Here is a 47,806-nt window from a genome sequence, read left to right as displayed (position 1 = left end):
CGGTTGTTCCCCCCCGGGCCAACCCCTTTTTTTTTTTTGTGGGGGGGGGCCCCCCACCCTTCGCGGATGTGGGGGGCCCCCCCACCGCGATGTCCGCGCGCAAACGGGGTACCTGGGGGAAATCTGAGGGGAATGAAGCCGGAAGGGCGGGACATGCGGATTCCAGCCGGAACGGAGAATGCGCCATCCGCCGCACCGGCGGGAAATTGTTTTCCTTATGATTCTCGCTTTACCCGGAGGAGTTGTTTTTCGCGTGACTGAGCATGTGTGGAGTTACAAGTCGACCGCGGGTCACCTGGCCGGTACGGACCTGACCGGATACAAGGTCGAGGCGACGGACGGGAGCATCGGCAAGGTGGACAAGCACTCCGACGAGGTCGGTGACGCCTATCTGGTCGTGGACACCGGGGTGTGGATCTTCGGCAAGGAGGTCCTGCTGCCGGCGAGCACGGTGGTGCGGATCGACCCGGACGAGCGGAAGGTCTACGTCGACCGGACGAAGGAACAGATCAAGGACGCTCCCGAGTTCCACCGTGACAAGCACATCGGTGACGACGGCTACCGCGAGGAGCTGGGCACCTACTACGGCACCGGTGCCCCCTTCGGCGGCCGCCCGGCCTGACCCCGCCCTTCACGGCTTGGACTACGTTCCGGCCCTGGCCGTAAGGGCCTGGGCGTGATTCAGAAGACGCCTCCGTGTTGCCCGGCCTTGCGGCCGCGTTCGTCGGGGGGTGCCGCGGGAAGGTTTCCGTAGGTGTAGGCGCTGCGGACATGTCCGTCGAGGGCGTGGACGATGACCTGGGCGGGCGCGTGCTGCTTGGCGTGGTGGCGTGCGGCGTCGATCGCGTCTTTCTGCGTGCGGTGTGGTTCGTGCAGGAGCCGGCGTCCTTCTCTTCCCTCGACCTGCCACTTCACGCCCGCGGCGGCCGCTCGCTCGCTGGAGGGCGAGACGTGGTAGACGGTCAGTTTCGCTGTCATGGTCTTCTCCTCGCCCATCAGGCGGGCCCCGGGGCGGCCTGTCGGAGTCTTACGTGGCGGCCGCGATCGGTCGCCCCTTGACCGGCCGCGCAACAGGAGCGCGGCGTGGCCACTGTGGGTGCCGGCGCGTGCGGGGCTCCCAGTCCTGTGAGCAGTATTCCCGCCCAGCCCGTAGGGGACACCCGCGCGGAACGGCGGGAGCGCCGAGCGCCATCCCTCAGGGGACGCCCGCCGACTCTCGTCGAAGACGGTGTTCCGGCCCCGGGGCCCGGGGGCCGGCAGCTGATGCTCCGGTCAGTCCTGGCCAGTCGTTGATGGAGCCGGGGCCGTGCTGCTCAGGTAGGGCATGGCCTTGCTTGCGGTTTCCGCCCTCAGCAGCAGGGTGCCGTCGCCGGCGAGGACCAGGAGGGCCCGGGCGTCGGGCGCGCCCAGGGCGAACTTCCCGGACTCGTCCTGAAAGATGTGGGCGAACCAGACTTCGGTCACGTCGAGCTGGGATTCAGCGAGCCAGGTCTTGAGCTCCGGCCAGTTGACCATGGGGAAGTGGGCCTCGAAGCCGATGATGCAGCCGCCCGTTCCCTTGTGCGGGCCTACCCAGGTCGGCTCGAAGTAGGGAATGGTCAGGAGCTCTTCCCCGTTCTCCTCGGCGTCGCGGGCCGCTTCCGCGTAGCCGGAGTCGTGTTCGCTCAGGAACCATTCGCGCTTGGCCACCAAGGGGCCTTTCCATCGTCGTCATGCAGGCGGGCGCCCTTGATCCTGCCGCTGCCATGACCGCGGGTCAAAGCCGGATTGACGGGGCAGCGGCGGCTGACCGGCGAGCGCGGTCGGCGAGCCTGTGGCGGGCGGTGTACGGACGCGCCGTCTCAGGCGTCCGCGCGTCTTCGGGGGAGTGGTTGATCTGGCCCTTGCAGGTGCGCAACGCGACACCCGCAGGACACTCGCTCAAGTGTTCCCGTGACGGTCGTTTCGGGGGCCGTGCCAGTCGAGGCACAGGACGGTGGCGTCGTCCGTCGGAGGCCTTCCGTCGTAGGCGTCGGTTACGGCGCCCACCAGGGTCCGGACGACTTCGCGCGGATGCTCGTCGGCTGTCTTACGCAGGAGGGCTGGCAGGTCGACGGCTTCGGCGTCGCGTTCCTGCATGCCGTCGGTGTGGAGCAGGAGCCGGTCACCTGGCTTCAGGTCGATGTCCTGGACCGCGTACGGACCCTTGAAGCCGGTGTAGCCGAAGGGCAGGTCCACGGTCAGGGTCAGCTCGGTGACAGCCCCCTCACGCAGCCGCAACGGCCAGGGATGGCCGGCGTTGACGAGCCGGGCACCGCTGCCGTCGAGGGCGATGCGCAGGAGTTGGCCGGTGGCCATGGTCTTCCGGCCGTGGTCGACGAGCGCCTGGTGGATCTGGCGTGCCTGCTCGGCGAGGCCTTCTCCGGCGCGGCGGGCACCGCGGGAGGCGTTGACGAGGAGGGTGGCCATGAGAGCGGCGTCGACGTCGTGGCCCATGGCGTCGGTGATCGACAGGTGCAGGGTGTCGATGTCGAGGCTGTAGTCGTAGGTGTCGCCGGCGATGTCGGAGGCCGGGACCAGCGCGCCGGCAAGGGCGAACTGCGGGGCCTCGCAGGCAGCGGCGGTGGGCAGGAGCTGACGCTGGATCTCCGCGGACAGACTGACCGGGGTGGTTCGGTTGCCCCAGTGGTAGAGGTCGGTGAACCGACGGTCGGTGACGATGATGTACGCCAGCGCGTGCGCGGCCTCACCCACCTCGGCCAGCACATCTGGCGTGACCTCGGTCAGGAACACCTCCAGGACCCCGATCGTGTCACCGCGGTTCGTCACCGGCGCCAGTACCCGCTGCCCCTGCCCGCCACCGGCGGCCAGCACCAGCCTCTGGCCCTCCAGGACCTCGTCGTAGACGCTCCGGCCGGACAGCGCGGCCTCCTCGGCACGCTCCTCGTGCCGCTCCGCCGCCGTGTCGTGGACCCGGAGAAGTCGCCGGCCGACTACGTCGACGAACAGGAACGACACGGACGCGGCACCGAACCGGTCACGCAGATCGCGCGCCACGACATCGAGGGAATCCACCGGCGCGGCCGCCTCCGCGGCCGCCAGCACCTCGGCCAGACCGATCCGATCACGCCCCACATCAGCCTCCACAGATCACGGATCAAGCCCTGTCCCGTCGGCACGGCACACCCCATGCTGCGCCAGGGCCGAGGCAGGACAGCGTCACCAGGGTCTTCACACCCGGGCCGCCCTCCGGATGCGCTAACCGATCGGCACCCGGCCGGTTGCCTTGGGGGCGCCATGTGGCATCGGGGGAATCTCACCAGGGAGCGTCGGCGCAGATCGTCTTGCCTCCGTCGGAGGTGAGTTCGATGGTGACGCGGGTGGCGAGGTGATTGATCAGGAGCCATCCCCAGCCGCCACTTCCGTCCGTGTGGGGAGTCCGGGGCTGGGGCGGGCAGGGGCTGGCGTCGGTGACACAGACCTCGAGGTGATCCCCGTGCAGTTCCAGGTGGAGGACGCAGGGCCCGTCGGTGTGGCGGAGGGCGTTGGTGACGAGCTCGGCGACGATCAGGAGAACGTCGTCGGCGTGTCCGGGCCGGATGGGGGCCCTGACCTGGGCGGCGCGCTGGAGGAAGCCTCGGGTGGCGTCACGTGCTGCCGTAGTGGGCTGACCGGTGCGCAGTACAGGCTGATCGAGGACGGGTGTCGCCATGGCGCCTCCTTCCGACGGTGGTCCTGCATCGCACCTGCCCCCATTACGAGCGAAAACCTCGTTCTGCCATCACGTCATCCGAACGGCCTGACACCTCGCGCCGAACGAAACCGGCGGCATCCAGCGGTACGGACGTTTGGAAGCCTCGGCGCGGTGAAGACGGTTGACACCGGCTCAATTTTTCGAGGCAGGAGAAGCACATGGGCATCATTGCCTGGATTTTGATCGGACTGCTCGCGGGCTTCATCGCGAAGGCGCTGATGCCGGGCAAGGACCCTGGCGGCATCATCATCACCATGCTCATCGGCATCGCCGGCGGTCTGCTCGGCGGCTGGCTCGGCAAGGTCATCTTCGGCGTCGACTCCATCGACGGATTCTTCGACCTCTCCACCTGGATCGCCGCGATCATCGGCTCGGTCATCCTTCTCGCCGTCTACCGGCTGGTCACCGGCAACCGGCGAAGCCACCGCCACGCCTGAGCGTGACGGTCCCTCCGCGGACGATCACGGCTCCCCCTTTCCCAGGGGGAGCCGTTCTGCTGTCTGCGCCCGCGATCGACCGACAGCAGGGGTGGCGCTCGTCGCGTGACCCGCGCCCGTTGCCGCCCGCTTCGCTCCCGGCGGGTCGATGGTCGAGCCCCACACCGATACCGACTCCGGCTGCCGACTCACGCTCGGTACGCGGCATCGGCCTTGGTGATGGCGGCCGGATCCGATGCCGTGGGCCGGGCGGCGTCGGTCTTCACCAGAGGGAACCGGTGGGGTCGTTGGCCAGGGCGGCGGCGAGTAGGGCGCGGAGGTGGTCCGCCTCGGGGAGGAGGGTGGCTTCGATCTCGTCGTTGGTGTGGCCGGCCAGGGTGAGTGCCTGGATGCGGCGGAACAGCAGGCGATCCGATGCGGCGATCAGGGCGGCGGCGGCCTGCGGGGCGATCGTGGGGGCGTCGGCAGGGCCGGTGGTGGCCAGGGCGGTGGCCAGTGCCTCCTCGCGCCGGTCGTGCAGTTCCCGGAGCCGCGCGGTGAGGGTGGGGCTCTCGGCGACCATACGGGCGAAGGCGGGTCCGGTGAAGCCGACGACGGGGCTGTGCGCCAGCAGGGAAGACCGGAAGGTCCGGCCCAGGGCGGCGAGCGGTGCCTCGTCCGGGTCGCGTTCGGCGACCGCCCGGGCCAGGCCCTCGGTGAACTCCGTGTGGTGGTCGAGGGCCAGGTCTTCCTTGCGGGGGAAGTAGTTGGTCACCGTCTTCTTCGCGACCCGGGCCGCCGTGGCGATCTCGGCGATGGTGGTCTGTTCGAAGCCCTGCTCGATGAAGAGCCTGGTCGCGCAGTCGGAGATCAGCTGCCTGGTCTCCTGCTTCTTGGACTCGCGGAGTCCCATCTCGGTAGCCATGGAAGGAATCTTACATCGGTAGCAAAAATATCCTTGACCTTCTGGGGTGTTCGATCTAAGTTTACGTCCGTCGCAAAAATTGCCTGACTGAACGGACCTGGATTGCGCCAGCCCAACCAGCCCAACCGCCTCCCCGACCTCAACCTCACCCGCAACAGCCTTCTCGGCACCCCCAGCGGTGACGCCGCCTGCCTCGCGCCCAGCTCCGAAGGCGCCCCCACGAACCTGCCCGTACAGGCCTACGCCGCCGTAAGCCGGCTGGCTGCCGGCACTCCCCGGTCCGAGCCCGAGCTCATGGACCGCACCCCCGCGCGCCCGGCTTGGCCGTCAAGCCGGCCAGCCCCTCGGTCCGCATCCGGCAGATCGTCTCGCCCCGTTCGCCCGGCACGCGTCTGGACCCGGCCGGCCAGGTGATCGCGGACGGCCGACCCGGCCGCCCGACTCCGCAAGGCCCATGGAGCCGAAACGGCCCCCTACCGTCGGCACCGCTACCCGGTCGCACGACCCCTTCCGCAGTACGCCGCTGCCATCTCATTCGCCCCCTTTCTCTGGAGTTGCCCTGAACGTCACCACCTGCACCGTGTCCCTGACCGTCGACGACGTGGACGCCTCCCGCGAGTTCCTCTGCACTCACCTCGGCTATCAGGTCGCCGTCGCAGCCGAGGGCTTCGTATCCCTGGCCCGTGAAGATGCCGCCGTCGGCATCGTGCTGCTCCGCACCGGCATCGAGGTGCTGCCGCCCGAGCAGCGGGACCGGCGGGCCGACGGCCTGATCCTCGCGCTCACCGTTGACGGCCTCGACGCCGAGGAGCGGCGGCTGCGCGAGGCAGGCGCCCCGATCACCATGCCGCTGCGCGAAGAACCGTGGGGCGAGCGCCTGTTCCAGCTCACCGACCCGAACGGCATCGTGGTCCAGCTCGTCGAATGGGTCACCCCCGTCGAGGGTGCGCCTGCCGAGGCCGCGCCGGCAGCGGAGCCGTCCGTACTCGTGATCGCTCCGGCCGACGAGCACGTCGTCGAATCCCCGAACGCCCGCATGACCGGTCTGGCGGCGCCCAGCCGCGGCAGCAGCGAGCTCAGCACCTGGACCGTCGCGATGGCGGCCGGGCAGAGCGGCCCCGAACACGCCGTCAGCCGCGAACAGGTCTGGACGGTGACGTCCGGAGTGCTCGAAGTCAGCTGCGGCGGGCACACCGAAACCGTCGCGGCGGGCCACACCTTCATCCTTCCCCCGGACGGACTCCGCCAGATTCACGCCCCGCAGGCCGCCGCGGCCCACGTCGCGATGCGCGCCGACGGCGTGGCCCGCGTACCGGGCACCGACGGCACCCGTCCCCTGCCCTGGGCCCAGTGACGGGACGTCACGTACACCGCCTGAACAACCTCAACCCCCGCAGCGACCGCCCTGCGGCACCACATCACCCACCCGGCAACGGAGACAGCTTGCCCGTCCGCATCACCGCCCTGACCGACCCCGAAGAGACCTCCTCCAGCCGCCGTCTGGCCTGGCTGGCCTCGGACGCCGACGGCAGCCCCGTCGGGTCCGCGTCCCTGCGCCTGTTCACCCAGGACGGCCAGCGCCACCTCGCCGAGCTGGATGTGCAGGTCCATCCCGCCGAGCGGCGCAAGCAGATCGGCACCCGGCTGCTCGCGGCGGCCGTGGCGGCGGCGCGAGAGGACGGCCGTCGCAGTGTCATCGCCCAGGCCCAGGACGGTAGTCCCGGTCTCGGGTTCCTGACCGCCGGCGGATTCCGGACCGCGTTGACCCTGACGTACGCCCGCCTCGACCTGGCCGAAGCGGACCTCCCCGCCCTGACCGCGCTGGCCGGAGCACCTCACTCCGGCTATCGGCTGACCGCCTGGGACGGGACGGTTCCCGACGAACTCGCCGACACCTATGTGGTGTCGCGGCGGGCGATGGACGACATGCCGATGGGTGCCGTGGACTACGGCACGGTGATCTGGGACCTCGACCGGATACGGGCCGCGGCCGCGGCCGTCGAGACGCGCGGGGAGAGTCTGCACACCGTCGCCGCCATCGACAGGTCCAGCGCGGCGATCGTCGGCTTCACCGAACTCGTGGTCCCGGCCGGCGGTACCGGCGACGCCCTGCACTACGGCACAGCCGTCCTGCCCGAACACCGGGGCCACGGCCTGGCCCGCTGGATGAAGGCCGCCGCGATCCTCGCCGCCCGCGAGAGCCACCCCCAACTGGGTGGCCTGCTCACCGACACCGCCGACAACAACCCGTACATGCGCCGCGTCAACGACACCCTCGGCTACCTGCCCACACACGTCGCCTACGAATGCCAGCTGGACCTTTGACCGGGGCGGTGTTGCTGCCGACGCCATCAGCCCGATCAGGAGAAAGCGGAAATACGGTGAACACCATGGCCCAGGGCCGCGTCCTGCCCAGCGCACGCCATCTCTTCCACGTCCCCGAAGACATCGCCTACTTCAACACGGCAAGCCTCGCGCCGACTCTCAAGGGTGTGCTCGCCGCAGGGCAGGCGTCCCTGGAACGCCGGGCACAGCCGTGGACGATCACCGCACCGGACTGGTTCACCGCCGCCGAGGAACGCCGGGCCCTCTTCGCCCGCCTCATCGGCGCCGCAGCCGACGACGTCGCGCTGATCTCCGCCACCAGCTACGGCTTCGCGGCAGCCGCCGCCAACCTCGACGGCCGCCCAGGTCAGCGCGTCCTGGTCCTCGCAGAGGAGTACCCCTCCGGCGTCTACACCTGGCGCCGCTTCGCCGCCCGCACCGGCACAACCGTACATACCGTTCACCGCGAGCCCGGACAGACCTGGACGGACGCGGTCCTCCGTGACCTCGACGAGACGGTCGCCGTGGTTTCGGTGCCGCAGGTGCACTGGACCGACGGCACCCTGGTGGACCTGTCGCCCATCGCACAGGCTGCCCACGACGCCGGAGCAGCCCTGGTCATCGACGCCAGCCAGTCCGTGGGCGCCGTACCCCTGGACGTCGCCGCACTACGGCCGGACTTCGTGGTCACCGTCGGCTATAAGTGGCTGCTCGGCCCCTTCGGGCTGGGCTACCTCTACGTCGCCCCCGCCCACCAGGACGGCCGGCCGCTGGAGGAGAACTGGATCGTGCGCGAGGACGCCCAGGACTTCGCCCGCCTGGCCGACTACCGCGACACTTACCAGCACGGTGCGCGCCGCTTCGACATGGGACAGCGCACCGCCTTCGAGCTCACCCCGATGGCCATCGCCGCCCTTGAGCAGCTCGCCGACTGGACGGTGCCGAACATCGCCACGACCCTGGACGCCGTCACCGGACGCATCGCCGACGCCGCACGCGGCCTCGGCCTGCACGTTCCCGAACCCCGCGGACCGCACATGCTCGGCATCGCAGTCCCCGAACACCGGCGAGCCCGCCTGCTGGACACGCTCAGCGAGGCCGACGTCCACGTAGGAGCCCGCGGAGGCGTACTCCGCATCAGCCCCCACCTCCACACCACCGACCGCGACATCCACCACCTACTGACCGTGCTCCAGGCCAACCTGCCCCACGAATAACCGCGCTCCCTACCACGGCGCCCCGGCGTGGAGGCTCGTACGGAGCGGCGTCGGTCCAGGGAGGCGACGATGGTGCGAAAGGTCAGGGCCGCACCTGGAGGCGGTACGCCGGCGGTGACCCGTCGGTCGTGCCGTCTCCCGCCAGTGCCTCGCCGGTGTCGGCGAACTCCCAGCAGGTGACGTACCCGCCGCCGCCGCCTTCGCGCGGCCACTCACAGCGGTCGACCGGGCGGCTCAGCACGTGTTCGAACCAGTCGGCGCAGCGCACCGCCAGCTCCTCGACCGTGCCGGTGGCCATGAAGAAGCCGCTCTCGGGCGACTCGTGGAGGTTGTACACCTGGTCGCGGACCTTGCCCGCCCGCACGTGGGTTCCGTGGAAGTGAACGGCCCACTCGCGGAGGATCACGTGGCGCGCTTCGTCGATGAGGCAAATGCTCACGAGCAGCGCTGATTCGTCTTCGGTGAGAGTGACGAGGTCGGGAGTCGGCGGGACCTGCCAGCCGTCGGCCCGGGCCCGTAGCGCTTCAAGGAAGGCGAGCTCTGCCTCGTTGAAGTTCCACGGGTCCTCACCCTCCTCCGGGTCCTCGACCTCGAACCAGCTGTTGACGTTCACGGGAAGACTTTAAAGCCGGCGCGCGAGCCTGAGGCCCTTCACACCAACCCCTAGGCCTACGCGAACCAGTCGCGGCCCTCGGCCCAGTGCGTTGCCCAGCCCGCGAAGCCGGGGGTGCCGGGCATCAGTGCGTCGGGCGACTGGGGACCGAAGGGCATCGCGCCTTCGCCGGCGATCTGCCAGACGTGACCGCGCTGGGGGCCGGTGACGATCAAGTGCCAGTACATGCCGCAGCCATCGGTGCCCAGCAGCAGCGAACCGTGGTCGAACACGGGGTCCGTCCGGGCTTCGAACTCCTGTACCGACAGCGTCGCTTCGTCGTCCTCCGCCTCCCACAGCCATGCCGCCTCAAGCGGGAAAGGCTCGGCCAGCAGGCGTTCGGGGCGGTCCGATCCCCAGTCCTGGGGTGCCTCCGCGAAGGGGAGCAGCCCGTAGTACGGCGGACCGGCGCGCAGGCCGTCGCAAACCTCCGCCACGAACGTGCGGTAGGGCTCCGGGAGCACGATGCGATGCTCCGCCTCGAAGGACCGCACTGCCTCCCAGCCGGCCGGCGGCGCGGCCTCGGGTCTGGAGGCGAATATCTCCCGGAGGGCAGACAGCTCGGCCGGATCGCATGTTTCCGTGTTCATGCAGATCATCATGCAAGATCCGGCAGGGCGGCCTTGCCGACGCGGCCGCTGTGCTGCTCCTCGCCCGGGCCGACGGCGGAGGCGCATCGGCTGGTCCTCCTGCCCCAGGCCGCTGCCGAGGTGGTCGTGGCTGTAGAGGCCGTGCGTGCAGGCTCGGGTGACGCCGTAGCCGGTGGTTGATCCGGAGGCATGGCCTGAGCGGCTCCGGCGCGCATGCGAACTGGTCCGGGACGCCGCGCTGTCAGTGCCCTTTGGCAGCATGAGCCCATGAGCAAGGTAGTGAACTACAGCATGGCGAACCGCGGCGAGATCGCGCGCTTCGTGCCCGCCGCGGACCTGAGCGCCGACGAAGCGCGACGCCTGGACACCATGCGCGTCAGGGCGAAGGCACGTCAGGACGGCCTCGACCACCAAGGCGTGGACTGGGGGCTGTCGGTCCCGGACGCCCTGGAGGAGCTGGTCTCCGGCCGGGCCGACTCCTCCGCCGATTACGCCGGTTGCGCCTACTACGCGGCCCTCCAGATCGTCATCGACCACAACGCGAGCGACAGCGCGACCCTGGCGAGCTACCGGAGCCCCGTCACCTACTTCTCCGCCCTGGACGACGCCCTCAGCGCGGCGGGCGTCCCGGCGGACCTGCTGCCCTACCAGTACGTCTTCAGCGGCCCGCCCTCGGAGATCGGGTTCCACATACCCCATCCCCCGGAGGGCTCACCGGAGATCGGCTGCTGGCCCCTCGCGAAGGCGGGCCCCGCGGTGGAGGCCTACCGTTCGGTGCTGGACCGCGTCGACGCCGATCTCCGGTACGACCTCGGGGAGCTCATCGAGGCCCTCGACGGCTGGGCGTCGGAGTGGAACACGGGCGAGGGCGCCTGGTGGTGGGCCGAGGACGGCTCGATCTTCTTCTCGATCACCGGCTGACCCCCTGAGGGGCGGCCGGAGCGGATGCCGTCGAAAGCAGCCCTGGTGTAGGCCGTTTCCTTCGGATCACCTCGCCGACCAGGTCAAGATGGCGGCGAGGTGGAGTCCGGCGAGGTGGATCGCGTTCGGGCTAGCCGGGCTATGTGATGCGGTTCAGGAAGTCCAGGACTCGGTGAGAGAGCTGGGCGGCGGCCTGCTCGTCATAGGACGGCAGACTGCTGTCGGTGAACAGGTGACTGTCGCCGGGGTAGAGAAACAGTTCGGCATCCACCGCTGCGGCGACGAGCGCGCGGGCCGCGTCCACATCGCCCTCTCCGGCGAAGAACGGATCCGCGTCCATGCCGTGTACCTGAACCGGGACATCGCCGGGCCAGGCACCGCTGAACTCCGCGACCGGGACGCAAGCCTCCAGCAGCAGTGCCCCCCGTGCGCCGGGCCGGGTCTGCGCCAGCTTCTGCGCCGGCAGGACGCCGAGCGAGAACCCGAGGTAGACGAGTTCCGAAGGCAGCCCCTCGGCGGCGGCGGTTCCGCGCGCGACAACCGTGCCGAAGCCGGCATTCTCGGCGTAGCCCATGCCCTCCTCGAGGCTGTCGAATACCTGCCCCTCGTATAGGTCCGGGACGTGGACGGTGTGTCCGGCGCGGCGAAGCTGCTCGGCGAACTCGCGGATGCCGTCGGTCAGCCCGTGCCCGTGGTGGAAAACCAGCACCTCAGTCATGTCGCTCCCCTCGTGCTGCGGTGCCCGGGCGGCGCCGCGGCACGAGTATGGCCCGCGGTACCGACATCTGCGGGCAGTCACCGGACGGGAACAGGCCGATGAGCCGATGGTGCTGCCCAGCGCATAGGTGAAGACGGCGGCCGCCGTCTGGACCGCTAGCTCACCGACGACGCCGGACTTCTCGCAGCCAGACCCCGGCTCGCGCGAAATTCAGGCATGGTCTTGCACTTAGTTCAAGTCGTGTCATACGTTCGTCTTGAACAAAGTGCAAGTTGCTGCGGAGGTCGCGGCGACGAGGGGAAGACGAGGGGAAGGGGAACGGGATGTCGTACGAGGTGCTGCGCGGATTCGTCGAGTCGACCGCCAAGGAGTTCGGGATTCCCGGCGCTGCCGTCGGGGTGTGGCGGGACGGCCGGGAGGTGTACGCCTGCCACGGCGTGACCAGCGTCGACAACCCCCTGCCCGTGGACGAGCGGACGCTGTTCGTGCTGGGCTCCGTCACGAAGCCCTGGACGGCCACCGCGCTGATGCGCCTGGTCGGGGACGGGCGCGTCGAACTGGACGCGCCGGTTCGTCGATACGTTCCCGAGCTCGTGCTCAGCGACGAGCAGGCCGCGGCGGAAATCACCGTCTCGCAGCTGCTCAACCACACCGCCGGACTGGACTGGAGGCTGAGCGTCGAAACCGGTGAGGGAGACGACGCCCTGGCCGCGTACGTGGCGAAGATGGCCGAGTCGGAGCTGATCGCGTCGCCCGGCGCCCGAGCCTCCTACAGCCAGATGGGCTACAACCTGGCCGGGCGGATCATCGAGAACGTCACGGGTCTGACCTACGAGCAGGCCGTCGGCAGCCTCCTCCTCGAGCCGCTCGGCCTGTCCGACAGCGTCTTCGCGCCCGCCGATGCGATGACCCGGCGCTTCGCGGTGGGGCACAACCTCGGCGAGGACGGAACGCTGACCGTCGTCCGGCAGTGGAAGGACACCCGCGCCAACAACCCTGGCGGTGGCGGCGTGTCCTCGGTGGCGGACCAGCTGCGCTGGGCACGATTCCACCTCGGTGACGGCCGCGCCGAAAGCGGTGAGCGTGTGCTGCCCGCCGAGCTGCTGCTGCGGCAGCAGGAGCCGACGGTCGAACTGCGGGGCAGCTCGCTCGCCGACGCCTTCGGCATCGGCTGGTTCCTGCGCGACGTGGACGGTGTGCGCACCGTCGGGCACGGCGGCTCGGTCAACGGCCAGTTCGTCGATCTGCTCATGGTGCCCGAGCGGAACTTCGCCGTCGTCACAGCGTCCAATGCCGGCCCGGACGCCGGGCTCGCCTTCAACCAGGCCGTCGTCCGCTGGGTGCTGGAGACCTACCTGGGTGTGGTCGAGCGGGAGCCCGAGCCCCTTCCGTACGACGAGGTGCGGGCCCGGGAGGTCGTCGGGAGCTACGCGAACGAGCTGATGACACTGACCATCGCCACGGACGGAGCCGAGCTGACGATGGCCTGCGACATCAAGCCGGAGATCCGGGCGGCGACGAATACGGAACTGCCGCCGGACCTCCCGCCGGCCCGTCTCGGGCTACTGCCCGGCGACGAGGACGAGTACATCGTCACCAGCGGCGGTCTCCAGGGGCAGCGCGGCTTCTTCAACCGCGACGACAGCGGCACGGTCGCAGGCGCCGACCTCGCCGGCCGGCTGTTCACCCGGGTCCGGGCCTGAACGACGGCAGGGCGGCCCTGTCTGAAGGGCCGCCCCACGGAACACCGGATGGTCCTCACGGGCAGGCCGGGCCACCGGGAAAGCTCCCCGATCGAGCAGAGGGTCGTAACGTCCATGCCCCCAACCAGGCGAGTTCCATCGCCTGGTTGCAGGACATCCGGCAGGTCATGGGGCGGAGCGGAGTGAGGCGTTCGCCCTCAGCATGGCGTCCAGCAGGTCCTGCGTCGGGGCGCGGAAGACGTGGTCGGGGCCGGCGGCCTCCACGGCGGACCTGGCGACGTCGATCGCTTCGGTGAGATCCGTCATCGACCGGGCGCGGTCGAAGCGGCGCGACAGGGCGTAAGCGAGGTCGTACTTCACCGCGACGGGGTCGAGGAGGCGAGCACGGTCGGCGTCGAGGGTCCGCCTCATGACGTCTATCGCCCGGTCCAGATCGGAGCCGGCCCCGGCGCGTTCGAAGCGGTTGAGCAGAGAGTCTCCCAAGCTGCTCAGCCACTTGACCGCGTGATCGTTGTCGACGGACGCCACCGCGCCACCGGCTTCACAGCATTCGATCACCCGGTCCAGATCCGCCGGATCGGCCGTGGCCGCCAGCCGGCGCCGGAGCGCCTGCACCAGGGTGGAGAGAATGGCCTCCCGCTGGTCGACGGCACGGGACAGCGCTGTCTCAAGCAGATCGATGGACTGGTCGAGGTCCTCCGCCGAGCCGCCGTTCTCGAACCGGAGCAGCAGCATGAGGCCCAGATTGGCCATCATTCCGGGCCGGAAGGGGTGATCGGGATCGAGGTGGGTCACGATCTGCCGGGACAGGACGAGCGAGCTCTCGATCCTGGCCGGGTCCTTCGTTTCGGACGCCCCCTGTTGGAATGAGCCGGCCATGGGCACCATCCGCTCCGCGAGCGTGGGGAGCATGGGCTCCGGTATGTCGTCCAGCCCCATGACGAACGGCAGCTCGAACAAGTCCAGCGCGGCGTCGTAGTCGGCGTGCCCCTGGCCCTCGGGCACCAGCCGAGACCGGTACCAGCGAAGCCTTCCCAGCAGGTGCTGCGCGACGGCCGTCAAGCTGACGTCGATGTCCGCGTCGCCCTCGGCGAGTATCGCGTCGAGCTGCACCACTTCCGGAAGATCGCCTGACGTCAGGATGACCGTGCCCATATCGCCGGAAGCGGCCGCGCTTTCCATCTTCCTGTTGATGAGGTGGATCAGTTCCCACACGTCGTCTCGTCTGCTCATTCCCCAACCCTTGCAGATCTTGAAGTGATCACCCAAACAGCTGTCACGGCTAGGTCTTCGCAAGGCTGGCCGGGGTGGCGACACGCGGCGTCGCCCCGCTGCCGTCCAGCGTCGCGGGAGCGCAGGCCGACATGGCTGGTCGCTCGGCAGGGTGCCGTCCGTCGGCATGGCGGAGACCGGCGCGTGATGGCATTGCCGCCGTGCAGGCTGAGGGGTTCTCCGGGGCTCTCGTGGTGCAATGTGACCTGTACGGTGCCGCCTAGGCGCGGCTCTTCGCGCGATCGGGGCGGAGCCCGGCCGGCATCGAACCAGGGGGTCGCTGTGACCGCAGGAGAGCCAGGCGGCAGCATGGCCGGTCGTCCTCTCGTGGGTGGAAGCCTGCGGGGTCGGGCGACGACTCTGGCGGGGGCGCTGGAAGCAGCGGAGGCCGCGGCGCCCGTCGAGTCGCTCGACGTGGTCGCGCGCATGCTCAGGGACCACCTCGGAGCCGCATCGGTGTCGTTCCTGATCACTGACTTTTCCGGCGGCTCCGTCGTGCGGCTGGGAGCCGCGGGGAGCGTCGAGACCAGCGAGCCGGCCACACGCATCCCGCTGCGGGGCACGCTGTACGACGACGTGATCCGCACCCAGCGGCCGCAGGTGGAGGACGGGGGAGCGAACGAGCTGGTGCGCGTCGTCGCGCCGGTGACGAACCGTGGGGACGCCCTCGGCCTGCTCGAGCTGTTCCTGCCCTCCGCACCGGGCGCGGAAGTGATGCGCGAGATCGGCGAGACCGCGCACGCCCTGGCGTACATCGTCATCGCGAACCGCTCCCATACCGACGTGTACCAGTGGGGCCGACGCACCAAGCCGCTGAGCCTGGCCGCGGAGATCCAGCACCGGTTGCTCCCGGCGTCGCTGGCGTGCGAGGCGGCCCAGTTCGCGGTGGCCGGGGCGCTGGAGCCCGCCGACCACGTCGGAGGTGACACCTTCGACTATGTGATCGACCGGGACACCGTCCAGCTGTCGGTGACCGACGCCATGGGTCACGACGTCGAGGCGGCGCTGCTCGCCACCCTGGTGGTAGGTGCCCTGCGACGGGCTCGAAGGGCAGGCGCCGACCTCGCCGAACAGGCCCGCCAGGCCGACCAGGCCATGCGGGACCACGGCCACGGGGGCTACGTCACCGGCCAACTGCTGCGCATCAGCCTGATCGACGGCACCACCGAGTTCGTCAACGCCGGGCACCCCTGGCCGCTGCGGATGCGCGACGGGGAGGTCCAGCAGATCGTTCCGAAGGTCGATCGGCCCTTTGGTCTCAACGTCCAGACAGCGCAGGGCAACACCTACCGGGTGCAGTCGCTGGACCTGCGGCCGGGTGATCGGCTGGTGATGTTGACCGACGGCATGCTGGAGCGCAACGCCGAGGGCCTCGATCTGTCCGACCTGATCATCCGCAGTCGCGCCCTGCATCCCCGCGAGGCCGCCCACACCCTCATCGGAGCGATCGTCGACGCCGGCGACGGCCGTCTGGACGACGACGCGACCGTCATGTGCCTGGACTGGCACGGCATGGGTGACTCCCAGCGGGACGCCGCCACCGGCGCCGACCTCACCGACGCGTCACGACCGTCGACGACGGGACAGCCCCTCCCGGGCCATCACCTGAGCGCGTAACGCGCCAGGCGGCCCCGACGACGGTTGACGGGGACCGGGCGCCGGCAGCGGGGGAGACGGGTGCTTGGCCCGGCCCCCCGCGGGTAGGCGCCCCCCGAGCCGGCGGCCCCTCGACGCGCCGGCAGGGAGTACGCCATGATCCTCATCCTCGGACTCGTCATCCTCATCGCAGCTCTGATCCTCGCCGTGGCCGGGGTCATGGCGAACCTCGGCAGCGCCCACGCACTCACCGACGACTTCTCCGTCTTCGGCTACCACGTGACCAGCTCGACCGGCGCCCTGTTCCTCTACGGCATCGTCGTCGGCGCCGCGGGCATCCTCGGACTGGTCCTGATCATGATGGCCGCCCGGCGGGCATCCCGCCGCAGCCGCCTCGCCCGCCAGAGCGGATCCGTCACCTCGAAGCGGGAGAGCGAGGTGACCGACCGTGAACGCGAGGACCTCATCCACCAGCGCGACGAGGCACGAGCGGAAGCCACACGTGGTCTCGGCGACGACCAGCGCGCCAGCACGCCGTTGACCGTGGGCCACCGGCGCCCGCGATGGCTCGGAGGACGCTGAGTGCGACCAGCGTGATGTGCCAGTGCCGATCACGCGCCAGTGCCGATCACGCAGCCGCGCCGGCAGCTCTGTCCCGCGTCCCGGTCGGTCAGGTCGGTCAGGTCGGTCAGAAGGGAGGTTCGAGATCGCCGCGGCCATCGCTGTGTGGCCCGCAGTCCCAGATCTTCTCCTGGAAGGGTTCAATGCCGGTGACGTCGTGGCCCCATGTTCCGAGGGCCTTCCAGGCAACGCGCCGGTTGGCCTCGTCGCTGCTGGTGTCCAGGATGCGGCGCGCGTGCACGGCGAGGTGATCGCGGTACTGGGCGAGCGCGGGGTGTTCGGCGAGGACGAGCGCGGCGAGGCCGGCGGCTTCGCGCACGTCCTCGTGACTGTCCTCCAGGAAGGGCACGACGGCTCGATAAAGCGTCGGGCGCAGGTCCCGGAAGGCTGCCAGCGTGGTGTTGTGGGCGCGGAAGCCAGGGAAGTACTGCTCGGTGCGGTCGACCATCTCGTCGGAGACGTCGTAGACCGTGGAAGCCAACCAGTTCAACCATGTCGCGCGGATGGGGACGTCGCGATACGGCCGGAGGGTCATGGCCGCCGGGTGGGCGAGGATACCGGCGACGTACAGGGCGGCGGGGGCGGTGGCTTCGTAGATGCCGTTCTGGTGGCCGACCAGCTCCTCCAGTTCCGACAGAGCGGTGACCTGCACTCTGGGATCAGGCTCCAGCAACCGTGCCAGGACTTCGGGAAGGCATGCACCGTTCCCGAAAGCCGTCTGGAGCGAACCCCAGTCAGTCTCCGCCAGGACTGCCTGGTAGGGCGGCAAGCCAGGCTCGCGGGGCGCTCCGGCCGTGGAACTGCTGTGGTTCACGGGCCAAACCTAGCCCCCGGACTGAGAGATCGGTGTTCCGGTCACCTTCAGTTGCCCGCCCGTGAACACACCCTCGAACCCGCTCCCGTGGAATCGGGGCGAGATCTGGTGGTAGCGCAAGTTCCCCGCGATCATGTCCTCCAGGCGGTCGCAGTATTCGTCGGCTTCCGCGGTGAGGGCCCAGCGCGAGCGCAGCACGACGTACTGCCGCTCCGTCTCCTCGATCGTCTCGACGAGCTTGTCCAGAGCCTCCTGAAGGCCCAGGCCGTAGACGTGTTGCAGCACCGACACAGCCTGGACGTGCGCCTTCTTGCCGTTCCTGTCGTTCCACTCCTTCCGGAACGAGTACAGGTCATTCACGAGGCAGCAGTGATGCGCCGTCAGCCGGTCGAGCCGCTCCCGCCCGGCGGACTCCCACTCAGGCGCAGAAAGGTTCCGCTCCATCAGCGCGGGAAGGGTTGCGGTGAACAGGGGGACACCGAAGTTGACGTGCCGGTACTCCAGGTATTCGCCCCACCCCATCCGGGGCGAGCGGATCATGTGGGCTTCCTGGTACTGCGCCTGCGCCATGGATGCGAGACGCCGCAGGAAGTACCGCGCCAGCGATTCCGGGAGCCTCTCGGCGATCGTCATGGCCGTCGCCAGGTAGGAGCGGGGCAGTCCGTCGCCCCAGTCGCCGGCGGCGAACACGTCGTGAGCGTGGGACTGCCGCAACAGCAGTGTGACCGTGCGTGCCCATACCCTTTCAGCGCTCCCGGCGTCGCTCGTCCCGTACAGGGCCTCTTGCCTGTTCTCAGCGAACGTGTACAGGGCGTTGAAGCGGCACCAACGGTTCAGCAGGTCGGGGTCCACGTCGGGGAAGCACAGCGCCGCCCACGTCGTGTAGTTGTCGGCATGCACGGGAGCCGGGACGCGCGGGTCGTCGCTGAACAGACCGTACGCCCACGCGTTCGCCTCGGCGTCCATCTCGGCGCAGTGGTGGGGGTTGATGCGCCAGCGAAAGCCGGTCCGCACAGGGGGAATGGTGAACGTCTGGGCTCCCATAGCGGTCTTTCCTGTCCCGTCCTGAACGCCGGCCTCTACCCGCAAAGTTCCCTATGAGGGTGCGTGGCACACCCGGGACACGGCAAAAGAGCCCCGGACGCCCCGGACGGATGAGGCCGGGCAGCTTGGCCGGCTAAGGGTTGACCAGTGCGGAATAGGCCCGTTCGAGCCCTGGTGCGTGACCGTTCCCCAGGTCGACGTAGACATGCCCGCTGGCCGCACACGCTTCACGCAGGGCAGTGCTCTGGTCCCTGACCCACGCGGCGATCTCCCGGTAGGTGGTGTCATCGGCTCCACCCGTGGCGGTCCGCCGATCAGGTACATCACCGGAAAACCGTACCTCAGGCCACGACTTGGGTGATCCCACCCTCGTGCCCGGCCAGGCACGGCGTTCGGTGCGCCGGCGTTGCACCAGGCCATCGGGAGAGGCCGGACGGGGTCAGCGTTGAGACGTGCCGAGGGTCCGGTCGGCCGTCGCGAAGCGGTGCTCCGTGGGCTTCAGCACTTCGTGGAGGTGACCGAAGTACTCCGTTTCCGCCGTTCCCGTCAGCACCGCCAGCAGGAAGGCGAGGCACCCCATGTCGTGCTGCTCCCACAGGGGACCGCGCCCCTCGTTGTAGAGCACGCTCCACTCGTCGGGATGCTGACCGGGCCGTGCCAGCCAGTACAGGAACGCCCCCGTGCCCTCCTCGAACGCCCAGGGCAGGACCCGCGCCCCCGCCTCCAGCAGGCCGGCGGGCTTCGGCTCGAACTCCCACAGGCCGGTCAGGATCTCGTCCCGTTCCGTCACCTGCGCGTGCAGGTCACAGTCGCTGTGGGCGGAGTCGGGGACGAGCAGCCAGATCGTGTCGTCGAAGATGCCGTCGCCGTAGGTCTCGACGAGCTGCTTGTAGTCGGCGGGCAGAGCCGTACCCAGGGCGTGCTCGGCCTGCGCCCAGTCCACCGCGGGCGGCGGGTCGGCGGGCGGCGGGCAGAGGCGGACGAGGGCATCGAAGGTGATCATGCAACGGACGCTACTGGACCCCTGGCGACTGCCCGTGGGGTGGGTCGGCAGGACAGGCGAAGATCCGCATCGGGCTCCACGGCCCGGGAACCAGTACCCTGCTCACGCTCTCCGAGGCTTGGTCGCCGTGATCGACGACCGCGGGCATGCACCGCCCCCGGCCCACGGGAGGTACTTCCTGGCTGCCGCTGCCCGGGCGTGGACGGACCGACCACCAGGCACGTCTGCCGGGCAAGCCCGAGCAGCGCCTGGGCAGGCCGCTCCGATCAGCGGCCTGCCCACCTCGGCCGGAGCGCACCGGACACGGCGGCGTCATTCGCCTGCTGACCGTGTACGAACATCGGCACCGGTTCCCGTCGGACGCTGAGCCCGCCCCGCGATGAGCAAGCGGTAGCCGTAGTCGACGGATTCTCGGGTCTGCAGATCGCAGTGGCGCCGGTGCCAGGCTCCCGAGGCCAGGTCATCGCGCAGTCTCGCGATCGCCGGTTCGACCACGGACGCGGGAAGCTGAGCGAACGTCGAACTCGCGGCTCGGACAACGGCGTCCAGGTAGAACTGGGGACGCCGCCAGTAGGCGATCTGGAAGCCGTCGGTGAAGTCGTGCGGGATGGGAAAGGGCAGCACGGTATGCACGCCCAGGGCTTCCACCACGGTGGACAGCGGTGTGAAGCGTGCGTGTTCGAGCTGTCGGATCTCAGGCAGGTACTCCTCGGTCAACCACAGCTCGGGCAGGTGCTGCGGATCCCACGTGAAGACCACCTGGCGATCGGAGACGCGCCGCAGCTCGGCCAGGCCACGTCGCAGGTCGGGCCAATGGTGCACGGTCATGATCGCCATCGCCGCATCGAACGCACCGTCCTCGAAAGGCAGGCTCTCCGCCCCAGCCCGAACCTTGCGCGGGCCCTGGTGCTGATCGAGCATGACCTGGGACGGGTCGACCGCGGTGACCTCCATGTCGTCAGGCTCGTACGAGCCGGCACCGGCACCGACGTTGACGACGGTGCGCGCCCCGGCCAGCGCCTGGCGGATCAGATCGGCCAGACGAGGGTCCGGTCGACGGACGCGCCCGTATCCCAAGCCGATACGGTCATACGTCGCCACGTCCGGGCTACCCCCGGAGAAAGAAGCAGTCATGCGCCGGATCCCACCACCTCGATCACCAGCGGAGCGAGACATTTAGTCTGGGCCGAATGTTGCTGCTCCGGCTCGATGTGGAAGACCTGGCCTCGGTCCGCTTCGCCTGCTCACCTCTGCAAGAGACCGTCCAGAGCCTGCGAGCCTGGCGCAGCCCCGTCCGCTACGCCGCGCACGAGCCGCTGCTTCGACAGACCGCCCCGCTGCTCCGGCACGTCGACTGGCCCCTCCTGCAGGCATTGGTCGGGCCCACCCGGCTCATCCCCGACTTCCTCACCCCCCACCCCCCGACGCCGAGCACGGATATCGACGACGAGTTCGCCGCACTGCGCACCACTTCGACGCGGCGCGTCACACGCGAACTCCTCCAGGCGGCCGACGGCCACCCCCTGCACCCGCTCTTGCGGCAGGCACGTACGGATCCCCACGGCCTCCTGCAGCGGATCGCCGATGCCCTGCACACCTACTGGCTTTTGATCATGGCCCCGCAATGGCCACGGATGTACGCCGTACTGCGCGCCGACATCCTCCACCGCGCACGCCGCCTCACCGACGGGGGAGCCGCCGCGCTCTTCGCCGACATCGACCCCGGTCTGCGCTGGCACTCGGGCAACGGCACCCTGGCCGTCGACGCCTTTCCCGGTCAGCGGCACGACCTGGCGGTCGACGGAAACGGGGTGACCTTCACGCCCTCCCTGTTCTGCGACCACGCCGTCACCGTCGTCGACCTCGCCCTGCCACCCCGGATCTGGTATCCCGCCCGCGGCCTCGCCACGGTCTGGCACACCGAGACGACCGCCCCGCCCGCAGCCCTGGCCGACCTCCTCGGCCGCACCCGCGCCCGCGTCATCGGCCTGCTCGCGCAGCCGGCGAGCACGACCGAACTGGCCCGACGGCTGGGCCTCAGCCCCGCCACCGTGAGCCAGCACCTCGGCGTCCTGCACCGCGCGGGACTGGTCACCCGGGCCCGGCAGGGACACCTCGTCCTCTACCTGCGGAGCCCCCTCGGCGACCAGTTGCTGGCGTGATGTGCGCCCGGCACACAGTGGATTCGCCGCGACGGCGCCCAGCTCCTGGAGGGGGCCGCCCGCTGACCGGGCACCGGCCGGAGTGCCCGCCGGAAATGGCTGGCAGGTGCATGACGGGTTGGCGGGTTGCGGGGCTACCTTCTTAGGGCTCCGGAGGGGCGGCTGTCCGAACGTGCGGGCCACAGGCGGGCGGTGGCGGCGTCTCCAGTGCCCCGGTTCCGCCGAGGGGCCGGGTCCCCCACGCGTGAAGGAAGACCACCATGTCTCTGGGCATCTGGCTGAAAGCCGGCACCTCCGCCGCCGCGCTCGTCCTGGCGGCGGCGACCGCCGCGACCGCGGCACCCACGTCCGTACCGGACGCCACCGCAGCGGTCGTGACGCTCCGGTACGACGACAGCCGGGCCGTCGGCTGGGAAGCGGCCATCGCGGCCGGGGTCGCATCCTGGAACGCGAACGTCAGCAACGTACGGCTGGTGGAGGCCGCGCCCGGGGTCCGGGCCGAGATCGTCATCGTGGCCACCACCGGCTGGCCGCAGGCCACCCTCGGCCCGGTCCGTCCCGGGCGGCAGGTGCGAGTCGAACTGGGCGCGCAGGCCGTGAGCCAGGGGTACGACAAGACGCGCATCGCCGCGCACGAGCTGGGCCACAGCCTGGGCCTCCCGGACACCAAGCCGGGGCCGTGCGCCCAGCTGATGTCCGGGTCAAGTGCCGGGACGGCCTGCACCAACGCCGTGCCCAACGCGACCGAGCGGTCCCGTGTGCAGAACGCGTACGCGAACGGGCTCGCGGCGATCGTGCCGACCGACGGCCGGGTACTCGTCGACGCCCCCTGACCATCGGGACGGCGGGTGGGCCGGTGCGGGGGCCCGGCCGGGACGCGACTCCCGGAGGGCGACCGTGCCGGTCCACTGCCGCACTCCTATTGGGGTTTCGGGATCAGGTCGTGGCCCCGGCCGGCAGGTCGGGGAGCGCCTGCGGTGCCCCGTCCTTCAGCGGCAGGGTGAGGACCATCGTCAGGCCGCCGCCAGGGGTGTCCTCGGCGGTCAGGGTGCCGTCCATGGCCTCCAGGAAACCCCTCGCCACGGCGAGGCCGAGGCCCACCCCGGCGCCTCCGGGGGCGTCCCCGTACCGCTGGAACGGTTCGAAGATCCGGTCCTTGGCCTCGTCGGGAACTCCGGGTCCGCGGTCGACGACGCGGACTTCGAGCCGGGTGGCGACGGCGCTGGCGGCCACCAGGACGCTCGCACCGTCGGGGCTGTACTTGACGGCGTTCTCGACGATGTTGGCGACGGCCCGCTCCAGCAGACCGCGGTCGACGGCGACCATGGGAAGCGTCTCGGGGATGTCGAGGACCACGCCGGCGTCGGGCACGCCGGCCAGGGCCATCGGTACGACCTCGTCGAGGTCGGTCTCCCGGATGATCGGGACGACGGTCCCGGTCTGGAGGCGGGACACGTCGAGGAGGTTCCCGATCAGGTGGTCGAGACGGTCGGCGCCGTCCTCGATGCCCTCCAGGAGCTCGGCCCGGTCCTCGTCCGACCACTGCACGTCGGTGGAACGGAGCGAGGTGACGGCGACCTTGACCGAGGCGAGCGGGGTCCGCAGGTCGTGGCTGACGGCGGCCAGCAGCGCCGTACGGATCTGGTGGCCCTCGACCAGGCGGCGCGCTTCCTCCGCCTCGTCGACCAGGCGCTGACGGTCGAGTACGACGGCGGCCTGCGCGGCGAACGCGCCGAGCACCCGGCGGTCCTCCGCGGGCAGGACCCGCCCGGTCAGGGCCAGCGCCATGTTCTCGCCGATGGGCATGTCGACGTCGGCGTCCTCCGGGCGGGCGACCGGATTCCGTCCGGTGCTGCCCGCGCAGGTCCACGGGTCGACCTCCGTACCGCGCTCCAGCAGGGCGACGGATTCCATGGCGAAGGTCTCGCGGACCCGCTCCAGCAGGGCGTCGAGGGCGGTCTCGCCGCGCAGGATGCTGCCGGCGAGGAAGGAGAGGATCTCGGACTCGGCGCGGAGCCGGGCGGCCTGGTGGGTGCGGCGGGCGGCCAGGTCGACGACGGAGGCCACCGACACGGCCACACCGACGAAGATCGCGATGGCGACGATGTTCTTGGGGTCGGAGATGGTGAGCTGGTGGAGCGGTGGTGTGAAGTAGTAGTTCAGCAGCAGGGAGCCGAAGGCGGCCGAGGCGAGAGCGGGGAGCAGGCCGCCGAGGAGCGCCGCCGCCACGGTGCAGGTGAGGAAGAGCAGCATGTCGTTGGCGAGCCCGAGCTCGGGGACGACCTGGCTGAGCAGCAGCGTGAGCAGGGCCGGGCCGGCGATCCCGGTCAGCCAGCCCCAGATGATGCGGGGTCTGGCGAGCCGCCCGCCGCGTGCGACGGGCAGGGTGCGGCGGCCCTTGGCGGCCTCGTCGTGCGTGACGATGTGGACATCGAGGTCCGGGCCGGATTCGCGGGCGACGGTGGCGCTGACGCCCGGGCGGAAGACGGACTGCCATGAGCGTCTGCGGCTGACGCCGAGGACGATCTGGGTGGCGTTCACGCCGCGGGCGAACTCCAGCAGGGCGTCGGGTACGTGGTCGCCTATGACGTGGTGGAACGTGCCGCCGAGGTCCTCGACCAGGGTCCGCTGGAGGGCGAGCTCCTTCGGAGACGCGCCGGTCAGACCGTCGCTGCGGGCTATGTAGACGGCGAGGACCTCGCCGCCCGAGCCCTTCTCGGCGAGGCGGGCGGCGCGGCGGATGAGGGTCCGGCCCTCCGGCCCGCCGGTGATGCCCACGACGATGCGCTCGCGGGCCTGCCAGGTGGTGCGGATGTTGTGCTCACCGCGGTACTCGCGGAGGTACTCGTCCACGCGGTCGGCGACCCAGAGCAGGGCCAGCTCGCGCAGGGCCGTGAGGTTTCCGGGCCGGAAGTAGTTGGACAGGGCCGCGTCGACCTTGTCGGGCTTGTAGATGTTCCCGTGGGCCATGCGGCGGCGCAGGGCCTGCGGTGACATGTCCACGAGCTCGATCTGGTCGGCGCGGCGGACCACCTCGTCCGGCACGGTCTCCCGCTGCCGCACCCCGGTGATCGTCTCGACGACGTCGCCGAGGGACTCCAGGTGCTGGATGTTGACGGTCGAGACGACGTCGATGCCGGCCTGGAGGATTTCCTCCACGTCCTGCCAGCGCTTGGTGTTGCGCGAGCCGGGCACGTTGGAGTGTGCGAGCTCGTCCACGAGGGCGACGGCGGGCCGGCGGGCGAGGACCGCGTCCACGTCCATCTCGGTGAACGCGGAACCGCGGTACTCCAGCTCGCGCCGGGAGATCTGCTCCAGCCCGTGGAGCATCACCTCGGTGCGCGGACGGTGGTGGTGCTCCACGAAGGCAACCACGACATCGGTGCCCCGTTCCACCCGTCGGTGGCCCTCCGAGAGCATCGCGTACGTCTTGCCGACTCCGGGGGCCGAGCCCAGGTAGATACGGAATTTGCCGCGTCCCATGACGTCATCCCTCGAAGCGGTAGCCCATGCCGGGCTCGGTGATCAGGTATCTCGGGTGCGAGGGGTCCGCTTCCAGCTTGCGCCGGAGCTGGGCCATGTAGACCCGCAGGTAGTTGGTGTGCTCGGAGTACGTCGGCCCCCAGACGTCGAGCAGCAGTTTCCGCTGGCTGATCAGCCGGCCCGGATTCGTGATGAGGATCTCCAGGAGATGCCACTCGGTGGGGGTCAGCCGCACACTGCGGTCGTTCCGCAGGACCTTCTTCGCCACCAGGTCGACCGTGAAGTCCTCGGTCGTGACCACGGCGATCTCCGGTGCGGGCGCCGACACCTCGCGGCGCCGGACGGCGGCCCGCAGCCGGGCGAGGAGCTCGTCCATGCTGAACGGTTTCGTCACGAAGTCGTCGGCGCCCGCGTCGAGGGCGCGGATCTTCTCCTCGGAGGTGTGACGTGCGGAGAGGACGAGGATCGGCACGCCGTTCGTCTCCCGCACCTCGTTGATGACGTCAATGCCGTCCATGTCGGGCAGGCCGAGGTCCAGCAGGATGACGTCCGGCTTGCGGACGGCTGCCAGGCGCAGGGCCCGGTGCCCGTCGGAAGCCGTCTCCACCTCGAACTTCCGCGCCTCAAGGTTGATCTTGAGCGCACGGACGAGCTGGGCGTCGTCTTCCACCACCAGCACCTTGATCATCGGTGTGGGGCCCTCCTCTTTCGGTGGATACGGGTCGGAGCCGGCGGGGCGCGGTGGGCACCTCCCAGCCTTCGCTGGGGGAGCTTCGCGCCACGTCGGCTCCAGACCCCTGTTCGGGGGAACGTCAGCCCTTGGTCAGTGCCTTGAGCGCGGTGTTGAGCTCGAGGACGTTCACGCGGGGTTCGCCCATGAAGCCGAGGGTGCGGCCGGTGGTGTGATCGGCGACGAGCTTCTCGACCTGCCTGACGTCGAGCTTGTTGCGCTCGGCGACCCGGTGTACCTGGATCCCGGCGTATGCGGGGGAGATGTGCGGGTCGAGGCCGGACCCGGAGGAGGTGACGGCGTCGGCCGGCACGTCCTCGGGCTTGACCTCGTAGGAGGCCGTGGAGTTGTCGGTGACGACCGACTCCTTGGCGGCGACGACCTGGGCACACAGGGTGCCTTCCTCCGCGCCCGCCGTGCACAGACCGTTGACGGCGCCGTTGTCGGCGGACCGGTTGGTGGCGCCGGAGAGGATCAGCGAGTACTGCGTGTTCACGCTGTTGCTGCCGAGGCCGTTGGAGGGCCGCGGCTGGAACCACTTGAGGTCCGGCTTCGCGGCCTCTTCGGCGTCGTCCGGGTCGTTCTTCGGCAGGTTGTAGCTCTGCCCGATGAGGGAGGAGCCGACGACCTGACCGCTCTTGTCCTTGATCTCCGAGCCGTTGGCCTGGTCGTTGAACAGGGCCTGGGCGATGCCGGTGACGGCGAGCGGGTAGATCACGCCGCAGATGACCGTCAGGACCAGCAGGGCCCGCAGGCCGGCGCCGATCAGGCGTGCGGTGTTGCCCACAGAGTTGTTCATCGCAGATCAGCCGATTCCGGGGATGAGGGAGATGAGGAGGTCGATGAGCTTGATGCCGATGAACGGGGCGACGAGGCCGCCGAGTCCGTAGATCCCGATGTTGCGGCGGAGCATCTTGTCGGCGCTCGTCGGCCGGTACTGCACGCCCTTGAGGGCGAGCGGCACGAGCGCGATGATGATCAGCGCGTTGAAGATGACGGCGGAGAGGATCGCCGATTCGGGCGAGGTCAGGCCCATGATGTTGAGCTTGTCGAGACCCGGGTAGACCACGGCGAACATCGCGGGGATGATCGCGAAGTACTTGGCGACATCGTTGGCGATGGAGAACGTCGTCAGCGCGCCCCGCGTGATCAGCAACTGCTTGCCGATCTCCACGATTTCGATGAGCTTGGTGGGGTTGGAGTCCAGGTCCACCATGTTCCCGGCCTCCTTGGCGGCCGAGGTGCCGGTGTTCATCGCCACGCCGACGTCCGCCTGGGCGAGGGCCGGGGCGTCGTTGGTGCCGTCGCCGGTCATCGCGACGAGCTTTCCGCCCGCCTGCTCCCGCTTGATGAGGGCCATCTTGTCCTCGGGAGTCGCCTCCGCGAGGAAGTCGTCCACGCCCGCCTCTTCGGCGATGGCCTTGGCGGTCAGCGGGTTGTCGCCCGTGATCATGACCGTCTTGATGCCCATGCGGCGCAGCTCGTCGAACCGCTCGCGCATGCCCTCCTTGACGACGTCCTTGAGGTGGATGACACCGAGGACGCGGGCGCCGCGCTCGTCCTTGACGGCCACCAGGAGCGGCGTGCCGCCGGCTTCCGAGATCCGGTTGGCCAGGGTGTCGGCGTCGTCGGAGACCTGTCCGCCCTGCTCCCGCACCCAGGTGATGACCGAGCCGGCGGCGCCCTTGCGGGTCTGCTTGCCGTCCGCGTCCACGCCCGACATGCGGGTCTGGGCGGTGAAGGTGATCCACTCGGCGCCGCCGAGCTCGCCCTGGCCGCGCTCGCGCAGCCCGTACTTCTCCTTCGCGAGGACCACGATGGAGCGGCCCTCGGGGGTCTCGTCCGCCAGGGACGACAGCTGGGCGGCGTCGGCCAGCTCGGCGTCCGTGGTGCCCTTGACCGGGACGAACTCGGAGGCCTGGCGGTTGCCGAGGGTGATGGTGCCGGTCTTGTCGAGCAGCAGGGTCGACACGTCGCCCGCGGCCTCGACGGCCCGGCCCGACATGGCCAGGACGTTGCGCTGGACGAGGCGGTCCATGCCCGCGATGCCGATGGCGGAGAGCAGGGCGCCGATGGTGGTCGGGATCAGGCAGACCAGCAGCGCGGTGAGCACGATCATCGACTGCTCGGCGCCCGCGTAGATCGCGAACGGTTGCAGGGTGACCACGGCGAGCAGGAAGACGATGGTCAGCGAGGCGAGCAGGATGTTCAGCGCGATCTCGTTGGGCGTCTTCTGCCGTGCGGCCCCCTCGACGAGGGCGATCATGCGGTCGATGAAGGTCTCGCCGGGCTTCGTCGTGATCTTGACGACGATCCGGTCGGAGAGCACCTTCGTGCCGCCGGTCACGGCCGAGCGGTCGCCGCCCGACTCACGGATGACGGGAGCGGACTCGCCCGTGATGGCCGACTCGTCGACCGAGGCGACGCCCTCGACGACGTCGCCGTCACCGGGGATGACGTCGCCGGCCTCGCAGACCACCAGGTCGCCGATACGGAGCTCCGTGCCGGGGACCTGCTCCTCCGCCGAGCCGTTGAGGCGGCGGGCGACGGTGTCCGTCTTGGCCTTGCGCAGCGTGTCGGCCTGGGCCTTGCCGCGGCCCTCGGCCACGGCCTCGGCGAGGTTGGCGAAGATCGTGGTCAGCCACAGCCAGGCGGTGATCGCCCAGCCGAACCAGTCGGTCGGGTCCTTGACGGCGAGCACGGTGGTGACGACCGAGCCGATCAGGACCACGAACATGACCGGGGACTTGATCATGATACGGGGGTCGAGCTTGCGCACCGCGTCCGGGAAGGACTTGAGCAGCGCCTTGGGATCGAACAGCCCCCCGCCGACGCGGCCGGTCGTGGGCTTGTGCCCGGTGGGAATGTCCTCGTGCGGAGCACGGGTGGGGGTGACGGTGCTCATGAGGCGAGCCCTTCAGCGAGCGGACCCAGCGCGAGGGCGGGGAAGTAGGTCAGTCCGGTGATGATGATGATCGTGCCGACGAGCAGGCCCGCGTAGAGGGGCTTGTCGGTGCGCAGGGTGCCCGCCGTTTCCGGTACGGGCTTCTGCTCGGCCAGCGAACCGGCGAGCGCGAGGACGAACACCATGGGCAGGAAGCGGCCCAGCAGCATGGCGATGCCGATGGTGCTGTTGAACCACTGGGTGTCGGCGTTCAGACCCGCGAAGGCGGAGCCGTTGTTGTTGGCACCCGACGTGTAGGCGTAGAGGATCTCGGAGAACCCGTGCGCGCCGGCGTTCGTCATGGAGTTGCCCGGGGTGGGCAGGGCCATCGCCGCGGCGGTGAAGCAGAGCACGAGAGCCGGGGTGACGAGGATGTAGCAGGCGGCCAGCTTGATTTCGCGGGTGCCGATCTTCTTGCCCAGGTACTCCGGGGTGCGGCCGACCATCAGGCCGGCGATGAACACCGCGATGATCGCCATGATCAGCATTCCGTAGAGACCGGAGCCGACGCCACCGGGGGCGATCTCGCCGAGCTGCATGCCCAGCATGGTGATGCCGCCGCCGAAGCCCGTGTAGGAAGAATGGAAGGAGTTGACCGCGCCGGTCGACGTCAGCGTCGTGGCCACGGCGAAGATCGACGAACCGCCGATCCCGAACCGGGTCTCCTTGCCCTCCATGGCACCGCCCGCGACGTCGGGCGCCGGGCCGTGGTGGGCGAACTCGGTCCACATCATCAGAGCCGTGAACGCGATCCAGATGACGCCCATGGTCGCGAGGATCGCGTAGCCCTGGCGCAGGTTGCCGACCATGCGGCCGAAGGTCCGGGTCAGCGCGAACGGGATGACGAGGATGAGGAAGATCTCGAAGAGGTTCGTGAAGGGGGTCGGGTTCTCGAAGGGGTGGGCGGAGTTGGCGTTGAAGTAGCCGCCGCCGTTCGTCCCGAGTTCCTTGATGACCTCCTGAGAGGCCACCGCCCCGCCGTTCCACTGCTGCGTGCCGCCCGTGAACTGGCCGACCTCGTGGATGCCCGCGAAATTCTGGATGACCCCGCAGGCGACCAGGACGATCGCGCCGATCACGGAGATGGGGAGCAGGATGCGGACGGTGCCGCGGACCAGGTCGGCCCAGAAGTTGCCGAGTTCACCGGTGCGGGAGCGCGCGAAGCCCCGTACGAGGGCGGCCGCGACGGCCATGCCGACGGCGGCGGAGACGAAGTTCTGCACCGCCAGGCCGCCCGTCTGGACGACGTGGCCCATGGCCTGCTCGCCGTAGTACGACTGCCAGTTGGTGTTCGCGACGAAGGAGGCGGCGGTGTTGAAGGCCTGGTCCGGGTCGATCGACACGAAGCCGAGCGAGCCCGGCAGGCTGCCCTGGAGGCGCTGCATGCCGTAGAGGAACAGCACGCTCACGGCGGAGAAGGCGAGGACGGCGCGCAGGTAGGCGGGCCAGCGCATCTCGGCCGACGGGTTGGCGCCGATGACCTTGTAGATCCACTTCTCCGGGCGGTAGTGCCTCTCGGAGGAGTAGACCCGGGCCATGTAGTCGCCGAGGGGACGGTAGGCCAGCGCGAGCGCGGCGATCAGCGCGAGCAACTGGAGCACACCAGCGGTTACGGGGCTCATCTGCTCAGAACCTCTCCGGGTACACGAGGGCGAGGACGAGGTAACCGAGCAGTGAGACGGCCACGACGAGGCCGACGACGTTCTCGACAGTCACAGCTTGGTCACCCCCCGGGCGATGAGAGCCACCAGCGCGAACACCGCGACCGTGGTGACGACGAAGGCCAGATCGGCCATCGTGAGCTCCTGAGTGAAGTGGGAAGAGATGAATCAGCCAGTTGGCTGATGACGAGATAACCGTGTCTTCACCCCGGTGTTAAGACGCCTTGACGGGCCCCATACGGGCTCCCCGGAACCCTTAACGCCGCCCATACGGGAGGGCCGTCGACGACCCGACCAGCCCCGACGCGGACCTCGCACCTGCCCCCTCCACGGCGTCGGCGCAACACACGCCCGCACCTCTTGACGCACCTCATACGTCGCTCCCACCTGCGCGTACGGAACGCGTGAAGAGTGGCGGGGCGCGCGTATGGAACGCGCCAAGGGTGCTGGTGGCCTGATCTCGCGGCTTCGACGCTGTCCTCACTTTGCTCATACGGAGGGAGCCGCGACATGGCCATTCACGTACGGAAACCACCCGAGGCCGCTCAGGCGCCGGGCCAGGAGGACCCGCCCGACACCCGCGCGGGCGGAGCCGGGGAGCGGCACAAGCTGACCGCCGTCCAGGGCCTGGCGGCGCTGTCGCTCGACGCGATGGCGTCGGTGGCGTACGGACCCGAGTCGATCGTGCTGGTCCTGGCGGCGGCCGGAGCCTACGGGATGGGCTTCACGCTCCCGGTCACGCTCGCCATCGCCGCCCTGCTGGCGGTCCTGGTGGCCTCGTACCGGCAGGTGATCGCGGCGTTCCCGGACGGCGGCGGCTCGTACGCGGTCGCCAAGCGGCATCTGGGCCGGCGTACGAGCCTGGTCGCGGCGGCCTCGCTGATCCTCGACTACGTCCTGAACGTGGCCGTGTCCGTCACCGCCGGTGTCGCCGCGCTCACCTCGGCCTTCCCCGGCCTGCACGGCGAGCGGGTGTGGATCTGTCTCGCGGTCCTGGTCCTCGTCACGGCCGTGAACCTGCGCGGGGTCGTGGACTCCGCGAAGGCGTTCCTGGTCCCGACCGCGCTCTTCGTCGGGTCGATCCTGGCGATGATCACCGTCGGGCTGTTCCGCGACGGCCCGGCCAGTACGGCCTCCGCCGCCGGGCACGCCTCCGCGCTCGGGGAGGGAGCCACCGCCGTGGGCGCGCTCCTGCTGCTGAAGGCCTTCGCGGCCGGCTGCTCCGCGCTGACCGGTGTCGAGGCCGTCGCCAACGCCGTACCGTCATTCCGGGCGCCCGCCGCCCGCCGCGCCCAGCGGACCGAGGTGGCCCTCGGCTCCCTGCTCGGCGTGATGCTGATCGGCCTGTCGGTCCTGATCGGCCGTTTCCACCTCCAGCCGGTGGAGGGCGTGACCGTCCTCGCCCAGCTCGCGGACGCCTCGTTCGGTCACAACGCGGCCTTCTACGTCGTCCAGTTCGCGACGATGGTGCTGCTGGCGCTCGCCGCCAACACCTCCTTCGGCGGGCTTCCGGTCCTGATGAGCCTGCTGGCGCGGGACAACCACCTGCCGCACTTCTTCGCGCTCAAGGCCGACCGGCAGGTCCACCGCCACGGCGTGGTCTGGCTGGCCCTCGTCTCGGCGGCCCTGCTCGCCTTCTCCGGTGGCGACACCAACACCCTCGTACCGCTCTTCGCCATCGGCGTCTTCGTCGGCTTCACCATCTGCCAGGTCGGCATGGTCCGGCACTGGTACGGCGAACGCCCGCGAGGCTGGCAGACCAAGGCCACCCTCAACGGCTTCGGGGCTCTGCTGACGGGCGTCTCCGCAGTCGTGGTCACCGCGACCAAGTTCACCGAGGGGGCCTGGCTGATCGTCCTGGCCCTGCCGCTGATCGTCCTCGGCTTCGAGAAGGTCAACCGGGCCTACGCGCAGATCGGCGAGCGCCTCGAACTGGGACGCGTCCCGCAGCCCCCGCACCGGGCGCGCTCGCTCGTCGTGGTCCCCGTATCCGGCCTGTCGCGCCTGACCTGCCAGGCCCTCACCGCCGCCCGCTCCCTGGGCGACGAGGTCCTCGCGGTCACCGTCACCCACCCCGCGGCCGAGGACCGCTCCGCCGCCGAAGCCCTGCGCCGGGACTGGGAGTTGTGGAACCCCGGCGTGGACCTCGTCGAGGTCACCTCCGAGACGCGCTCCCTGGGCCGCCCGGTCTCCGGCTACGTACGGAAGCTGGCGCAGACCCACCCGGACGCCCAGATCACCGTCCTCATCCCGGAGACCGAACCCGCACACCTCTGGCAGCGGATCCTCCAGAACCAGCGCGGCTCCGTCGTCGCCCACGCCGTCCGCCGTGACACCGACGCCGTCATCTGCCGCCTCCGCTTCCGCCTCGGCGCGGCCCCGGCCGAACCGCAGGTCCCTGACGCGTCCTTCACGAGACCCTGACGGGATCAGGTGCACAGCCGTTAAGAGCGCACAAATAACGTGCGGAGAGGGGCCGTTGACCGTGCGCAGCCCGGTAGGTTCCTCACCGTTCCACCGCCGGGGACCCCAACGTCACACGACGAGCCGGAGGGGGTCCCCCATGGGACGGGTCCCCGGCGGTGCACCCCTCGTTCCGGCCAAGCCGATCCCACCAGAAGGTCTCCCGATGCCTCCCGCTGCCACCCGGCAGACACCTCCCGTCCCCTCGCCGTCGCGGGCACCGGTCAACCGGCCGCCCAGAAGGCGCCCGGCCCCGCGTCCCCTGCTGGAGTCGATCCGGCCGGCGGCCTCCTTCCGCGAGGCCGTACGCAAGCTGCATCCCCGCGCACTCGTCCGCAAACCGGTGCTGTTCGTGGTGGCGGTCGGTTCCGTACTGACCACGCTCTCGGCGCTCATCCACCCGTCCGTTTTCACCTGGGTGATCAGCGTCTGGCTCTGGCTGACGGTGATCTTCGCGAACTTCGCCGAGGCCGTCGCGGAAGGCCGGGGCCGGGCCCAGGCCGAGTCGCTGCGCAAGGCGCGTACGGACACCGTCGCGCTGCGGCTGCGCCACTGGACGTACGGGACGAACCCGCGGCACGCCGAGACGGAAGCCGTGGACCCCGGCCGGCTCCAGCCCCTGGACGTCGTACTGGTGCGGGCGGGGCAGCTGATCCCGGCCGACGGTGACGTCATCGACGGCGCCGCGGCGGTCGACGAGTCCGCTGTCACCGGCGAGTCGGCTGCGGTGATCCGGGAGTCCGGCGGCGACCGAAGCGGCGTCACCGGCGGCACCACCGTACTGTCCGACTGGATCGTCGTACGCGTCACCTCACGCCCGGGGCACAGCTTCATGGACCGCATGATCGCCCTGGTCGAGGGCGCGTCCCGGCAGAAGACGCCGAACGAGATAGCCCTCAACATCCTGCTCGCCGCCCTCACGGTGATCTTCATCCTGGTCGTCGTCTCGCTCCAGCCCATGGCCGCGTACGCGGGCGCCGCCCAGACCACCACCGTCCTGGTGGCCCTCCTCGTCACCCTCATCCCCACGACCATCGGCGCCCTGCTCTCCGCCATCGGCATCGCGGGCATGGACCGCCTCGTCCAGCGCAACGTCGTCGCGCTGAGCGGGCGCGCGGTCGAGGCCGCCGGGGACGTGAACACCCTCCTCCTCGACAAGACCGGCACCATCACCCTCGGCAACCGCGAGGCCGTCGCCTTCGTCCCGCTCCCCGGCGTCGACCCCGTCAAGCTCGCGGACGCGGCCCAGCTGGCCTCCCTCGCGGACGAGACCCCCGAAGGCCGCTCCGTCATCGCCCTGGCCCAGCGGTACGGGCTCCAGGCGGCGGTCGAGGAGGACCTGAGCAACCCGCGCTTCCAGGAGTTCAGCGCGCGTACCCGGATGAGCGGCATCAACCTGAGCTGGCCGAACGGGGCCGGCTGCGCCATCCGCAAGGGCGCGGCCGCGCAGGTGGCCGAGTGGGTGGCACTGCGCGGCGGGACCGTACCGACGCAGGCACAGCAGTGGTCCGACGAGGTCTCGGCCTCCGGAGGCACACCCCTGCTGGTGGCCGTCCACGACTGGGACGGGCCCCGCGTCCTCGGCATCATCCACCTCAAGGACGTCGTCAAGGACGGCATCCGCGAGCGGTTCGAGGAGCTGCGCCGGATGGGGATCCGTACGGTCATGGTGACCGGCGACAACCCGCTGACGGCCCAGGCCATCGCTCAGGAAGCCGGCGTCGACGAGTACCTCGCCGAGGCCACCCCCGAGGACAAGCTCGCGCTGATCAAGCGGGAGCAGGCGGGCGGAAAGCTGGTCGCGATGACCGGCGACGGTACGAACGACGCCCCGGCCCTCGCCCAGGCGGACGTCGGCGTGGCCATGAACACCGGCACCTCGGCCGCCAAGGAGGCCGGGAACATGGTGGACCTCGACTCCAACCCCACCAAACTCATCGAGATCGTCGAGATCGGCAAGCAACTCCTCATCACCCGAGGAGCCTTGACCACCTTCTCGATCACGAACGACGTCGCGAAGTACTTCGCGATCATCCCGGCCATGTTCACCGCGGCCTATCCGGGGCTGGAGGCGCTCAACATCATGGGCCTGCACAGCCCGTTGTCCGCCATCACCTCGGCGATCATCTTCAACGCCCTGATCATCATCGCCCTCATCCCGCTCGCCCTGCGCGGCGTCCGCTACCGGCCCGCCTCCGCCCACGACCTCCTGCGCCGCAACCTCGCCGTCTACGGCCTGGGCGGCCTCGTCCTGCCGTTCGTCGGCATCAAGGCCATCGACCTGCTGGTCTCCACCATCCCCGGGCTCGGGTGAATTCCGCCCCCGCCGTCGGCGCGAACGGAGGAGGCCGCCGCTCGGCCCCCGCGGGGGCGCCCACGGCACCCGTCAAACGGGTCACTGCAAGCCGGAGACCTTGAAGACCGCGCGAGCCGTCTCACGATCGATGCGCTCGGCTAGCTGACGCAGCGCGGTCGCGCCGCACAGCAAGGTGCCCCGCTGGACGGAGATGCGGGAGTCCGCGTCGAAGCGCCGCCACATCGCGGGATTGCGCACCAGGACGGTGGGGTCGATCTCGACCAGACCGCCCTCCGCATCCCGGAGGATCATCCGCTGGGCCACTCCGTCGGACCACCGCACCGAGACGAGGCGGTCGGTCCGCACGCTGTGCTCCACCAGCAGTCCGCGGGCGATCAGCAGACCAGGGCGTACGGAGACCCGGAGCGGCAGCAGGATGACGAACACGAGGGCGGCCAGCCCGGTCCAGAGCGCAGCGCGGATCGTGTCGAGCTCACCGAAGCCCGCGTCCAGGGCGAGCAGGGCCGTGTACAGCAGAGCGGTGACACCGGCGGCCGAGCGCCTCTCGCCGGCCCAGTGACTGTCCTCTGCGAGCGGCCCGGGAAGCTCCGCGTTTCCGCGCTGTGCGCCGGCCGCGGGCTGAATGAAACGTCGTCCCATGGGGCTGACGCTAGGGCGGGCGAGGTCCCGGCCGACGCCCCCATACGCACTGCTGACGCCGCGGCTACAGCATTTTGACGGCGCACTGCTCGGCCGTACCGAACACCGGTGGCCGGCAGCGCCCGGCCGGTTGCCCGGGCCAACCGCGACCCGAAGCAGCACGTGCCGTCAGGGAGCCGTCAAAGTCGGGCGGGGAGCCGTACGGACGGCGTCAAAGACTGCCGCACCGGGCCGAAGACGCTGTTTCCTACAGTTGGCAGACCTCTCCGAAAGGCGCCGTCGAGGCGCCGGACCCCGTGGCTGTCGAGCCGGGATCGGCGCACGCGTGCCGAACCACTCCCAGGAGCCGGCCCTCGTCCCCGTAGGACGTACGACAGGAAGGCGGCACGCCGGTGACTCGGGTGCTGGTGGTGGATGACGAACCGCAGTTGGTGCGGTCGCTGGTCATCAGTCTCAAGGCGCGCAAGTACGAAGTCGACTCGGCGGAGGACGGGGGCCAGGCCCTGCGGACCGCGGCGGCCCGGCGCCCGGACGTGGTCCTGCTCGACCTCGGGCTGCCCGACATGGACGGCGTCGACGTGATCAAACGGCTGCGGGTGTGGTCGCGGGTACCCATCCTGGTGGTCTCCGCCCGTCACGGCTCCGGCGAGAAGGTCGAGGCGCTGGACGCGGGAGCCGACGACTACATCACCAAGCCCTTCAGCATGGACGAGCTGCTGGCCCGACTGGCGGCCGCCGCACGCCGGACAACGCCGCAGGCCGGTGCTGGTGCGGATGAAGTGGTCGTCACGACTTCGGAGTTCACCGTCGACCTGCTCGCGAAGCGGGCCCGTCGTGCGGGCCGGGACATCAGACTCACGCCCACGGAGTGGCATCTGCTGGAAGTCCTGATCCGTCATCGGGGCCGGCTCGTCAGCCAGCGGCAGCTGCTCCAGGAGGTATGGGGTGCTTCCTACGGGACGCAGACCAACTACCTCCGGGTGTACATGGCCCACCTCCGGCGGAAACTGGAAGCGGACCCTGCGCACCCGCGTCACCTGATCACGGCTCCCGGCATGGGCTACCGCTTCGACGCGTGAGAACGGGGCGGCCCCTGCCAACAGGGCCGCCCCGCAGGGTGGCCGGCCGTCAGCAGCAGGGTTTGCTGCCGTGGTGGGAGGCCTTCTTACGGCGTGCTCTCTTCTTGCGGGCGCGCTTGGACATGACGGGTGTTCCCTTCAGGCGGTGTGGCCGACGAGGAGGTCGGCGAGCTTGTTGAGACGTTTGACGGTGCGGTCGTCGGTGGCGGCCGCGGCAGGGGCGACGCGCTCGGAGCGGTCGTAGTAGGCGCCGTTGACGATCTCGGTGGCCGGGTCGCAGAGCCGCACGACGTGCGCGGCGCCCTCGGCCGCGGACCCGCCCTCGCTCCCGTAGAGGGGAAGCAGTCCCGTCTCGCAGGTCCCGGGGTGGACGGAGACCGCGGTGACGCGCGGGTCCGAGGCGAAGACGGTCAGCGCCAGCTGCGACTGCGCGTAGGCAGCGAGGCGCGAGTAGCGGCGGATGCGCTGCGGGTCGTTCCACTGGATGGCGGCGGTGCGGTGGAGCGAGGAGGAGACGTTGACGACCCGGCCGCCCGGACCGGTGGTGAGCGCGGACTCCAGGAGGTCCGTCAGGAGGTAGTGGGCCAGGAAGTTGACCTGGAAGGCGATCTCGTTGCCGTCGGAGGTGAGGGTGTGCCGCTCGGGGGCGGCGATGGCCGCGTTGTTGACGAGGACGTCCAGGCGCGGGTGGTCCCGCACGACGGCGTGGGCGAGGTTCTCGACCTCCTCCAGGCGCACGAAGTCGGCGGCGAGCGGACGTACGAGGGCGCCGTCGATGCCGGCGGTGGCGATCAGCCGGTCGGCAGCGGCTCGGGCCTCCTCGGCGGTGCGGCCGTGGAGGAGCACGACGGCGCCGCGTTCGGCTAGTTGGCGGGCGGTCTGGTAACCGATGCCGGAGGTGGCCCCGGTGACGAGGACCGTGCGGCCGGACAGGGATGAAGGCATGTCGAACTCCTGGAAGCAGGCATGACGGACGCGCCCGGCGCCCCGGCACGAAGCGGGGCGTGGGCTCGGATCACGCGGTGGAGGTGAGGACGCGTACGGAACTTCGACCAGTGCCCTTCAAGGGGCTGGTCCCAGGTACGCGGAGAAGGCGCGGCCGATGTGTCAGCCGCGGAGAAGGCGCGGCCGACGTGTCAGCCGCGGAGAAGGCGCGGCCGACGTGTCAGAAGGCCGGGCGGACAGCGGGCGCCGTCGGCCGCACCGGATTCGGTGGCCGGTCTTCGTGGCGCGGACCGCTGTTCATGACCCCATCCCAGCGGATTCCGGACGGGTGGACAAGATCCTGAACGGGCCTTTGACGCTCTTCTGACGTGCGCCGGGTGACGGAGCCCCAGACGCGCCCGCCCGTCGTCAGGGCCGCGTCAATGATCGGCGGCTGCGCGGAAGGAACACGTCAGGAAGTGTTGTCGGGGCCCTCGGCCGTGCACAGACTGATGTCGCGACGGAACCGGGTGACGGTCCGGTGGCGCGCGGCCTGGGGGGCGGTGACCTGAACACCGCCGAGGAAGCGCACGGTCCGCCCGTGGGGGGTCGGGCCGGCGCGACCGCGTGCCGGTCAGCCGTCGCACACCACATGAGCCGTCCGGTCCCCGGCGGGGGATACCGGGGGCCGGACGGCTCGCGTGGTTGCCGTGGCAGGGTGGGCCGGCCGGCGCAATCCGGGCGGAGCTCCCGCCGCGAAGCCCACTCTTCGGACGGGTTCCGTCAGAGCCGCGTCAATTGCCCGTATGAGCCCTTGAGCGCCGTGCGGCAGAGAAGTTGGATGGACGGCATGGACATCGGTCAGCGTCACGACGACCGGCCGCCGCATCAGGCGTCGCCGATCGCGCCCTCGCGCTGACCTCCCGGCGCCCCGGCGCCACCAGGGCGACGTGCCCTCCAGACCCTGCGGCCGGCCGTGGCGACCACCGGCCGCCCGCAGGTTCCTTTGACCCACGGCCTTCCAGGCCGGCCGGCGTGGCTCCACACCCCGCCGGTTCCCCTGCGGGGGCGGCCTCCGTCCGGGCCGCCCCCGCCCTTCGTCTTCCACCCTGCGAGGAGGCACACCGCGTGATCGAGCTCGCCCCTTCCGGCCTTCCCGCCCTCGCCCGCTGGTTTCCCGTCGGGAAGCCGGGTGTCGCGGCCCTCGCCGAGCACGTCCTGGCCACCGGGAACGGTCGCTGGTGGGCCGACCGGCCCGAAGCGCCCCGAGTGGTCGCCGTCTCGTGCGGGGACCGGGCCGTCCTGCGGGGAGACGTACACGGGCTCCCCCTGAGCACCCTCGGCAACCTGGCGGCGAGCCGTGTCGAAGCTCCGGCACGCTTCGTCCCGGCGATGCGTGCCGTCTTCTCCCGGGTCGAGGCCCGGGAAAGGATGGTCTACGTCAAGGGGGCGCCCCCGCTGCCGGTGCGTCCGCCGCGAGGTGTGGTCGTGCGGAGGCTGACGGCCGAGGACGCGCCCGCGCTGGCCGGCGTCGCCCCCGAGGCGTCGTGGATCCACGCGACGTGGGGCGGGCCCCACGGACTCGCCGGCTCGGGGGCCGCCTGGGGCGCCCTCCGGCGCGGGCGTCTGCTCGCGGTGGCGTGTACGTACGTCCTGGGCAGCCGGTACGAGGACGTGGCCGTCCACGCCGAGCCCGGCCACCGCGCCGAGGACCTGGCCCTGGCGTGCGTGAGCGCCCTGTGCGGGGACATCGCGGCCCGCGGGCGGACGCCCAGCTGGTCCTGCTCCCGGCACGACCGGACCGGTCGGCTGCTCGCCTGGCAGGCAGGGTTCCGGCTGCAACAGGAGTACGTCCACTACGCCACTGGGAGGGTACGCGTTAAGGACGCGTCAGAATTCGCTCAGACACGGGCATAAGTGATCAGGCTGCGTACGCTTGCTCAGCCGTCGACGTCGATGGCTGATTCTTTGCCGTACGACAGGAGCCCCCCACGATGGCCACCCCTGCCCGCACATCGCGCCTGCGCGCGTGGATGCTGGAAGGCCTGACCGCCGAGAACAGTTCGCCCGCCGCCAAGGAGGCGGCGGCACAGCCCCACGGCCGGCCGTGGTGGCGGGTCATGTGCCTGACGGGCCTCGACTACTTCTCCACCCTCGGCTACCAGCCCGGCATCGCGTTCCTCGCGGCCGGGCTGCTGTCACCGCTGGCGACCATCGTGCTCGTGCTGCTGACCCTCTTCGGCGCTCTGCCCGTCTACCGGCGGGTGGCCGAGGAGAGCCCGCACGGCGAGGGCTCCATCGCGATGCTGGAGCGTCTGCTCACCTTCTGGAAGGGCAAGCTGTTCGTCCTGACCCTCCTCGGGTTCGCGGCGACCGACTTCCTGATCACCATCACCCTCTCCGCGGCGGACGCGACCGCGCACCTCGTGGAGAACCCGCACCTCACCAGCACCCTGCACGGCCACGAGGTACTGATCACCCTGATCATGATCGCGCTGCTCGGCGCCGTCTTCCTCAAGGGGTTCAGCGAGGCCATCGGCGTCGCGGTCTTCCTGGTCTTCACCTATCTCGGCCTGAACGTGGTCGTGGTGGCGGTCGGGCTGTGGCACGTGTTCACCGCACCGCAGGTCATCACCGACTGGACGACCGCGCTGACCACCGAGCACGGCAACCCGTTCATGATGATCGCCATCGCGCTCGTCGTCTTCCCGAAGCTCGCACTGGGCCTGTCCGGCTTCGAGACCGGCGTGGCGGTCATGCCGCACGTCAAGGGCGAACCCGACGACCACCCCGAGAAACCGGCGGGCCGGATCCGTGGCGCGAAGAAGCTGCTGACCACGGCTGCCGTCATCATGAGCGTCTTCCTGATCTGCTCCAGCCTCATCACGACCCTGCTGATCCCGGCCGCCCAGTTCCAGCCAGGAGGCGAGGCCAACGGCCGCGCCCTCGCCTACCTGGCGCACGAATACCTGGGATCCGCCTTCGGCACCGTCTACGACATCTCCACGATCCTCATCCTCTGGTTCGCCGGCTCCTCCGCGATGGCCGGCCTGCTCAACCTGATGCCCCGCTACCTGCCCCGTTACGGCATGGCACCGCAGTGGGCCCGGGCGCTCCGCCCCATGGTCATCGTGTTCACACTGGTCGCGTTCCTGGTGACCTGGATCTTCGACGCCGACGTGGACGCGCAGGGCGGCGCGTACGCCACCGGTGTCCTCGTCCTGATCACCTCGGCGGCGGTCGCCGTGACCATCGCCGCCCGCAGGGCGGGGGAGCGCGGCTGGACCATCGGCTTCGGGATCATCTCCGCCGTCTTCATCTACACCACAGCCGTCAACATCGTGGAACGCCCCGACGGCGTGAAGATCGGCGCCTGCTTCATCGGCGGCATCATGGCGCTCTCACTCCTCTCCCGCCTCGCCCGCGTCTTCGAGCTGCGCGTCACGGACGTGGAGCTGGACGACATGGCCCGGCGCTTCATCCGCGACACCGCCAACCGCACGATCCGCTTCATCGCCAACGAACCCGACAACCGGGACAGGACCGAATACCGCGAGAAGGTCGCACAGATCCGCGCGGACAACGACATCCCGCCGGGCGACGACGTCATGTTCGTCGAGGTCACCGTCCTGGACGCGTCCGAGTTCGAATCCGGCATGCGGGTGCGCGGCGAGGTGCTCCACGACCGCTACCGCGTCCTGACCCTGGAGAGCTCCAGCATCCCCAACGCCCTCGCCGCCCTGCTGCTCCACGTACGCGACGAGACCGGACAGCGCCCGCACATCTACTTCGAGTGGACCGAGGGCAACCCGATGGCCAACTTCCTGCGCTTCTTCCTCTTCGGCCAGGGCGAGGTCGCCCCCGTCACCCGCGAGGTCATCCGGGAGGCGGAACCGGACCGGACCCGCCGCCCCCACGTCCACGCCGGCTGACGTCCGAGGCGGACGTACGAGACCGGGGCCCGGCGTCAAGATGCCAACAGGAATCCCGCCGGACCCTCGCCAAGACGAGGGTCCGGCGGGATTCTCGGACGGTGACCATCAACTGGCTTCCCGACCGTGGCATCCGCCGGGCGATCCTCGCCACCGGCGCGGCCGGCGTGACCGTGATCGCCACCGGCGCCGTCCTCGAAGCCCTGTGGCTGCTCGGCATCGGCGTCTGGGCGGTCATCACCGCCATGATGATCGAGCTCGTCTACCGGCCTTAGCACCTCGCACAAAGCCTGGTCGTCTTGGCGGCGTTAGCAGAGAACCGTGACGTGACCCGCCGTGCGAAGCTGTGAGACATGGTGCCTACGATCGTCCGTGGACTTGCTCTGCCTGCCCAATTGACGTCCCTCATCGATCGCGGCCTCTGGCGTCACCCGGGCGATGCCGTGCTGACAAAGGTCATCCCGTGGTTCGAAGACCCGCTCGCCTTCGTGCGTGACCCGGAGCAGATGACGTTCGCGTCCCGATCGATGGACATGGTCGCCGACGATCCGCACTCCACCTACTTCAGCGTGGCGCGGGGGAGCAGGGCAGCCACCCCGCCCGAACTTCCATGGCTCGACGCCGAACAGGCTGTGCTGATCGCCATCACTCGCAACCCCGGTGATGACGGGGCTCTGGCACTCGACTACCGCTCTGACCCCTCGGATCCCTGCATTGTCGGCAGTGATTTCTGGTCAGACCCGAGTACGTGCCGATGGCGGCTCGTAGCGCCTACCTTTTCGGCCTTCGTCACAGCGTTGGACCTGTAGCGTTCGGCGCCTCTGACCGACTTGGTCGGACGTCTGCGGACTGTCAGCACCGCTTGCGCGCCGGCGCAGATGCTCACGGACCGCACGCGACGGATCCGCGCGTTCCGCCCCGAGCCCCGATCACCGCACCGACGCCCCGGCGGCCGATGGTGAACCCGTGCAGGTCGGTACCGCGTACTACCTCCCGCCGGACGGGCCCGCGGCCGGCGGGGACGCGGACGACTTCCGCGGAGCGGACCAGATCGGCCACCAGGTCCCGCACGTACTGCCGCAGTGCCAGGCCACGGGACCGGGAGGCCGTCAGACCGCGACGAGTTCGTCCGAGAGGAACTCCTCCACGAACTTCCCTGCCCGACGGTCGAAATCGGTGTACTGCGCCTCCCGCTCGGCACCGGCGACCGCTTCGCCGACCAGCAGACTGCCCTCGGCGTCGATGCGCTGCGGACGCTCCTCCGCGTCCAGGAGCAGGCCTACGGTGGAGCGGGAGAAGCCGCAGTAGTAGGCGATGCCGTCGCTCAGGTTGGCTTCGAGGACGGACTGCATCGACTCCGCGATGGGGTCGTCGGCGGTGGCGCCGGCCAGGGCCAGCCACAGCATGCGCTTGCCCGCCAGGCGGGGCTTGCTGCGGCCGTAGGCGAACCCGTAGTTCCACACGCGGTCGATCCACCCCTTGAGGACGGCGGGCACGCTCTGCCAGTACACCGGGAAGACGGCGACGACGACCTCGGCGTCGAGGATCCGCCGCATGTGGGCGTGCGTCTCCTGCGAGTACGGCTTCTCCCGGTTGCCCCAGTCCGGCTGGTCCTCGACGTTCATCCGCGGGTCGAACCCCTCGGCGTGCAGGTCGAGCAGGTCGATGCGGTACCCGGCGGCCTCCAGCCGGGCAGCCGCACGGCGGGCGGTGTGGGCGGTGAGGGAATCGCTGCGGTGGTGCGCGACGACCACGAGGGCTGTCCTGGTGTCACTGCTGTGCTGCGGCACTGTGTCTCCCGAGGGCTCGATCTGTGCAGTGAGTCCAGTACAACCGCGGCACCGTAGATGATCCATGGGCGAAACTCTCCAGGGCATAGGAGATCGTCTACGATTGCGCTGTGGATCCTCTGAGTTCGCTGCTGAGCGGCATCCGGGCCGAGGGCTCGGTCGTCAGCCATGCCGTCCTGACGGCGCCCTGGAGCATCACCTTCGCCGACGCCGCTCCGCTCACCATGGTCAGCGTGCTGCGCGGGGGCGGCACGCTGCTGCTGTCCGACGGCACGGAGCGGGCGATCGGCGCGGGCGACACGGCCATCGTCCGGGGCCCCGCACGGTTCCGCCTCGCCGACGAACCTGTCACGGTCCACCGCCCCCACACCGCGTACGAGATCAACTGCTTCACCGCGGACGCCGAGTGCACCGGCCAGGAACTCGACGGCATCCACTGGGGCACCGGTCCGGAGGCAGCGACCGCGCTGATCGTGGGCGCCTACCGCGCCTCGGGGCACCGCCACGAACGGCTCCTGCGCGCCCTGCCGCCCGTCCTGGTCATCGCCGAGGACGCCGAGGTCTGCGCCTGGCTGGAGAACGCCGCCGCCGATGCCGCCCGGCTCTCCGCCGGTTCGCAGGCGCTGATGGACCGGCTCCTCGACTGGGCTCTGGTCTGCACGCTGCGCACCTGGTTCGACCGGGCGGGCGCCGACGCACCCGGCTGGTACCGCGGCCTCGCCGACCCGGTCCTCGCCCCAGCCCTACACGCCTTCCACGGGCGGCCCGCCGAGAGCTGGACCGTCGCGTCACTGGCCGCTCAAGCCGGCGTCTCCCGGGCACTGTTCGCCCGGCGCTTCACCGAGCTGATGGGCCGTCCGCCCCTCACCTACCTCACCGAGTGCCGCATGGACGACGCCGAGGCACTCCTGGTCGACACCGACCTCAGCATCGCCCAGATCGCCAAGACCGTCGGCTACGCCGACGCCTTCGGCTTCAGCGCCGCCTTCAAACGCCACAAGGGCCTCAGCCCCAGCACGTTCCGCACCACGGCGGCGTGAGTCACGGCACGCCGCCGCAAAGCCCCGGGCCCCCGCGCTCCGGACCCGCAGCACGACACACCGAGACGTCGCGCCGGAGCCCGGGCGTCGACGAGCCTTGGGCCGCTCGCAGGCAGACGGACGTCAACGGCAGCCTGGTCGCGGGCCTTGCAGACGGCGCTGGCCCGGGTCAACTCCCAGCGGTAGCTGGGGGGACGGGGCTCGGTGGAGTCGGGCTGGACGGGTCACAGGTCGACGGGGAAGGCCGCCTGAAAGGCCAGCCGACGGGCGGCGTCCGCGCCGAGACGGGTGAGGAGGTCGTCGAGCGCGAGGTACTCCTCCCAAGGCTCGCGCCCCGTCGCCGCGGTCAGCGCCCGGACGAGCCTGTCCTCCAGGTCGGGGACGCGTTTGTCCTTCCAGACCTTGTCGGCCGTGCTGACAAGGAGGTCCTCGATCGTCACGGTGGGGCCGTCCCAGCTCGCATGGGTGGCGGCGAACCTGGCCAGGCCGGGCGCGAAGCCGTGACTCAGAAGCAGATCCCGGCCGGCTGCCTCGTGCGCCGATCCGGGCCCGGAGAGCTCCTCGGGGTGCAAGGTCTTGCCCACGTCATGGGTCGCCGCACCGATGAGAACGGCGTCGCGGTCCACTGCCAGGTCCGGGTACCGGTTTCCCACCCAGTCGGCCAGTTCGACCGCGACGTCGTGGACCGCGCGCAGGTGCGCCGCCAAACGGGGTGGGGCCTCAAGGGAGCGCAGGAGTTCGGCTACTACAGGCGGCAGTGGTCTCAGGGGCGGCTCCCCTGCGGCGTCTAGGGCACGGGACAGGAGGTCGGAAGGTATCGAAGTCATCCTGGTGACAGTACTGGTGCCTGGTGTGAGGGTCTGTTACTCCGCAAGACGGGCCCCGACTTGCCTCCAGCCGCCACCACCGTCTACGCGTCCCGCTGAACTCGACCTGCGATCCCACGCAGTCTCGTCCGACGCCGGGCCGCGAAGGACGAGCTCAAGGGCGGAACTACTGCTCCTGCCGGGCCCGGGCCGTATCTCAGAGGGCCACCCACGCTGTTCTGCCAGCGGCAGAACACCGGCCGGACCGGGCCCGACGATCACTACAGTCCGGTCTCATGACGAAGATTACGACGCGTACGGTCGAGTACCGGGCCGACGGTTTGACGATGATCGGGCACCTCGCGCTCCCGGCCGGTGTCGACCGCCGGCCCGCGGTGCTGCTCGGACCAGAGGGCACGGGGCTCAGCGACGTCGAGCGCCGCCGGGCCGATGCTCTCGCCGAGCGGGGATACGTAGCGCTGGCCTTCGACCTTCACGGCGGGCGCTATTTGGGTGACCCCGAGGAGATGCTGGCCCGATGCCTGCCATTGCTTGCTGATCCCGACCGGATGCGGGAGATCGGCCACGCGGCACTCGACGAGTTGCGTACCGAGCCCCGGACCGACCCCGACCGGATCGCCGCCATCGGCTACGGCACCGGAGGCGCCATCGCGCTGGAACTCGGACGAGACGGTGCCGACCTGCGCGCGATCGGGACAGTCAACGCAACTACCACGGGCCGACCGGGCGAGGCGGCGCACATCCGCTGCCCGGTGTGGGCCGGGGTCGGATCGGAAGACCCGATCATGTCGCCCGCCCAACGGAACGCGTTCACCGCTGAAATGCAAGCCGCGGGCGTCGACTGGCGCCTCACGGTCTACGGCGGCGCCTTGCACGCCTTCCACCACCCGCCGGTCGACCACGCCGTGGTCCCCGGCGTCGGCTACCACCCACAGCACGCGCAGCGAGCCTGGCGGGACGTCGTCGACCTGCTCACTGAGTGCCTGCCTGTGATGGAGGACATGGGCGCATGACCCATGGGCTGCGCCCATGTGGAAAGGGCACGGGGTCCGACCACAGGCGTTCCTGAGGGTCATACCGACTGACCAGCGGTACGGCCAGCCGGTGGTGGATCTGACGGCGGATCAGTTGGGCGTGGTGCCACCGCCGGGTGGGAGCAGGGCGGTTCGAGGCGCCCCACCTGGCGTACCGTCACCGGAACAGAAGGACCCTGAGGAGTAGCAGTGAGGAAAGGATCGCCGCCGCCAGCAGCGGGGGGCTGGTGAAACGGCGGAGCAGGCTGACCGACCAGGCCACTGACGCCAGCGGCCCGCCAACGAGGGGGAGTAGGAAGAGCAGCTTGAGGATGCCGACCAGACCGCCGCTGGAGGTGGACGCGTGGCTCAGGACGCTCAGAAGTACGTACGAGACGAACGCCAGGGGCAGCCCGAGCAGCCAGATGAACCACGTCTGGCGTCGGTATGTCTCCGGCAACGGGGGCCGCAGGGCTGTCGTCGCCGTCGGGGGGTGCGCGGGCGGTGGCGGGGGCGGGGGTGGTACCCGGCTGGCCGTCCCGGGGCGTGCTCCGGAGCCCACCACGTCCGTCAACAGCGCGGCGTAGGCGGAGTCCCGGGAAATCTCGTCTGCCAGCACTGACACGGCGATCGAGGCGGCGCTGTCGCCGGGCTCGTCCCGTAAACGGTCTAACGCGGCCGCCCCCAGAGCACTCCGGCGGAGCCGGTCCTCGACCAGCACGCGAATCTTCGCCTGCCGAGCGGCCCCTTCCGCTGTGCCGCCCCCGTCTCCCGTCAGCATTCGTATCGCGGTGGTCGCCAGCTCTGTACCGTGCACTCCAGCCCCCTCCAGCCGGCCTGTGACAGCGGGAACAGATCGTATAGAGGGCTGAGCCTGAAGCCCAGGCCTGTCACCGGCCCCGCACCGGCCCATCAAGCGGAGGCGGAACTCGCCTTCCGGGTGGGGTCACGGGCCACCGTCGATCCAGCGGCGGGACTGTTCGGCCTCACTGGTATTCCGCAGCCTGAGCGTTCCAGCGACTGGGAACCTGCGCTGATGGCGCTCTTCGGAATCGACTGCGGCGGATACGCGGTACCGTCACGCCTGCGATGTGGGGACGTGCGTGTTCCCGTCAGCGCCGATAAGAAACAGGTAAGTTTCCCGTGCATGGGTGGGAGGTGTGGGGGCATTCGGTTGTCTGGAGGTTGATAACTATGGTTCCCCTGCTTCTCGTTCTTCTGCTCGCTCTGCTTCTTTTCGGTGCCGGTTTCG

General features: G+C 70.1%; 44 protein-coding genes and 2 pseudogenes. 21 read left to right on the top strand and 25 right to left on the bottom strand.

Annotated elements, in window-relative coordinates; translation table 11 throughout:
• The first annotated feature begins 253 nt into the window (after positions 1-253).
• Positions 254-622: a PRC-barrel domain-containing protein gene (locus tag ABZZ17_RS34165; protein WP_356882136.1), complete on the top strand. Its 369-nt coding sequence runs from the start codon at positions 254-256 to the stop codon at positions 620-622.
• A gap of 59 nt (positions 623-681) precedes the next feature.
• Here the strand turns inward: ABZZ17_RS34165 and ABZZ17_RS34160 are convergent, their stop codons facing one another.
• The 4 genes from ABZZ17_RS34160 to ABZZ17_RS34145 form a co-directional block, all read right to left on the bottom strand.
• Complete coding sequence (locus ABZZ17_RS34160) at positions 682-978, bottom strand: DUF2188 domain-containing protein (protein WP_356882134.1); 297 nt, start codon at positions 976-978, stop codon at positions 682-684.
• Between the two features lie 294 nt (positions 979-1,272).
• Positions 1,273-1,689: a hypothetical protein gene (locus ABZZ17_RS34155; protein WP_356882132.1), complete on the bottom strand. Its 417-nt coding sequence runs from the start codon at positions 1,687-1,689 to the stop codon at positions 1,273-1,275.
• A 231-nt stretch (positions 1,690-1,920) separates the two neighbouring features.
• A complete protein-coding gene (locus tag ABZZ17_RS34150; RefSeq protein ID WP_356882130.1) occupies positions 1,921-3,114 on the bottom strand; it encodes a PP2C family protein-serine/threonine phosphatase in 1,194 nt (397 codons plus the stop codon).
• A gap of 181 nt (positions 3,115-3,295) precedes the next feature.
• A complete protein-coding gene (locus ABZZ17_RS34145) occupies positions 3,296-3,691 on the bottom strand; it encodes an ATP-binding protein (protein WP_356882128.1) in 396 nt (131 codons plus the stop codon).
• Positions 3,692-3,891: 200 nt separating this feature from the next.
• On the opposite strand from ABZZ17_RS34145, the gene ABZZ17_RS34140 reads away from it, so the two are divergent.
• Entirely contained in the window at positions 3,892-4,170 is a 279-nt protein-coding gene (locus tag ABZZ17_RS34140; protein ID WP_356882126.1) for a GlsB/YeaQ/YmgE family stress response membrane protein, read from the top strand.
• 262 nt (positions 4,171-4,432) lie between these two features.
• On the opposite strand, the gene ABZZ17_RS34135 is transcribed toward ABZZ17_RS34140, so the two are convergent.
• The gene (locus tag ABZZ17_RS34135) at positions 4,433-5,062 is read right to left on the bottom strand and encodes a helix-turn-helix domain-containing protein (RefSeq protein ID WP_356882138.1); all 630 of its coding nucleotides are present in this window, start codon (positions 5,060-5,062) and stop codon (positions 4,433-4,435) included.
• 592 nt (positions 5,063-5,654) lie between these two features.
• On the opposite strand from ABZZ17_RS34135, the gene ABZZ17_RS34130 reads away from it, so the two are divergent.
• The 3 genes from ABZZ17_RS34130 to ABZZ17_RS34120 all read left to right on the top strand — a co-directional run bounded on the left by ABZZ17_RS34130 (position 5,655) and on the right by ABZZ17_RS34120 (position 8,616).
• Entirely contained in the window at positions 5,655-6,428 is a 774-nt protein-coding gene (locus ABZZ17_RS34130) for a VOC family protein (RefSeq protein WP_356882124.1), read from the top strand.
• 89 nt (positions 6,429-6,517) lie between these two features.
• Positions 6,518-7,399 (top strand): GNAT family N-acetyltransferase, encoded by an 882-nt coding sequence (locus tag ABZZ17_RS34125; RefSeq protein WP_356882122.1) that lies wholly within the window; start codon positions 6,518-6,520, stop codon positions 7,397-7,399.
• A 65-nt stretch (positions 7,400-7,464) separates the two neighbouring features.
• On the top strand, positions 7,465-8,616 hold the full coding sequence (locus ABZZ17_RS34120) for an aminotransferase class V-fold PLP-dependent enzyme (protein WP_356882120.1): 1,152 nt from the start codon (positions 7,465-7,467) through the stop codon (positions 8,614-8,616).
• Positions 8,617-8,698: 82 nt separating this feature from the next.
• Here the strand turns inward: ABZZ17_RS34120 and ABZZ17_RS34115 are convergent, their stop codons facing one another.
• A complete protein-coding gene (locus tag ABZZ17_RS34115) occupies positions 8,699-9,229 on the bottom strand; it encodes a hypothetical protein (RefSeq protein ID WP_356882118.1) in 531 nt (176 codons plus the stop codon).
• A 56-nt stretch (positions 9,230-9,285) separates the two neighbouring features.
• Positions 9,286-9,870 (bottom strand): SMI1/KNR4 family protein, encoded by a 585-nt coding sequence (locus tag ABZZ17_RS34110; protein ID WP_356882116.1) that lies wholly within the window; start codon positions 9,868-9,870, stop codon positions 9,286-9,288.
• A gap of 255 nt (positions 9,871-10,125) precedes the next feature.
• Between ABZZ17_RS34110 and ABZZ17_RS34105 the strand changes: the two genes are divergently transcribed.
• A complete protein-coding gene (locus ABZZ17_RS34105; RefSeq protein ID WP_356882114.1) occupies positions 10,126-10,779 on the top strand; it encodes a hypothetical protein in 654 nt (217 codons plus the stop codon).
• A gap of 139 nt (positions 10,780-10,918) precedes the next feature.
• Here the strand turns inward: ABZZ17_RS34105 and ABZZ17_RS34100 are convergent, their stop codons facing one another.
• The gene (locus ABZZ17_RS34100) at positions 10,919-11,497 is read right to left on the bottom strand and encodes a dienelactone hydrolase family protein (RefSeq protein WP_356882112.1); all 579 of its coding nucleotides are present in this window, start codon (positions 11,495-11,497) and stop codon (positions 10,919-10,921) included.
• Between the two features lie 323 nt (positions 11,498-11,820).
• On the opposite strand from ABZZ17_RS34100, the gene ABZZ17_RS34095 reads away from it, so the two are divergent.
• A complete protein-coding gene (locus ABZZ17_RS34095; protein WP_356882110.1) occupies positions 11,821-13,200 on the top strand; it encodes a serine hydrolase domain-containing protein in 1,380 nt (459 codons plus the stop codon).
• Positions 13,201-13,365: 165 nt separating this feature from the next.
• On the opposite strand, the gene ABZZ17_RS34090 is transcribed toward ABZZ17_RS34095, so the two are convergent.
• Positions 13,366-14,433: a hypothetical protein gene (locus ABZZ17_RS34090; RefSeq protein WP_356882108.1), complete on the bottom strand. Its 1,068-nt coding sequence runs from the start codon at positions 14,431-14,433 to the stop codon at positions 13,366-13,368.
• Positions 14,434-14,781: 348 nt separating this feature from the next.
• Here ABZZ17_RS34090 and ABZZ17_RS34085 point away from each other — a divergent pair, with 348 nt between their 5' ends.
• Both ABZZ17_RS34085 and ABZZ17_RS34080 read left to right on the top strand, forming a co-directional pair.
• Positions 14,782-16,089, top strand: a complete 1,308-nt coding sequence (locus ABZZ17_RS34085; protein ID WP_356882106.1) for a PP2C family protein-serine/threonine phosphatase — start codon at positions 14,782-14,784, stop codon at positions 16,087-16,089.
• 135 nt (positions 16,090-16,224) lie between these two features.
• Positions 16,225-16,650 (top strand): hypothetical protein, encoded by a 426-nt coding sequence (locus ABZZ17_RS34080; RefSeq protein WP_356882104.1) that lies wholly within the window; start codon positions 16,225-16,227, stop codon positions 16,648-16,650.
• A gap of 106 nt (positions 16,651-16,756) precedes the next feature.
• Here ABZZ17_RS34080 and ABZZ17_RS34075 read toward each other — a convergent pair whose 3' ends face one another.
• The 4 genes from ABZZ17_RS34075 to ABZZ17_RS34060 form a co-directional block, all read right to left on the bottom strand.
• A complete protein-coding gene (locus ABZZ17_RS34075; protein WP_356882102.1) occupies positions 16,757-17,503 on the bottom strand; it encodes a hypothetical protein in 747 nt (248 codons plus the stop codon).
• A gap of 9 nt (positions 17,504-17,512) precedes the next feature.
• Positions 17,513-18,547: a terpene synthase family protein gene (locus ABZZ17_RS34070; protein WP_356882100.1), complete on the bottom strand. Its 1,035-nt coding sequence runs from the start codon at positions 18,545-18,547 to the stop codon at positions 17,513-17,515.
• A gap of 439 nt (positions 18,548-18,986) precedes the next feature.
• On the bottom strand, positions 18,987-19,550 hold the full coding sequence (locus ABZZ17_RS34065) for a hypothetical protein (RefSeq protein WP_356882098.1): 564 nt from the start codon (positions 19,548-19,550) through the stop codon (positions 18,987-18,989).
• 312 nt (positions 19,551-19,862) lie between these two features.
• Positions 19,863-20,684 (bottom strand): class I SAM-dependent methyltransferase, encoded by an 822-nt coding sequence (locus ABZZ17_RS34060; RefSeq protein WP_356882096.1) that lies wholly within the window; start codon positions 20,682-20,684, stop codon positions 19,863-19,865.
• 56 nt (positions 20,685-20,740) lie between these two features.
• On the opposite strand from ABZZ17_RS34060, the gene ABZZ17_RS34055 reads away from it, so the two are divergent.
• Both ABZZ17_RS34055 and ABZZ17_RS34050 read left to right on the top strand, forming a co-directional pair.
• Positions 20,741-21,712 (top strand): metalloregulator ArsR/SmtB family transcription factor, encoded by a 972-nt coding sequence (locus ABZZ17_RS34055; protein ID WP_356882094.1) that lies wholly within the window; start codon positions 20,741-20,743, stop codon positions 21,710-21,712.
• A gap of 260 nt (positions 21,713-21,972) precedes the next feature.
• The gene (locus tag ABZZ17_RS34050; RefSeq protein ID WP_356882092.1) at positions 21,973-22,545 is read left to right on the top strand and encodes a snapalysin family zinc-dependent metalloprotease; all 573 of its coding nucleotides are present in this window, start codon (positions 21,973-21,975) and stop codon (positions 22,543-22,545) included.
• Between the two features lie 103 nt (positions 22,546-22,648).
• Here the strand turns inward: ABZZ17_RS34050 and ABZZ17_RS34045 are convergent, their stop codons facing one another.
• From ABZZ17_RS34045 to kdpF, 6 genes are all read right to left on the bottom strand, one after another.
• A complete protein-coding gene (locus ABZZ17_RS34045) occupies positions 22,649-25,195 on the bottom strand; it encodes an ATP-binding protein (protein ID WP_356882090.1) in 2,547 nt (848 codons plus the stop codon).
• A 4-nt stretch (positions 25,196-25,199) separates the two neighbouring features.
• Positions 25,200-25,883, bottom strand: a complete 684-nt coding sequence (locus ABZZ17_RS34040) for a response regulator (protein WP_356882088.1) — start codon at positions 25,881-25,883, stop codon at positions 25,200-25,202.
• Positions 25,884-26,007: 124 nt separating this feature from the next.
• On the bottom strand, positions 26,008-26,724 hold the full coding sequence (locus ABZZ17_RS34035) for a potassium-transporting ATPase subunit C (RefSeq protein WP_356882086.1): 717 nt from the start codon (positions 26,722-26,724) through the stop codon (positions 26,008-26,010).
• A gap of 6 nt (positions 26,725-26,730) precedes the next feature.
• The gene (gene kdpB / locus ABZZ17_RS34030; RefSeq protein WP_356882084.1) at positions 26,731-28,830 is read right to left on the bottom strand and encodes a potassium-transporting ATPase subunit KdpB; all 2,100 of its coding nucleotides are present in this window, start codon (positions 28,828-28,830) and stop codon (positions 26,731-26,733) included.
• On the bottom strand, positions 28,827-30,491 hold the full coding sequence (gene kdpA / locus ABZZ17_RS34025; protein WP_356882082.1) for a potassium-transporting ATPase subunit KdpA: 1,665 nt from the start codon (positions 30,489-30,491) through the stop codon (positions 28,827-28,829). The genes kdpB (ABZZ17_RS34030) and kdpA overlap by 4 nt, the downstream gene beginning before the upstream one ends.
• A gap of 4 nt (positions 30,492-30,495) precedes the next feature.
• Positions 30,496-30,585, bottom strand: coding sequence for a K(+)-transporting ATPase subunit F (gene kdpF, locus ABZZ17_RS34020; RefSeq protein WP_037860493.1), 90 nt, complete (start codon positions 30,583-30,585; stop codon positions 30,496-30,498).
• A 455-nt stretch (positions 30,586-31,040) separates the two neighbouring features.
• On the opposite strand from kdpF, the gene ABZZ17_RS34015 reads away from it, so the two are divergent.
• Both ABZZ17_RS34015 and kdpB (ABZZ17_RS34010) read left to right on the top strand, forming a co-directional pair.
• Entirely contained in the window at positions 31,041-32,954 is a 1,914-nt protein-coding gene (locus ABZZ17_RS34015) for an APC family permease (RefSeq protein ID WP_356882080.1), read from the top strand.
• Positions 32,955-33,159: 205 nt separating this feature from the next.
• Complete coding sequence (gene kdpB, locus ABZZ17_RS34010; RefSeq protein ID WP_356882078.1) at positions 33,160-35,307, top strand: potassium-transporting ATPase subunit KdpB; 2,148 nt, start codon at positions 33,160-33,162, stop codon at positions 35,305-35,307.
• A gap of 81 nt (positions 35,308-35,388) precedes the next feature.
• On the opposite strand, the gene ABZZ17_RS34005 is transcribed toward kdpB (ABZZ17_RS34010), so the two are convergent.
• On the bottom strand, positions 35,389-35,949 hold the full coding sequence (locus ABZZ17_RS34005; RefSeq protein ID WP_356882077.1) for a hypothetical protein: 561 nt from the start codon (positions 35,947-35,949) through the stop codon (positions 35,389-35,391).
• Between the two features lie 392 nt (positions 35,950-36,341).
• On the opposite strand from ABZZ17_RS34005, the gene ABZZ17_RS34000 reads away from it, so the two are divergent.
• The gene (locus ABZZ17_RS34000; RefSeq protein ID WP_356882074.1) at positions 36,342-37,028 is read left to right on the top strand and encodes a response regulator; all 687 of its coding nucleotides are present in this window, start codon (positions 36,342-36,344) and stop codon (positions 37,026-37,028) included.
• Positions 37,029-37,166: 138 nt separating this feature from the next.
• Here the strand turns inward: ABZZ17_RS34000 and ABZZ17_RS33995 are convergent, their stop codons facing one another.
• Complete coding sequence (locus ABZZ17_RS33995; RefSeq protein ID WP_356882072.1) at positions 37,167-37,973, bottom strand: SDR family NAD(P)-dependent oxidoreductase; 807 nt, start codon at positions 37,971-37,973, stop codon at positions 37,167-37,169.
• 1,107 nt (positions 37,974-39,080) lie between these two features.
• Here ABZZ17_RS33995 and ABZZ17_RS33990 point away from each other — a divergent pair.
• The 4 genes from ABZZ17_RS33990 (at position 39,081) to ABZZ17_RS33975 (ending at position 42,693) form a co-directional block, all read left to right on the top strand.
• Positions 39,081-39,869, top strand: a complete 789-nt coding sequence (locus tag ABZZ17_RS33990) for a GNAT family N-acetyltransferase (protein WP_356882070.1) — start codon at positions 39,081-39,083, stop codon at positions 39,867-39,869.
• Positions 39,870-39,946: 77 nt separating this feature from the next.
• Positions 39,947-41,884 carry an amino acid transporter gene (locus ABZZ17_RS33985; protein ID WP_356882068.1) on the top strand — a complete coding sequence of 646 codons (1,938 nt, stop codon included), beginning with the start codon at positions 39,947-39,949 and terminating at the stop codon, positions 41,882-41,884.
• 101 nt (positions 41,885-41,985) lie between these two features.
• Positions 41,986-42,159, top strand: coding sequence for a hypothetical protein (locus ABZZ17_RS33980; RefSeq protein ID WP_356882066.1), 174 nt, complete (start codon positions 41,986-41,988; stop codon positions 42,157-42,159).
• 78 nt (positions 42,160-42,237) lie between these two features.
• Entirely contained in the window at positions 42,238-42,693 is a 456-nt protein-coding gene (locus ABZZ17_RS33975; protein WP_356882064.1) for a hypothetical protein, read from the top strand.
• Between the two features lie 3 nt (positions 42,694-42,696).
• Here the strand turns inward: ABZZ17_RS33975 and ABZZ17_RS33970 are convergent.
• Positions 42,697-42,801, bottom strand: a pseudogene (locus ABZZ17_RS33970) (IS5/IS1182 family transposase); the annotation flags it as partial.
• A gap of 192 nt (positions 42,802-42,993) precedes the next feature.
• A complete protein-coding gene (locus ABZZ17_RS33965; protein WP_356882062.1) occupies positions 42,994-43,674 on the bottom strand; it encodes an NAD(P)H oxidoreductase in 681 nt (226 codons plus the stop codon).
• Between the two features lie 110 nt (positions 43,675-43,784).
• On the opposite strand from ABZZ17_RS33965, the gene ABZZ17_RS33960 reads away from it, so the two are divergent.
• Entirely contained in the window at positions 43,785-44,714 is a 930-nt protein-coding gene (locus ABZZ17_RS33960) for an AraC family transcriptional regulator (protein WP_356882060.1), read from the top strand.
• Positions 44,715-44,938: 224 nt separating this feature from the next.
• Here ABZZ17_RS33960 and ABZZ17_RS33955 read toward each other — a convergent pair whose 3' ends face one another.
• Entirely contained in the window at positions 44,939-45,541 is a 603-nt protein-coding gene (locus ABZZ17_RS33955; protein ID WP_356882058.1) for an HD domain-containing protein, read from the bottom strand.
• Between the two features lie 275 nt (positions 45,542-45,816).
• Here ABZZ17_RS33955 and ABZZ17_RS33950 point away from each other — a divergent pair, with 275 nt between their 5' ends.
• Positions 45,817-46,554, top strand: coding sequence for a dienelactone hydrolase family protein (locus ABZZ17_RS33950; RefSeq protein WP_356882056.1), 738 nt, complete (start codon positions 45,817-45,819; stop codon positions 46,552-46,554).
• Between the two features lie 178 nt (positions 46,555-46,732).
• Here the strand turns inward: ABZZ17_RS33950 and ABZZ17_RS33945 are convergent, their stop codons facing one another.
• The gene (locus ABZZ17_RS33945) at positions 46,733-47,014 is read right to left on the bottom strand and encodes a hypothetical protein (RefSeq protein WP_356882054.1); all 282 of its coding nucleotides are present in this window, start codon (positions 47,012-47,014) and stop codon (positions 46,733-46,735) included.
• 725 nt (positions 47,015-47,739) lie between these two features.
• Between ABZZ17_RS33945 and ABZZ17_RS33940 the strand changes: the two are divergent.
• Positions 47,740-47,806, top strand: a pseudogene (locus ABZZ17_RS33940) (hydrophobic protein); the annotation flags it as partial.

It is taken from the genome of Streptomyces sp. NPDC006512 (assembly GCF_040611935.1).
Lineage (GTDB): Bacteria > Actinomycetota > Actinomycetes > Streptomycetales > Streptomycetaceae > Streptomyces.
The sequence above is the reverse complement of the archived record's forward strand: the minus strand, read 5'-3'. Positions and strand labels throughout refer to the sequence as shown.

Coding starts and splice junctions, on each gene's coding strand:
- ABZZ17_RS34160 (WP_356882134.1), bottom strand. CDS start 978: ATGACAGCGAAACTGACCGTCTACCACGTCTCGCCCTCCAGCGAGCGA.
- ABZZ17_RS34145 (WP_356882128.1), bottom strand. CDS start 3,691: ATGGCGACACCCGTCCTCGATCAGCCTGTACTGCGCACCGGTCAGCCC.
- ABZZ17_RS34140 (WP_356882126.1), top strand. CDS start 3,892: ATGGGCATCATTGCCTGGATTTTGATCGGACTGCTCGCGGGCTTCATC.
- ABZZ17_RS34135 (WP_356882138.1), bottom strand. CDS start 5,062: ATGGGACTCCGCGAGTCCAAGAAGCAGGAGACCAGGCAGCTGATCTCC.
- ABZZ17_RS34120 (WP_356882120.1), top strand. CDS start 7,465: ATGGCCCAGGGCCGCGTCCTGCCCAGCGCACGCCATCTCTTCCACGTC.
- ABZZ17_RS34110 (WP_356882116.1), bottom strand. CDS start 9,870: ATGATGATCTGCATGAACACGGAAACATGCGATCCGGCCGAGCTGTCT.
- ABZZ17_RS34105 (WP_356882114.1), top strand. CDS start 10,126: ATGAGCAAGGTAGTGAACTACAGCATGGCGAACCGCGGCGAGATCGCG.
- ABZZ17_RS34100 (WP_356882112.1), bottom strand. CDS start 11,497: ATGACTGAGGTGCTGGTTTTCCACCACGGGCACGGGCTGACCGACGGC.
- ABZZ17_RS34095 (WP_356882110.1), top strand. CDS start 11,821: ATGTCGTACGAGGTGCTGCGCGGATTCGTCGAGTCGACCGCCAAGGAG.
- ABZZ17_RS34090 (WP_356882108.1), bottom strand. CDS start 14,433: ATGAGCAGACGAGACGACGTGTGGGAACTGATCCACCTCATCAACAGG.
- ABZZ17_RS34085 (WP_356882106.1), top strand. CDS start 14,782: ATGGCCGGTCGTCCTCTCGTGGGTGGAAGCCTGCGGGGTCGGGCGACG.
- ABZZ17_RS34080 (WP_356882104.1), top strand. CDS start 16,225: ATGATCCTCATCCTCGGACTCGTCATCCTCATCGCAGCTCTGATCCTC.
- ABZZ17_RS34070 (WP_356882100.1), bottom strand. CDS start 18,547: ATGGGAGCCCAGACGTTCACCATTCCCCCTGTGCGGACCGGCTTTCGC.
- ABZZ17_RS34065 (WP_356882098.1), bottom strand. CDS start 19,550: ATGATCACCTTCGATGCCCTCGTCCGCCTCTGCCCGCCGCCCGCCGAC.
- ABZZ17_RS34060 (WP_356882096.1), bottom strand. CDS start 20,684: ATGACTGCTTCTTTCTCCGGGGGTAGCCCGGACGTGGCGACGTATGAC.
- ABZZ17_RS34055 (WP_356882094.1), top strand. CDS start 20,741: ATGTTGCTGCTCCGGCTCGATGTGGAAGACCTGGCCTCGGTCCGCTTC.
- ABZZ17_RS34050 (WP_356882092.1), top strand. CDS start 21,973: ATGTCTCTGGGCATCTGGCTGAAAGCCGGCACCTCCGCCGCCGCGCTC.
- ABZZ17_RS34045 (WP_356882090.1), bottom strand. CDS start 25,195: ATGGGACGCGGCAAATTCCGTATCTACCTGGGCTCGGCCCCCGGAGTC.
- ABZZ17_RS34040 (WP_356882088.1), bottom strand. CDS start 25,883: ATGATCAAGGTGCTGGTGGTGGAAGACGACGCCCAGCTCGTCCGTGCG.
- ABZZ17_RS34035 (WP_356882086.1), bottom strand. CDS start 26,724: ATGAACAACTCTGTGGGCAACACCGCACGCCTGATCGGCGCCGGCCTG.
- kdpB (WP_356882084.1), bottom strand. CDS start 28,830: ATGAGCACCGTCACCCCCACCCGTGCTCCGCACGAGGACATTCCCACC.
- kdpA (WP_356882082.1), bottom strand. CDS start 30,491: ATGAGCCCCGTAACCGCTGGTGTGCTCCAGTTGCTCGCGCTGATCGCC.
- ABZZ17_RS34015 (WP_356882080.1), top strand. CDS start 31,041: ATGGCCATTCACGTACGGAAACCACCCGAGGCCGCTCAGGCGCCGGGC.
- kdpB (WP_356882078.1), top strand. CDS start 33,160: ATGCCTCCCGCTGCCACCCGGCAGACACCTCCCGTCCCCTCGCCGTCG.
- ABZZ17_RS34005 (WP_356882077.1), bottom strand. CDS start 35,949: ATGGGACGACGTTTCATTCAGCCCGCGGCCGGCGCACAGCGCGGAAAC.
- ABZZ17_RS33995 (WP_356882072.1), bottom strand. CDS start 37,973: ATGCCTTCATCCCTGTCCGGCCGCACGGTCCTCGTCACCGGGGCCACC.
- ABZZ17_RS33985 (WP_356882068.1), top strand. CDS start 39,947: ATGGCCACCCCTGCCCGCACATCGCGCCTGCGCGCGTGGATGCTGGAA.
- ABZZ17_RS33975 (WP_356882064.1), top strand. CDS start 42,238: ATGGTGCCTACGATCGTCCGTGGACTTGCTCTGCCTGCCCAATTGACG.
- ABZZ17_RS33955 (WP_356882058.1), bottom strand. CDS start 45,541: ATGACTTCGATACCTTCCGACCTCCTGTCCCGTGCCCTAGACGCCGCA.
- ABZZ17_RS33950 (WP_356882056.1), top strand. CDS start 45,817: ATGACGAAGATTACGACGCGTACGGTCGAGTACCGGGCCGACGGTTTG.